This window comes from Halobacillus sp. A1 (genome assembly GCF_024189295.1).
Taxonomy (GTDB): domain Bacteria; phylum Bacillota; class Bacilli; order Bacillales; family Halobacillaceae; genus Halobacillus_A.
This window is the reverse complement of the sequence record NZ_JAIZEN010000007.1, coordinates 57672-115342: the sequence shown is the minus strand read 5'-3', so window position 1 is coordinate 115342 and position 57671 is coordinate 57672. Positions and strand designations below refer to the sequence as shown.

Sequence of the window (57671 nt, the reverse complement as noted above, 5' to 3'; positions counted from 1 at the left end):
CCCTGTAAGATTCAATTCCGTGAATCCTCGGGTTCAGTGAAGCATAGAACCAGCCCAGAATTACCAGTTTAAATGAGTGGCATCTCATATGATATGGATTGAAAAACGCACCATCTTTATTTTTAAAAGCGCTTACAATAAAGTTCACTCATAACAGGAGGAAAATACATGTCCAAAATTACATTTATCGGAGCAGGAAGCACGATCTTTGCGAAAAACATACTCGGAGACTGTATGTTCGTTCCATCCCTCGAAGGCTTTGAATTCGCTTTGCACGATATCGATGAAAAACGACTTAAAGAATCTGAACAAATGCTGAAAAACCTTTCTCAAAAGTATAATCCATCAATTAAAATAGTTTCTTATTTAAACAGACGGGAAGCGTTAAGTAATGCAAAATACGTTGTTAATGCGATACAAGTCGGCGGGTATGAACCGAGTACAGTGATCGATTTTGATATCCCTAAAAAATATGGGTTACAGCAAACGATCGGAGACACCATCGGCATCGGAGGTATTTTCCGTACGCTGCGTACGATACCTGTTATGCTTGATATCGCAAAGGATATGGAGGATGTTTGTCCAGAGGCCTTGTTGTTGAATTACACGAACCCGATGGCTGCATTAACTGGTTTCATGAATCGCCACACGAATGTGAAAACGATCGGACTCTGCCATAGTGTGCAAGTCTGTACAAAAGAATTGTTTGAAAACCTGGATATGGAACATGAAGGAATTGAGGAACGGATTGCTGGAATCAATCATATGGCTTGGCTGTTAGAAGTGAAGAAAGACGGAGAAGACTTGTATCCTGAGATTAAGAAACGTGCTAGAGAAAAGCAGAAGGAAAAGCACCATGATATGGTTCGCTTTGAATTGATGGATAAATTCGGTTACTATATCACAGAATCTTCCGAGCACAATGCCGAATACCATCCCTATTTTATTAAAAGTCAATACCCTGAACTCATCGAACGATTTAATATACCGTTAGACGAGTATCCACGCCGCTGCGTCAATCAAATTAAAGAATGGGAAGAAATGCGTGAGGAAATTGTGCATAACTCCCAGCTATCGCATGAGCGTTCAAAGGAGTATGGTTCACATATCATCGAAGCGATGGAAACTAATATTCCTTTCAAGTTTGGAGGAAATGTGATGAACACCGGAGGACTCATTTCAAATCTCCCAGAGAATGCTTGCGTCGAGGTACCATGCGTAGTCGACAGAAACGGAATCCTCCCCACTTATATCGGAGAGCTTCCTGAACAATTAGCTGCCTTGAACCGTACGAATATCAACACTCAATTGTTAACGATCGAAGCCGCAGTCACTCTTAAAAAAGAACATATTTACCAAGCGGCTCTTCTCGATCCGCACACAAGTGCTGAGCTTTCTATGGATGACATTATTGCTATGTGTGATGATCTTATCGAAGCTCACGGTGACTGGCTGCCTGAATATAAATAAATGCATAATAAAAAAACGACTGAGAAGGCTGTAAGTCAGCCTCTTTCAGTCGTTTTTTGAATTCTATTATAATGGACCAAAAAATCTTCAATGTGAAATAATTTAAATTCCATTAAGAGTAAAACCACTTCCATCTACTTAAGAAATCCCATACTGTCTTAGGTAGAAAGTTGACCTTTCCTTTTTATTGCCGTCTAGGTGAAAATGGTTTCATAATAATGAAGTAGGTTTCTCGTATGAACGATAGTTAAAATTACTTCTCTCGAACATGTGCATGCTTATCCCCCTCCGATTCTCTATACTTGCTTCCCCTTCCCTCTAACAGCCAGCCGTAAAAATTACTACATTCTAAACAAAGCTCCACCCAAAGCTTATTATTCTCAGTAATCGGCACAACCTTTACCTGATCTGTTACGACTTCGCAAAAATAGCAAGTATTCTTCATCCGATTGATCGCTCCCCAAATGTAAGTGATTCAATACTACCTCTTATTCTCTACTAAGTTGAATCGGTACTATTATAATTCTCCTTGTTCAAAGCCCTCTAATTTCACGATTTATTCATATTAAATCCTCCTTACGACTGCATGTAAGCTGCCAAAATGAAAGTTTAGACATATTAAATAGTTTCTTTTTTGGAAATGCTTTTAATATACAAGACAGGAGCGATTAACTATGAGAGCATTCCTTATGATGATCAGTATTTTCACATTAACAGCCTGCGGCAGTGAAAGTTATAACCAGCAAGCCAGACCCGCCCCACCCTTTGAAATCACCGATGTTCATTACAACGACTCACTTGAATACGATCAATTTTTCAACTTTACAAGTTTCCACCTAAAGGTCGATTACAGGGAAGATTTGACCTTTACCGTGAATTATGAAATCGATCCAGCAAACCAGATAAAAGCAAACATCGAAGAGCTAAACAACGTGGAACTTAGAGATGAAGAAGCGTTCAATCAATTATCTACTACTTTTAATGGGTTTACATTTAATGAGTACACTAAAGAAGATGAAGTGATTGATGAGGTCATTGAAACTTTCGATTTGGATCCTGATTTTAATACATTTGAACTTGCTGTGGAATATGAGAATGGGGAAAGGAACTCCTACTACAAATAAAGAAAGAGCCCTTAGTCAGGGCTCTATTTCAACTATTTTGTTATGAACATCTGTGTCCAATAATGCCCCATGCTGCCTCCTTCAAAATAGCCTACACCGATCCTTTTCAAGTTTCCATCCAAGATATTTTTCCGGTGACCCGGGCTATCCATCCAGCCATTGACGACTTGTTGGGGCGTCGTCTGTCCGGCCGCAATGTTTTCAGCACCTCGGCTATAAGAAACGTTGAAATCCCTCATCATTTGAAAAGGAGATCCATACGTAGGGGAGTCATGAGAAAAATACCCTTTTTCAGCCATGTCCTTGGATTTGTACCTGGCAACTCGTGATAATTGCCAATCCTTTTTCAGGGGAGCTAATCCATTGGCAGTGCGTTCTTTGTTCGTTAAATCGATTACTTGCTGCTCAACGGACTTGACTTCTTTTTTTAATGGAATAGTCACTGAATCGCCTGGATAAATCAAATCCGGGTTATTAAAGCCAGGATTCGCGTTGATAATTTCAGAAAGCCCTATTTGATAACTTTTTGATATCTCCCATAAGGTATCTCCGCTTTTCACTGTGTAAGTATCAGTCTGTGCGTAGGAAGGATTCGGCAAGAGAAGCAGCGCAGCTGTAAGTGTCAGAATTCCTATCATCAATTTCAATTTACATCACTCCTTTTCACATAGTCTGGCTCATAAATTAGAAATCATGTAGTTCTCAAAAAAAAAACCCCTCTGTTAAAGGGGTGAACTGTAACCCTAAAAATGGACAGTATAAAAAAAACGCTAAGCTGCTATGAGATGACCTCGGTATTGAGCCGGGGTCATTTTTTGTAGGGACCACTGGTATCGATGGTTATTGTAATACTCCATATAGGCTTCAATCGCTTGCTTGACTTCAAATATAGATGAGCACGCTTTGAAGTCAATTCCATCTTTCATATGTCCAAAGAAAGATTCCATTGGGGCATTGTCCCAACAATTCCCTCTCCTAGACATCGACTGATCCAAGCCCAGGTCCCTCACTTTTTTCTGGAAATCCGGGTGGGTGTAGTGCACGCCCTGGTCCGAGTGAATCAAACATTCGGGGTGAGGGAGAAAGTCCTCGCGTTCCATTAACTTATCAAGTGTGGTGTACACGATATCCATCTTTAAAGAGGTCGAGAGATAGTAAGCCAGTATTTCTCGGGTCGCTCCATCTTTAATGGCGGACAGATAAGCTTTCTGTCCCTTCGCATAATAGATATACGTGATATCTGTTAAGAGGACTCTGTGTGGTTCTTGTTGATCGAACTGACGCTCCAGCTTATTTTCACATGTTTTATGTTCTTGCGTCGCTTGAGCGATTTGTTTATAAGGGTTCGCTCTGCGAATCTTACACATCAGGTTATATTTTTTCATGATACGCCGAATACGCTTATGGTTCATTACGATATGTTCATCGTTCTCTACCATCATTTTGATCTGAAGAGCTCCTACTTTACCGTGACGTTGATCATATACTTTCTTGATGATTTCATAGTCTGCCTCATCTTTTCGTTCTCTCTTTTGGCGGGTGTTTTCTGCTTTCAACCAGTTGTAATACCCCGAACGGCTTACGTTGGCCAACTCACAAAAATACTGAATCAAATGGGGGAAGCCATGAGTCCTTACCACTTGTTCAATGAGTTGAAATTTCTCTGATGTCGTTATTTCTTCTTCTTCTTCGCCTGCCTTTCTTGTTCGTCGAGCTTTTTTACGAAGTCCAATTCTGCCTCCAGGTACGCAATATGTGCTTCTGCTTTTTTCAATTTTTCCTCGGAAGACAGGTCTTTCGTCGAAGGTCTTCCTGTGGCGCCTTTTCCTCTTCGCTCTGTATAGAACCCGTCTTCTCCGTATTTTTGAAATATCTCGCGCCATCGTTTCACACACTGTTTCGGTTTCTTGGAACCAATCACAGACAGATCAAATCCATGGTCAACAAAGATATGATAAGGACTTTTGCCTTCACCGTTTTCTTTTACAGCCTTCAGTTTGAATGCCGGTGCATAAGTGATAGAACGATCAGATACCTTGATAACGTTTGGGTTGGATTCTAATTCTTTCCTTTGTGTTTCCGTAAACATAATTTTAGACATGTCTCTAACCTCGCTCTTCATAGTTAATTTGATTATAAAGGGATATTCGAGGTCGTGAAACACAAAAACCCCGAATAAGGGGCACTTTTTTATTCGTGTCCATTATTCGGGGTATAGTTCAGGGTGACATGCGGTCAGTTCTTACGTCCAGTAAAAACTCTTTTTATAATTTTGATATAATTTCAGCTCAAACTCTCTCGTAATGGGATCTCCTTTTTTGTAAATTGGTCCTTCTTCAATCTCATGTAAGGTCAAATCAACGCGGAAACGTCCTTCGTCCCAATCGGTATCTGTAATCCAATCAGGGGAGATCAAAGCCAATGGATGGGTAGACCAAGTACCGCAGTCTACTTGAAAATAGCGGACATTCCAACTGTCAATTTCAATGACCGCATCGCTGATTGGACCTACGATTCCATCTTCAGCTACGACATTTGCACGGTTAAAAATTCCTTTCAAGTGATTGATACTTCGCAATTGCCTGCTCTGCTGAGTTTTAGGGCCAGCAGTGCCTCGTGTAGAAGTCTCATCGCCTCTCTTCTCTTGTTGGACCCAATATTGGCTCCAATTCATGCGCGACGCAAGTTCTTCTTCTCTTTCAGGAGTCATTTCAGCTTCTTCTTTCACTCCTGCTCCTTCACTTAATTCATCTCTCTTATGGTTAACGGTTATTACCTGTTTTTCTAAGTCCACCTCTTCTACTGCAGAAGGTGATAAATAAATGACTTGATCAGGGAACCATTTTTTTGATTCGAAAGTTAAATAACGTATCGTATAACTACTTTCATCAAAATACAGATCTTTAATTTTACCCATTTCACCGTCCGTAGCTTGCAGGGTAAGCTTTTCTAATGTTGTGGCATTCACAAACATCTTTTTCACCTCTCTTTAAAATTCCTTATATTGGAATATTCCCGTTAGAAATGTTATTTAAACATAGTAAAATTCCAATTAATTGGGATAATAAATGACAATTGAGCGATTATCCGATGTTACGGACGAAAATAAAAAAAATGGAGGAGTTCAACTGTCCTTTGTTAAACTCCTCCATTTTATTATTGCCTCGTCCGCAATCTTCCTCTAATAACAGGTACAGCAAACGAAAGCACACTTATAAGTAATAGCGCCAACGAAATCGGCTCCGTAATAAATACCATATAGCTTCCATTAGAAGCCGTCAGTGCCTGACGCAGAGATTGTTCCATCATACCTCCCAGTATAAAGGCTAAAATAAATGGCGCGGCCGGGAATGAAGTCAGCCTCATCAAATAGCCGATCACTCCGAAAAACAACAACACATACAAATGGAATATATTAAAACTAACGGAATAGACACCGATCAAACTAAAAATGATCACGAGCGAGATAAGTAAAGGTCTTGGTATTTTCAAGAGCTTTGAAATATAAGGAATCAAAGGTAGGTTCAATACAAGCAAGATAATATTTCCTACATACATACTTGCAATAATGCCCCAAAAGATATCCGGATGATCCTGAACGAGTAAAGGTCCCGGCTGGATGCCTAATACGAGAAACGCTCCAAGCATAACAGCAGTCGTTCCTGAACCCGGTATTCCGAGACTCAAAAGAGGAACAAAAGCGCCGCTCGTTGCCGCATTATTGGCGGTTTCCGGAGCTGATAAACCTTTGATGGAACCTTTTCCGAATTCTTCTGGCTTTTTAGCGATTTTCTTTTCGGTAATGTACCCGATAAATGAAGCTATCGTCGCTCCAGCCCCAGGAAGTACGCCCAGAACAAAACCTAGAAACGACTGTCTGGACATCGGTCCGCTCATTTCTTTTAAGTCGGCTTTACTTAATTTTGTACTGCCAACATTTGCTTTATCGGAAAGTGACGTATCCTTGCGATTTACGATAAGGAAGCATACTTCAGCGAGAGCAAACAAACCTAATGCGATGACAAGGAAATCAATACCCTCTAATAGATTAGGGTTGTTGAACGTGAACCTTGGGGTACCTGTCTGGCCATCGATACCGACAGTGACAAATACAAACCCAAGTGTAGCCGAAATGAGTGCTTTGATCGTTGATCCTTCAGATAAGCTTGATATGGCTGTCAATCCCATGAACATTAACGCGAAATATTCAGGCGGTCCAAAAGTTACAGCCACCTGCGCTAACGCCGGGGCAAACAGCATCAACAAAACGACAGATATTGTCCCTCCAACGAAAGAAGAGACCGCTGCAATAGCTAACGCTTTCCCAGCTTCACCCCGCTGAGCCATGGGATAGCCGTCGAAAGCGGTGGCGACCGTACCTGATATGCCCGGAGCATTCAATAGAATAGAAGCCGTCGAACCACCGAACACCGCTCCATAGTACACTCCAGCCATCATAACGAGCGCGGTCGTCGGCTCCATTCCATAGGTGATCGGAATCATAATAGCGATGGCACTGATCGGCCCGAGCCCTGGCATCATCCCTATAAACGTTCCAATAAATACACCAATAAAAACAAATAGTATTCCTTCTATACTGAAAGCAACTTGGAACCCTTGTAATAATCCGTCTAATCCACCCATATAAAATCAACACCTTTTAAAATGGTAGTATTCCTTGCGGCAGTCTGATTTGCAGTAAATAATTAAATACGTAATATAAAACACCAGGAAAAATAATTGAAACTAGAATACTTGTTTTCCACTGCCGGTAGCCTAGAAAAGTCGAACAAGAGATGATAAATAAAGCTGTTGTGATTAAGAAACCTAATAGCTCGAAAAGTAAGATATATACAAAAATCATCCCACCCACACCGCACATGACGATAATTTCTTTTTTAGGTACGACTCGTTTTGCTTTTTCTTCCTCTTTTTCAGAAGATTTATCAAAGAACAGAAACACCGATAAAGCAAGTAACAGAAATCCTAGTATTTTGGGCACCAGATCCGAATCCACGGGCACATACGGGTATTCTTTAAGATTAAAGCTTAAATACAAATAACCAATTGAAAATAAAACCAGGCCAATACTTACCTTTTGATTCATCGTTTTCAGCATGCTTCTCACCTCATTTCTGAAATTTATTCTGTTAATCCCATTTCCTCAAGTAATTCGCCCAGCTCCGCATTCTGCTCATCCAAATAATCCTTGTACTCTTCACTTGTCATGTACATTTCCTGCCAGCCATACTTCTCACGAATTTCCTTAAAGGCCTCAGAATCACTCACTTCTTTAAAGGCTTCCTCGTAATACTTGATTTGGCCTTCATCCATGCCTGCAGGACCGAAGAAACCTCTCCAGTTTACGAATGTAGCATCAATTCCTTGCTCTTTTGCCGTTTCAAACTGGGATAATGTCTCGCCTTCAAGACGCTCTTCCGCAGTAATGCCGAGCACTTTGATTTTGCCTGCCCTCACCTGTTCAATTGTTTCAGCAACTCCTGTAGAAAAAACGTCAGCATTTCCGTTAAGAATTTGGGTCATTGCCCCGCCATCCTGTGAGGACACGTATTTAATTTTTGTAATATCCACGCCAGCAGCTTTTGCAATCTTCACGAACTGCATATGGTCCATTGAGCCAGGAGAAGATGTTCCAACGACTGTTATGTCCTGAGGATTTTCTTTCATGTCTTCAAACAGTTCATTTAAATCATCCCATTTCGCATCGTCCGCAACGGCAAAAGCCGCATAATCCGCAATCATATTAGCTAGCGGTGTGAAATCTTCGTAGCCAATCTGGGATTGGCCGTTTAAAGGAATGAAAACGAGTGGAGGCGAGCCGATAAACATATGGTGCGGATTGTTTTGTTTTCTATCTACATAAGCCCATCCTACGGCTCCACCGCCACCTGGTTTGTTAACGATCCCAAGGTCTTCCTCGACTATGTTCTCTTCCTCCATCACTTGCGCCACGCTCCGAGCCGTAGTGTCCCAGCCCCCGCCTGCCCCTGCAGGTGCTACAATTTCAATCGGCCCTTTAGGCTCCCATTCACCATTGACAGAGCCTGCCGTCTGATCATTACATGCAGTCATAATAAGAAGTAATATGAATAATCCCGTCATTGATAAATTCTTCATCGTTGTCTCTCCTTATTTTGAAAATTTAGAATTAATTCAAATAGTAAAGTACTCCTGCTAAAATGTAACCGTTTTCAAAATTAGTTGTTTTTAAACTATTAAATGAAATAACCACATAAAATTCACGAAAAACTTATCTAATTAAAGTTAGTAGAGTGAATAGAAATAAAAAGAACAGCCTCTCTCAGAGGCTGTTCTACTATCCACGATAAAAATATTTTCTTTCCGGCCGACCGACTTTTCCATACCTCATTTCTGCTGAGCCTTCGTGTATCGAAATCAGATATTCTAAGTACCTTCTAGCTGTGGTTTTCGAGGCACCCATATGGTGACTTGCCTGGTCAGCAGTAATTCCTTCCTCTCCGTAATCTACTAACAACTCTCTTACTTTTTTCAATGTGAGTTGATCGATTCCTTTAGGTGCGGCTGCAGTTTTACGTGAAGGGGTATCTTTTCCGATCAATTGGTCGATCATTTGCTGGTCGAACGTTTCCTGACTGTTCATTATCCGCATTTTCTCTTGATAGCTTTCAATTGTATGCAAGAATCGATCCATCGAGATCGGTTTGATTATATAATCTACTACACCGTAATTCAGAGCCTGTGAGATCAATTGCTTTTCAGCAGCTGCTGTAATCATAATAATGTCCAGGGAAGGCTGCAATTCTCTTAGTTCATGGAGAAGATCAGTCCCTAAACGGTCAGGCATGTAAACATCCAATAATAATAGATCAGGGCGATGCTTATCTACTGACCGTAAAGCTTCTTCCGCATTGAGGGCTTTGGCAACAACTTGCACATCATCAACTTCCTTTAAAAACTTCTCATGCAGTTCAGCGACACGAAAATCATCTTCAGCCACAACGACTCTCAACATATAATCCCCTCCCAGCTATTTTGATATGAACACAGAAAATGTCGTACCTTTTCCATTCTCTGTATCAATTTCGAACGTGCCGCCTAACTCTGCGACAATGTCCTTCACATTAGAAAGGCCAAATCCTCGCTGACCACCTTTCTTCGTTGAAAAACCTTTTTTAAAAACGTAAGGCATCACTTCTTCACGAATGCCAGGACCACTATCGGTCACCTCAAAAATGATTTCCTTCCCAACATCAGTCGCTGAAAAAACAACTTCCTTATTAGACTGGTCATATACCGCGTCAAAAGCATTGTCGATAAGGTTCCCGAGGATAGTCACGAGTCGAGCACGATTAATATGTTCTGGTACAGGCTCTAGAAAAGCTGATTCATCAATGATGAAGTCAATTTTCAGTTCACTCGCTTTACTTATTTTTCCTAACAATATCGCTTTGACTGTATCATCTTTGATTTGATAGAGTCGATTGGACTGAGACTGAACAGATTGAAATTCATCTTCTATCAAATCAATGGCTTCTTGATAATTTTTCAGTTGCAGCAATCCTAACAACACATACATTTTATTGGCATGTTCATGAGTTTGAGAGCGCAGACCTTCAGAATAGCTCTGAATTTCTGACAAAGCATTGACCATTTCCCGCACCTCAGACTTGTCTCTAAAGCTGGCGACCACACCAACTACCTCTCCATTCTCGATAACCGGCGTACGCGTTGCCACCACCATCCGGTCGTTCAATGAAACTTCCTGATCACGTTCTTCTATTCCAGAGCGAAGGACCCGCTCCATCTCTGAATTCGGAAAAATATCTTTTATGTAGGTGTTCGTCACATCACTTTCCATGTGCAGTAAATTTCTCGCAGCCGCATTCATCATCGTTACCTTTTGATGTTGATCAATAGCAACGATCCCTTCTTTAACAGTAGAAAGAACTGCTTCCCGCTGTTGATATAGCGAAGCTATTTGATAGGGTTCCAGGCCCATCGTGTCTTTTCGGATACTTCTCGTCAGCATATACCCACCCGCGCCGCCGATCACGAGCACGAGTAAAGAAACTCCAGCTATATTTCCGAGCCTCTTGAAAAATGTCGTGTAGATGTCCTCCATTAAGAACCCTACGGAAACGATACCAATCACTTCCTGTTCCTCATTAAACACCGGAGCCTTCCCACGCAGCGAAGGGCCGAGTGTACCTTCAGCTTTTGAGACGTAATACTTCTCATCTTCGAGAGCTCTTTCATTATCCCCGCCGACCATTTTCCTTCCGATTTGTTCTTCATCTGGGTGAGCGTAGCGGATCCCCTCTTCATCACCGATGACGACAAACTCTGCACCGACTCGTTCCTGAATTTGTAACGAAAGCGTCTGCAGCTCTTCTGGAGGTTCCTCACGCTGCAAGGCTTTGCCGACGGAAGGCATATAAGAAAGATTGGAAGCTGTCTGAAGCGCCATTTGTCCCATGCTATCTTCTGTTTGCTCGTACTCCCAGTATGTGAAAATCCCGGATAGTATGAAAATAATAGAGATGATCAATGTGAAAATAAGAACCTGGATCTTTGTTTTTAATGAAACGTTAAACTTATTATTCATCCCAGTTTTCCCTTCATGTAAACGTTGCATTTCATTAATCTTAACATAGATCAAATCTTTATAATTCATAAAAAAAAGCCTTACAGTTTTCTAACTGTAAGGCTTTCTAATTATTTACCTATAAACATTTGTGTCGAAAAATCTCCTTCGAAACCTACACCGATATGAGTGACACCTTCTCTTAGAATGTTTTCTCTATGACCAGGGCTGTCCATCCATGCGGCCACTACTCTCTCAGCTGAGTAATACCCTTCAGCGATGTTTTCACCAGCAACATCATAATTCACATTGAAGCCATCCATCATGTCAAACGGCGATCCGTACGTTGGTGACTCATGTTCAAAATAACTGTTCATTTGCATGTCTCTTGATTTATACCATGCAACTTTAGATAACTTCTTATCGATGGAAAGAGGGTTAAGTCCTCGCTCTTCCCTTTCATCATTGGTCAGCTCAACGACCTTCTTTTCAAAATCTTTCAGGCTGTAATTTTTAAACTGTCTTTCAATCGAATTCTCATTAATCAATTGGCGATTCAAAGTAGAGCCTAAGATGACGGAAAACTCTGCTCGATTAATCGATTGATTTGGTTTGAACAAACCATCGGGGTATCCATGAATAATATGCTCTGCAGTCAAATCCCGGATGCTATGTACGGCCCATTTTAATGAGGTAGTATCACTGAACCCGATGCCTTTCACATCACTGTCGATATTGTACGCGTTATCAATCATTACCGCAGCTTCCGCTCTTGTGAGGGAATCATCAGGTCCAAACGTACCATCCTCATATCCCTCGATTACTCCTTTTTCTGAGGCTAAAGCTATAGCATCTTTGTAAAAATTACTTTCAGACACATCTGGATAATTCACCGTCTGACTCGCTTTTTCACCTGGATAAAGGTCCCTGACAATCATTAGAGCAGCCTGCGCACGAGTAATATTATCAGTCGGGGCAAACGTACTAGAATTATAGCCACTTACAACTTCCCGGTCACTTAAATAATTAATGTGATTTTTAGCCCAGGGAACTTGCTCGATATCCTGAAAGGAACTAGCCAGTACAGATGATTGGGGCAAAGACAAAGCAACAACGGCAGTCAACACCATTACAGCCATTTTTTTCATCGTAAATCTCCTTTTTATATGTTATCTAAATTATATCACAGCTTTTCTATTATAATACGAACTGCAGTGAAAAATTGTAAAAAAAACCCGTTCAGAGATTCATAGAACGGGAGATAAAATCCTTTATTGGGACTTATCACAGTAACAATTCTCTAGTTCATTCAACACATCATCTAATTGTTGGGAGATTTTTAAAACTTCTGCGTCCGTAGGGTTTTTTGTGTAAATTTCATACATCCTCTGTCTAATCTTTTCAATTTTCTTTTCCAATTCTTCAAAACACGACAAACCTATATCTTCCTCTCCACATGAATATTGATTGAGCTGTGAAGTATCGTGGAGAAATGACACTGTCTTTTTAATATCTACCTATCTTTTCTCGGCTTATTCGCCTCAGCTATCATTCCACTCAATAATCAGAGGCTCTCCTAAGCATGACTTCCATATAAGATGGATATTAGTGAATAGACGGCATACAAGCACTAACAATAAGGGGGTATTAGTGATTCAAATAAAAAGTACTCTTATAATAATCACCTCAACATAGTAAGTTTTTTCACTAAATTTCCATTCATTCAAAATGTCAGCTTTGGAAGTCATTTACTTTTAATTACCCCTTATCATTCATAAAGGAAACATTTTCATGAAATTTTCCCAAAAAAAAAACGTAGCCTCTTAGACTACGCTTGATATATTGCTTAAAGCCCCATAAAGAATTTGTCCAGTTCGATATTGAATTTATCGGGCTCCTCTAAAAATAAACAATGACTGCTTTGTTCAAAAGGAATAAGTGTGGATCCAGGAATTTTATTCTGAATATATTCTCCTGCCGCCACTGGGAAGAATTTATCATCACGACCGAAGCAGATCAGTGTGGGTACATCGACTTTCGAAACCGTCTCCCGATAATCTACGGCTGTCTGGTTGAAAACGATCGTACTGGCGATAGAGGTTGGGACCTTCATCATTTCTTCTAAAATCCATTTATGCATGTTTGGGTCGGGTTTATCTTTGAACATGCCATAGATGAACTCAATATTGAACGCTCTCTGATTATCCTGGATGGCCTGCATGACGCCTTTAATCGCTTCAAAATTGAAAGCTCCGTATTCCCAGCCTTCCCATAAATAATCCGAAGGCGATTGATCCACGATAGTAACCGCCTTGATATTGCCGGTGCCGAACTGGTCAATGTAATCCCATACGACAAACGCCCCCATCGACCACCCTACGAGAATTACATCTTTCAGTTCTAGCTTCTCAATCAGCACATGTAAATCTCTCGCATAGTTTGCTACAGTATGCCCGTGCTCAACCTTACTGGAATTTCCGTGACCTCGAAGGTCAAACGTAATTGTTCGGTATTTGGCCTTCAAATAGGTTAGCTGCTGTTCAAAAAACTTGCTGCTCATCATGACGCCATGAATAAATATGACAGTTGGTCCTTCTCCTTCATCTTGAAAATAAAGGTTTGTCTCTGAATCTATATTTATCGAAGGCATTTTTCCACACTCCTTATGAGTATAAAATAGCTGTGCTATCAGTCTATTAAAGAGCGGGCCAAGTTATGTGAAATTTATGAGCTAAATGGTTTAGTTTTAAATTTAAATTATTTACTACTAATAATAAAACCAGCAAGCGTGTAGTGAAAGAAAAAAAGCCCTGCAGGCGTTAACACTCTGCAGAGCTTCTTCATTATAAACTTACTGGATCGTCAATTCGATATAAATAGATTCTCCAGGGAGAACTCTCATTTTCAAATTCTTCTTCCAGAACCAGTCCGATTTCTTCATGATTTTCGAGAGGAAGACCAGACAGAACGTATTCGCCTCCTAGTTCACTTAAAGCTTCCGTATCAAGCAGCAATTCCTCAATCTTACGGTCACTTGTTTTTTTGAACATATAGTTCTCACCTAGTTCGCTTGAATAGATATACGCTCTCCCTCCCCACGTATCGAAATAATGGGCAAGCGAAGGACTTTTCTCTAACTCGGGGCCGATGACTTCCCGGAATTGATGTTTATATTCGAGAGGGTACGTGTTGTTATACGTATCCAGTGTATAAAATCCATTATACTGGGCGATCGTCGGGTGCATCGCTGCACTGACAACCCGGTAGCTTGAAGGATCCTTGCCGATATAATCTTTGATTTCGTCAAACAGGTCTGTCGAGTAATATCCGCTGAATGTCGGAGTGTTGAATTCCCCGTATTTTATCTCCTCATGAACTTGAGAAACATTCCAACACTGCAATGCAATTAGGATAACGACTATCCATTTTCCACCAATCATCTGTTTGGCAATAATGGCTAAGGCGAGCGCGAAACAAATGTACCAGATCATCGGATCAAAAAAGTGGATACGTGCGAAATTGAACGTATTGAGGATGTCGATAGAATCCTTGAGCGGCCTCCATCCCTCCCAGTACCAAAAAGCGTACCATAAGGAAAGGACTGGTGTTGCCGCGAACAATAAAATGAAGCGGGTCGGGTACCCACCTCGCAAGATCGACAAAAATAGAGCCCCGACCAATACCGGTAGTACAATCGATTGATGGAGTGCCAAATCATGAGTATGCCCATTCAAAAAATTACGTTCAAACAATTCCAGGGTGCCTGCCAAGTCTTTATGGCCGAGGCTGTTCTCCTCCCTGTGAGACGAAAAAGAAGAATCAATGAACATAGTGTAAATCAGCATATAATTTTTTATTAAATAAATCGACGTCATGGCGGCGATCGCTATAAATAGAGGTGGATTGAACTGTTTCGAGCGTAGCCAGTCAAACAGCCAGAGAACTCCCATAATGCCTAAGAAAAAAATGAACGTCAATATGAAGTTCGATAAAAAAGGGATCAATGATAAAATCAGCCAGTAATACCATGGCGTGTTCCTGCCCTGCTTCCTAATGGTCAGAAATAAATAAAAAGCTAAAGGCAGTCCCGCGATTGTCAGTACACCTGACGGCCAAAAAGGAAGCATGGCAAACGCCAGCGCACTCCCTGCTGAAATCCATGAGCTCGAGCGCCCACTTATCAGGAAACGATTTAATAGAATATACATCCCAAAGAGTGCGGTGAACCTCATGATCGTCTGGCTGATCGTATAGGCAGTAAACGGTTCAAACCATACATAAAGCCAGACTACGGCATCAAGAGCTGAAGGAAGCGCACTTCTTGGCAGCCCGTTGATGACGTTTGGAAGTGTCTCTCCAGGCCCTGCAAATATCTGACCGCTCTCAGCAAGCAGCTGATACCACACGATATTGGAATCCATGTTATCGTGCACACGGATGTGAGTATTTTCCCCAAGGATATAGTAAGGGAGCAAATAAACGATTAATATGCTGCAGGCTAGTAAAATCCATTTATGCCTGATAAAAAAGCTGAATACGTTTGACGACATAACGGACATCCTCTTCTGTTATTCCGTAATATAAAGGCAGACGAAGAATACGCTCACTATCCTGTGTAGTAAAACGATCTTCTCCTGCGAACATTCCATAAACTTGCCCAGCGTAAGAGGAATGCAGAGGCACATAATGAGGAACAGCTATCACATCATGTTCCTTTAGAAAATTCATCAGTTCCGAGCGTTCTTCCCCATCTCGGCATTTCAAATAAAACATATGGGCATTATGATTGGCTTCTTCCGGGATCACAGGACCTTCCATTCCGTCTATCGCCATGACTTCTTTTAGTAGTTCTTTATAAAAGTTCCATGCCCTCAGCCGACTTTCGTTGATTGTATCGATCTGTTCAAATTGTTTATAAAGATAAGCGGCATTGAGTTCACTCAAAAGATAAGAAGAACCGATGTCCCTCCACGTATATTTATCTACCATTCCTCTGGCAAATTGGGCGCGATTCGTTCCTTTTTCCTGAATCATTTCAGCGCGCTCGATAAAAGGAGAATGGTTGATGATCAACGCACCCCCCTCGCCGCACACATAATTTTTCGTTTCATGAAAACTGAAGGCGGATAAATGACCGAATGTTCCTAAAGGCTTCCCTTTATAATGGCTCGTCAACGCTTGCGCAGCATCTTCCACTACCCAAATATCACGTTCATCAGCCAGCCGCATAATTTCATCCATTTCACAAGAAACCCCAGCGTAATGGACGACTACAATTGCTTTCGTTCGTTCCGTTATCGCTTGTTCAATTTGGACCGGATCGATATTCATTGTGCTTGGATCAATATCTACGAAGCGAATATCCGCTCCCCTTAAAGCAAAAGCGTTTGCGGTGGAAACGAACGTGTAGGAAGGCATGATGACCTCGTCTTCAGGTCCCGCTTCCGTAAGAAGGGCTGCCATTTCAAGGGCTGCCGTACAAGATGGGGTCAAAAATGCCCGTTCACAACCCAAATAATTCTCCAGCCAATCTGTGCATTTTTTTCCGAATGGACCGTTTCCAGAAAGCTTCGACTGAGTCAAAGCTTCTTGAATCAACTTTTCTTCTCCTCCGACGACACATGGAACGTTGAATGGAATCATCAAATCACCTCATTACGATAATGCCGAGCACGATAAAGGAAACCCCCATCACTTTTTGTAAAGTAATAGGCTCTCCAAAAAAGAATACAGACAATAAAAAAACCAGTACAAAGGAAAGACTCATAAAGGGGTAGGCATAACTAATATCAAACTTGGTCATCGCTGCCATCCAAAACAAGGACGCAACAAAGGCCGATAAAAAACCAGATAAAATAAACGGATTCAGCAACAGCTGAATGATGAAGATGAATTTATCTCTCCACAATTCAGGAAGCCCGCCATATTGATCGATTTTCCATTTCAATATAAGTTGTCCATACACCGTAAAGAAAATCGTTCCAAAAATATAGGCATATCCCATCGGTCACACACCCATACTGGAGCGATTAATTTTGTGATAAACGTCCTTCGCGCTCCTTAACCGGAACCCGAGCGAATAAAATAAATTAAGCGAAGGTGCATTGGCAGCCGAGATGGACGTTTTCAACTGTTGCAAGTCAAGATCTTCCCACTGTTTTTTACATCCCATACTCGTCAGCGGCTTCGCCAGTCCTTTGCTTCTGTATTCCTTTTTCATTCCTAACAACAGAACGTTCTCTTTTTCAAATCCATAAAAACCTATCAAGTTTCCTTCGTAAAAGAGAGCGTAAATCTGGTTTTTATCCATTAAATCACTGACCCAATTCATGTACCTGAGATCAGCTTGTTCATCAGGAATGTTGAAATCACGGTGAAACCGTCCATTCTCAAAAGACTCTTCCGCAATTTCAAGAATGCGCTCACGGTCGTAGTCTAATGAGATACCGGTTCCGTCTTTTTCAAATACGGTAAGTTTTCCTTCTTCACAGACAGGTTCGATTAATGTATCCACATAGTAGAAGCCGTGATCCAGAAGTATCTTAGAACTTTTAGATGGATCCACTTTAATCGTGAAATGCCCTTCAATATTCTCTGTCTGTGCCAGGGCTTCTTCTTCCAGACTCATCACTTCAAATGTATCCATTTGAAAATTTCTTTTATCCCATGGGGTAGGTCTTAAATAGTCTGCCACATCATCCACTCCGATCGTTTGACTCTTTCTTCTCATTCACATGTTCACGAATGAGATACAGCGGTCTTCCTTTTACTTCATTAAATACTTTCCCTATATACAATCCCAGCACACCAAAATTGAAAAAAATCAGTCCGGCGATGAAATATAAACTAACCATGACACTTGTCCAACCTGGCACATGCTGATCCATGAAAAAAAATCTGACGAATAAATACAGCCCATATAAAAAAGATCCGAGGGAAACGATGAACCCGAACTGGATCGACAGTCTCAAAGGTTTATTCGATTGCGCAATAATCGTATCCGTAGCAAGTGTTACCAGCTTCTTAAAATTATAAGAAGACTCTCCCTCGCTCCGCTCATTATGTTCAACAGGAATACTAGTAGTCTTGTATCCCATCCATTGCAAAAACAGCGGAAAGAGACGCCCCTGTTCTTTCATTTGTCGAAAGCCTTCGATCACTTTTTTGTGACAAATACTGAAATTAGCAACGGTGTGATCAGATGAATGACCTGTGAAATAATCGTACACACGATAAAACAGCTTGGATTGGACCTTTTTAATCAGGCTATCCTGACGTACGATTCTTTTTGCGAAAACGACCTCATACCCTTCCTGCGCTTTTTTATAGAGAGCCGCTATTTCTTCAGGACGGTCCTGTAAATCACAATCCATAACTACAACCCAGTCTCCAGTCGTATGATCGAGCCCGGCTGTGATGGCGTGGTGCTGACCAAAATTTCTCGCTAAATCAATTCCTATGATTCGTTCATCTTCCATCGCCAATTGGTGAATGATCTCCCACGCATGATCAGGACTTGAGTCATTCACTAATATGATTTCATAATCTGCAGGTATTGCTGTAATGACAGCACGTAATCGATCACATAGTTCCCATAAACAAGAGCGGCAGCCGTAAACAGGGACTACAACAGAGATCAGTGGCTGGTTGGTGCCCATTGATTTACGTACCATTCCACAGTTTCTTCAAGTCCATTTCCCATCTCGACGACTGGCTGCCATCCCATCGCACCTCGTAACTTCCGATCATCTACTGCATACCTTCTATCATGACCAAGGCGATCCTCAGTGTAAGTGATTAAATCTTTGAAACTATCCAGGGAACCTTTTCGATCTGGATAATTATTGTCTAGAATCTCACAAATTTTCACAGCTAAATCTATATTCTTCAGCTCATTTCCTCCGCCAATATTATAGCTGTCCATCGATTGACCCTTATGAAAAATAAGATCGAGGGCGCGACAGTGATCCTCAACGTACAGCCACTCTCTTACATTTTTTCCATCTCCATAAATAGGTATCGGGTTATGGCGAAGCGCATTAGAAATAATGGTAGGAATCAATTTTTCTTCATGCTGGCTTGGACCATAGTTATTCGAACTGCTGGATATCACAATATTCATGCCATATGTATATCCGAAGCTTCTGACGAGGAGGTTTGCTCCTGCTTTAGAGGCACTATAAGGATTTCTTGGGTCATATGGGGTCTGCTCATGAAACTTTTCATCATTGTCCAATGAACCATACACTTCATCGGTTGAAATGTGATGAAAACGTGCAGTCTGCAGTATGCCTTGCTCAGTCCACACTCTTCTTGCCGTCTGCAGAAGTACCATCGTCCCCATCACATTTGTATTTACAAAAGAAGAAGCATCTTCAATCGAACGATCGACATGGGATTCGGCAGCGAAATTAATAACGCCGCCGATTAGATAGTCGTTAAAAATACGGTCTACTGCCTTGTCATCGGCAATGTCTGCCTGGACAAAATGATAGTTGGGATGATCAGCCACGCTTTCTAGATTAGAGGTTGATCCGGCATACGTCAGCTTGTCCACGTTAACTACTTTAGAGTCAGGATATTGGGTCAAATAGTATTTGATAAAATTGGAGCCGATAAAACCCGCGCCTCCAGTCACAAGCAAATAAGAATCTGATTTATTCATGACTCATCACCTCCAACATAGGGTGACCTTCTAAATCATCCCAGTACTGTTCAATATGCTTCCTATTTGCGATATCGAGTAAATAACGACCATAATCATTTTTGGCCATGGAGTTGCCCATATCTGTTAATTCTTCTTTATTGATATAGCCCATGTAATAGGAGATTTCTTCAAGACATGCGAGTTTGAACCCTTGCCGCTGCTGAATATTTTTTACGAACTCAGAGGCTTCGAACAACGACTCGTGTGTCCCCGCATCCATCCAGGCGAAACCACGACCGAGAAGTTCCACTTTGAGTTTTTTCATCTTTAAGTATTCTTTATTCAAATCAGTTATTTCTAGTTCTCCGCGTTCTGATGGTTCAAGATGCTTTGCAATCTCTACTGCATGGTGGTCATAAATGTATAACCCCGTCACCGCAAAATCAGATTTTGGCTCATCCGGCTTCTCTTCTAAAGATACCACCTTTTTCTTTTCGTCAAATTCAGCTACGCCGAAGCGCTTCGGATCCTTTACGCGATAGCCGAAAATCGTCGCATGTTCATGCTTCTTGATGGCGTTTCGAAAAAGCGTCGTAAATCCTTGCCCGTAAAAAATATTATCACCAAGCATTAACGTCACATCGTCTCTTCCGATGAAATGCTCGCCGATCACTAACGCTTCAGGTATCCCGTTCGGATCTTCCTGTGAGAGATAGGAAATTGAAATTCCCAGTGATTCACCGTCACCAAGTAAATCTTTAAACCTCGATACATCATGAGGAGTGCTGATAATCAAGACTTCTTTTATACCTCCAAGCATCAGTACAGATAGAGGATAATAAATCATAGGTTTGTCGTATACGGGAATTAAATGTTTATTGACACTTAATGTGCTTGGTGACAGCCTTGTACCGCTGCCACCTGCAAGAATTATTCCTTTCATGATCGATTACCTCGTCTCTTTTTAAATATTTTCATAGTACTCATCTATTCCTTTTTTTGCGATTACATAACCTTACATTTTAGTAACATTTTCTGTGATTTTGGTCGCACGCCTCACTACCCCGTTTTGATTATTCTCCTGTGCCAGGTCTAAGCGGAATCAGTTATTTAATCTTTTTTGAAAGATAGATGCTCAAAATAATCACCCCATTCGTTAGTAAGCTGCTAAACTTAACAAAAACGAATAAGAGCGATTTTTACGAGTGATTTCTTATACTGCTTTCAAGTTTTCTATAGCTACACAATTTCACAAAAACAAACATGCCGTTAATTAAAGAAATCTTCCATTTCAAAATGCTCAGTCAACGGAATGACCCTGCCTTCACGATCCCAATTCTTGTATTCATTCAGAATCATTTCCACGTCGTTACTTGCCCTCACTTCAACCAAAAATTCCACGGCAAGATAACTGCGCCAAAAATCGAACATCCGATTGATTAAGATTGTCCCTTGATCAGAAGGTCTGCCGAAATCCTCTAAAGAGTGACCTCCATATCGTTCCTTATGAACTTCAACGAGTACGAGCTCAATATTCGTGATCTCCTTAAACTCTCTTTCCTCTAAAACAAGTTTTCTTGATAAATAGTCGCACATTCCTTCTTCGAACCAATTATTATCTTCTTTACTGAACGCACCAGAATAATGAGTCAATTCATGTGCCAATATCGTAAATAGATAGTCCTCTGAACAATTTTCATAAAACTCTTTAATTTCTGGGATATCATAAGCATCAACTTGTCTAATCAACAGTTTTCTCCAAGCTTCTAAATCCGGGGAAATGTAAATTACATCTCCATCTGTATAAGCGGGTATAGGAAAGTCGGAAAACAGCGTGGTAGCTAATTCTTCGGATGTCCACACTACTCCTTTTGGCAAAGTAGTTAATGGATAATTGTCTTCCAACAGTCGCTGGTAGTTTTCCAATTTTTTATTGAATCTTTCAATCACCTCTTGATACCTTCCGTACTCTTCTTTTGTCTCAAATGCATATATTTGCTTCATACAATGCCTCCTCACTTTAAACGAGACCTTACCAAGCGACGATTACCTTATTTAAAAGCATGAAAAAAGACGCCCCTCATTACCCGAAAGCGTCCCGTTCCATTGCCTGTCTGAAAGCTCACTTTTATGAGCTGACTCTATATTTCCAAGTAGATATTCAATTTACGGCTATAAGCATTTCTTCACATTTTACAAAAGAAGAGCATGCCTATAGTACTTATAATAACACTTTATATAAAAATTTTCCAATTCACCCCTTCCAATATTACGAGTTCATTAGACTTGTCCTGCATTAAGTATGCGAGCCATTTCAAGGGTGATCAGCTTAATAAAATTATTAGTTCAGTATAAAAATTTATTCAACTGTTGGGCAGGATACTTTAAGACTCAGTTTCGAGATAGCCAGGGTTCGTGGCTGTAATAAGAGTCTGGTGTGGTTGGGAAGCTACTCGCTTTCCTGTGGGGGAAGTGGCAAGCTTCCTCGGGCTTGCAGCCCTGTGGGATCTCGCCTACATCCTTCTCCCACCTTTTACAATTATAGTAGTCCAGGCCGTGAATCCGTTTATAAACCTTATGGGGGCTATCTAGCTCCAGCGCTTAGCGGCTACTGAGACTTCCTTCACTTCTGTACGATAAGTCAACATCGAATCACTCCGTTCTTCGTGTTTCCTTTATCTCCGACAGCTCAGTCCAGTCCATACGCCACTGAACGAAGCGCTTCCGCTTTTAAAAGGTAGGAGTCTCTAAAGCTTCCCAATAACCCCATTCGATGAAGGGGAGAAACGAACCCTCACATAAAAAAAGAGCTTCTTCCCGATTCCTGTGAAATGAAGATATTGTGTTCTACCTCAAGTTATTTAACGAGAGACCTTTTTTACGCACCATCAGTATTTGACATTAATGTTCGTATTTTCATGCTAAGGCGGTGCCGTAAACAACTTGGACATGGGTGGTAATAACCTTCAGCGTTTAGATTTATTAGTTAAGGAGAGAGGCTCTTCTCGGTTCGTAGATTATAATGTTATATCAAAGGCGTTTCCGTGCTGCTAATCATCGTAAAGAGCTCCGGGAAATCGCGAGACTCCTGTGGGAAAAGAGTGCTTGGTGAGACCCCGGAGAGCGAAGCTCGAGGAGGCTCACTGCGCTCCCACGGAAAGGGAGTGATTTCCCGGATCTCTTACTTCTGTTAAACATAACGGAAACAGTCCAAACATCTCGAACCTGAGTCTTCCACTAAAGGGAGCTTAAAATGAATATTAACAAGGAAATTTAACAGTGCATTTTTATTAAAAGATACCCAAGAGCGGCCCAAGTTCACCAAGCCTTTCGATCAGTATCCATTTCCAGAACAAGTAAGACAACAAAAGGATGAGAATGCTTGTGCCGACACTCCAATAAAATACAGGAGCTCCACTCTCACCTGTAATCCCATGATGATAAATGATCAGGACGGGCACCATAAGTAATACATAAAAACAAGAAATCCCTAACAGAAGTAAAGTGACCGAAACGGTTCCGCTTAAAGAAAATAATAACGTCAGTACATTCAATGCCAAAAATGGCGTAGTTATCGCTCCATACTGGGCGATTATTGCTTTAATGCTCAAATCAAGCTTCATAGCATTTGCGACTATAACAAGAGACAGTATACTTATGATTATGCCAATAAATGTGAAAAGAAACAGCTTCGAACTGACTTCAAAGAAAGGCAGAGGCTCTGTTTCCATCCAGAAAGTGTTTAACTGCTTCATCAAAGAACTCGCCAAAAAGTATAAGCTTAGAGTAAAAGTTATCATATAAAGAAGCAGGGTTATGATTCCTTGAGTGAACGCTGATTCTGTTGATCTAAAGGCTTCTAAAGGCTGCTTTAGCAAACTTTGAGAATAATTCCAAAAATCCTCCACCTTATTCATCCACTCAGAATTAGAAGTAGAAGCAGCAGGGGCCTGTAAATCAGGTGTGATAGCGGGTGAATTGCTCGCTGGATTGGTGGACGTATCCTCTCGCAATTCAGCTCCGCATTGTCCGCAGAATGTTCCTGACGTCTGTGTGTTTTCACATATAGGACACTTCATTAAACCATCCTTTTTATTAAATATTGGACTCAATACGCTATGTATACGCCTCTTTATTGCAGGTTATGTACGAGGAGTAACTGTCTCGCCCTCACTTTGCTGATGAGACGGTATTTGATATTCTTTAATAAACTGGACAGCTTGAGAAATTCGATTAAAATAAACAGCTTCAGGAGTGAAATTTTTCATGAACATTCTACTCACAGGATTTGAACCATTTTCAGAGATGGATTCAAACCCAACCGAACATATAGTTAAAACCATAAACAGAGAAACTGTCGATGGAAAGACAATCATCGGTAAAGTTCTCCCCGTTGATTTTCAACAAGCAGGTACAGTACTGACTGATTATCTGAACGAATATAATCCTGATGCCGTAGTTTTGCTCGGGTTAGCAGCAGGTAGAAATCGAATTACTCCGGAGAGAATAGCCATCAACTGTATGGATGGCGATCAGGATAATGAAGGAAATCAATATACAGACAAGAAGATCATCGCAGAGGGACCCGATGCATATTTCTCAACACTGCCTATCAGAAAAATAACCCAATCCCTGCAGCATCACTCTATTCCCACTTCGATATCAAATACAGCCGGCACGTATGTATGCAATCAAGTGATGTATCAGGCTGCACACTTTATAAAACTTCATAAACTCGAAATCCCCTCAGGTTTCATCCACATGCCCGCCCATCACGATCTGGCAGTATCAAGGCCTTCATTGCCTTCGTGGTCATTAGACGATTTATTGAAAGCGACTAGAATCATTCTTGAAGAAATATGAGTTGATTCATTAAAAATGCCCAAGCTCCCTTTCTTTAAAAGAGAGTCCTGGGCTTTCAATCTATTAGGCTATCTTTAATCTTTATGGCTTGATGCTATTCATAAATCTATACGCCTGGCAATGTACATAACTGATTTACGTTGAATGTAATACTATCAGCCACTTGGCCCCTTTTATACTTTATGAAAATAACTTTTTACAAAAGAAAGAACCCCAAAGGCTTCACCCTCCATTACATCACTTACCTTCAGATGAAAGTGAAGCATAAGGGTAAATCGGATCCCTCAACTCAAAGTCATACGATTCACCATTAACTATCCCTACCGTTTTTTGACTATCATACAGCTCCAGCATGAATTGCGCCATTTCTTTCGCTGTATGGTATTTAGGGATGTTCCCTTTGTATTGAATGTCATCATTGTCCATTGAACGGTTAAGAAATTCAGTTTCTGTCGCAGCTGGAGCTAAAACTTTTGCTCGCATAGAGGATCCTTTGCCGGTCAGTTCCTGATCAAGTCCTTCAGTAAAGGCGCTTACGAAAAATTTCGTCGCGCAATACGTGACGGCATCCCGGACAATCGTGTACCCTCCGCCAGAGGACACGTTGATTAATTGGGTGCCTTCCTTATTTTCATAATCACGGACATACAGAGACGATAGAATTGTAAGTGTTTCGTTATTCAAGCGAAGCATTTTTGTTATTTTTGACAAGTCGTGGTCGCTGACAGGATCGAAATTTCCGAACCCGGCGTTATTGATCCACGTTTCTATGTCATAGTCTTTCAAGTCTTCATAAAAGCTGTAGGCGTTTTCCGTTTCAGCTAAGTCAGCCACTTTGATGATGACATCGACACCCTCATTGTGCTGTTGGATTTCTGTTTTCAACTCTGACAGTTTTTCTTCTCTTCTTGCTGTAATGATCAAGTTTTTGCCTCGTGAAGCAAAAGCTAATGCTGTTTCATATCCGATACCCGAACTTGCTCCTGTGACAACTGTATATTTTGTCATTATAATCGTCCTCCATTACGTAGGATTTAAATGGTGCCATTGGAAGTGTTCCCGGTCCATCCGATGACCAATCATTTCGATAGGTCATCGAATAAATAAAAAAAAGTGACCGCAATTATTTATGCAATCACCTCACGTCATCTATTAAGTTTATAACAGCACAGTTACGTTCCTGTGAAAAGAGAAAGGTGCTCCAGGATTCAGATTCGTTTCCTAGCCCGCCAAGTAACGAAAGAACATAACTTATTTAACTGACAGCCTCTCAACAAACTCCGTGCCCAGATTATACGTACGATCTACATCTTCTCCGTCTAACATTTGAAAAATAAGATGAACAGCCAGGGCGCCCGCTTCATATTTTGGCTGTCTTACCGTAGTTAGCGGCGGCTGTACGTATGCAGACAATTGAATATCGTCAAAGCCTACCATCGAAATGTCTTCAGGTACCCGTACCTTCTTCTCTGAAAAAGCCTGCAGTCCTCCGATAGCCATTTCGTCGTTGGCGTAAAAGACAGCTTCAGGCATATTCTGCTGAGCCAAAAGCATTTTGGTGGCACGATAGCCGCCTTCTCGTGTGAAATCTCCGCTGATTTTCCAGCGTGATTGGTAAGAAAGGTTGTTATGTTCCAGTGCGCTCAAATATCCTTGAAATCTTTCTTCATTATCATGAGAATTCATCGGTCCGCTGACGTAGGCAATGGAGCTGTGTCCTTTTTGAATCATATATTCTGTAGCTTCATACGCTCCTTTCCTGTTATCAACTTCTACGTGGACGACATTCGGATTATCTGCATCCCGGTCGAGCACGATGATGGGAAAGTCTTTTCTTGCGGATGAGTTGATTAAATCTGTACTAATATTGTGGGCAAGAACGATGGCTCCATCGACCCTTTTCTCTTTTAAAAACTTTGAAGCAGTGGATTTATCACCGCCGACAGAACTGCAGGCGATCAAATCAAAGCCGTTTGAAGCGGTGACTTCCTGGACGCCTTTGATTAATTCTGAGAAATAAGGACCAGATAAATCGCTTAAAATGAGAGCGATTGTGTTCGTTTTTGACCTTTTCAAATCAGAAGCGAAGCCGCTCTTTTTATAGTTGAGTTCTGCCGCTGCTTTAGTCACTTTTTCCACTGTCGCTGCACTGACTTTGTTAATTCCGTTCAAGGCGTAGGAAGCTGTCGATACTGCTACTCCAGCTCTTTTTGCCACATCTTTGATTGTCGTCATTCCTGCCCTCCTCTCTTATTGAATACTAACTTCTATTGTACTAAATCATTTGATCCCTGACATGGTAAAGCCTTCGACAATGTACTTTTGGAAAAAAGAAAAAATGATGATAATCGGCACAACCATGAAGGCAGCACCCGCCATCTGCAAAGCGAAGTTGTTGGCATATTGACCCTGGAGCAAGGAAAGTCCGACAGATAACGTATAGAGACTTTCATCATTCGCGATGATCAATGGCCACAGGAAGCTGTTCCAGCCGGCAATGAACGTTAAAATACCCTGGACGGCAAATATCGGTTTCGCAATCGGCATAACTAATCTAAAGAATATATAGAATTCTCCTGCTCCATCAAGCCGAGCTGCTTCAATCAAATCATTAGGAATTGTAGTCATGAATTGCCTGAATAAGAAAATACTGAAGGCGACAGCGAGTCCTGGCAGGATGATCCCGGTCATCGTATTGGTCAGTCCCATTTCATTGAGCAGCAAATATACCGGAATCATCGTTACCTGACCTGGTATCATCATCGTCGCCAATACAAGGTAAAAGACTTTCTCTCTGCCTTTGAACTCATATTTGGCAAAACCATAGCCTGCCATCGCGTTAAACAACAGACCGATGAACGAGAAGAAGACGATGATCAACGTATTCCGCAAGTATACGGTAAAGTTCATATTCGTAAATAAATTAATATAATTATCAAGTGTCGGATTTTCCGGAAAAATCGTCGGCGGAATGGCCAGTACTTCACTCTCCGGTTTAAAAGAGCTCGATATCATCCAAATAAAAGGAATGGATACGGCTATCCCTCCAAGAAGCATTAAAGTGATCACAAGGTAATTTCCTGCCTTACTTTTCTTCTTAATTGCCATCGTGTGCCCTCCTTCCTTAATATTCGGTGTCTGATTTTCTCAGTTTGAATTGAATCATCGTGACGATAATAATCATGGCGAACAGGATAAACGACCCTGCTGCGGCATACCCGAATTCACTGAACTGGAACCCTTCTTTATAAATGAATAATGCAATTGAAATCGTCCCGTCCAAAGGTCCTCCATCTGTCATGACGAACGGTTCCTCGAAGAATTGCATCCAGCCGATCAACGTCGTAATCGTCACAAAGAATGTTGCGTACCTTAACAGAGGAAGTGTGACGTTGAACAGTACCTGTAGACGATTGGCTCCATCCATTTCAGCCGCTTCATAATAGGACCGCGGGATTCCTTGAAGTGCCGCCAGGAAAATGATCATATTAATGCCGATTCCTTTCCAGACAGCCAGCAGAATCAAAGACAATTTGGCAATTGTTGGTTCTTCCAGCCAGGGAATATTATCTACAGTCAGCAGAGAAAGCAAGTAGTTGAACAAACCATACTCTGTGTTATATAAGTATCCCCAGATTACAGCCACCGCAATAATATTCGTAATGGAAGGCATGTAATACACGGCCCTGAACACCGTGAAAAGTTTACTCGTCCCATAATTCAGCATTAAAGCGATTGATAATGAAAAAAAGATGACAAGTGGAACACCAATTACTACATAAAATGCTGTGTTAAATACTGATTTAATGAACGTATTATCTGAAAACAAATCCTTGTAATTCTCAACTCCGATGAACGTAATCGATGACCAGTCTGCCAGTCCTTTCAAATTCAAATCTGTGAAGCTGATGACGAAAGCGATCAGGATAGGAATAAGACTGAAGACGGTCAGCAAAAGGACGGCTGGAGCTATGAACATATAAGGGTGTCTGTTTTTTATCATTTTATTAAAATTGCTCATGAATACCCACCTATCTCCATCCAACTTATAGTTTGACTATTTATAAAAGGAAAGATGGAGTGAATGCACGATTATATTCACTCCACCTTTTGCAATTATTCTTCCAGAAGTTCATTGGCGGTTTCATTGAACTCTTCAAGTTCCGCATCCAAATCAGCATCGCCTTCCACAACTCGTTCAATTGCACTCAGCAGTTCTTGAGCGATACGCTCGAATTCTTCTGTCTGCAAACCAGGTTTAGCATTTTCAAGCTGCTCGCCAAAGGTTGCGTACATCGGGTCCTCAGTCATAACTTCCTCTTCCCAGGCTTCCATAAGAGAAGGAAGCGTATTTGAAGTCTCCAACCACTCCATTTGCGTATCGACTTCGGTCATATAAGAGATATACTCTAACGCGCCGTCTACGTTTTCAGCATCTTTAAAGACTGATAAATTGGCTCCACCCATGCTGGACGTATTCGTTTCTTCGGTCGGCATCACAGCCGTCGCCCAATCCCCTTCAATATCCGGTGCTTGATCGTTAATGATATTAATCATCCACGGACCGCTGAAGAACATCGGTTTCGTTCCTTCTTTAAACGCCTGGACGATATCGACACCTTCCTGTTTCTGGCTCAGTCCTTCATCGAAATAACTTGTATAGTATTCAATCGCTTCTTTGAATTCCGGTGTATCGAAGTTCAGTTCATTTTCCTCAACATTCGATTCATATCCATTCTGCCAGGCAAAAATGAACGGTGTAATCTGGTCATTACGATCAATGTCCAAACCGTAAGAATCTTCTCCGCGGTCAGATAATGTCTGAGCAGCTTCTTTAAGCTCGTCCCACGTTTGCGGCGCTTCTTCATAGCCCGCTTCTTCTAATAAATCTGTACGGTAATACATAACGCGTGTATCTACATACCAGGGAATTCCTACTAATTGGTCGTCATATTCCATGGTGGAGGCTGACCCTTCAAAATAGTTCTCTTTCGCAAATGACGGATAGTCCTCTTCGTATTCAGAAAGGTCCATTAATGCCCCTGCTTCAGCAAACTCAGGTATCCACGTAGTCCCTAACTGCACGACATCCGGTCCATTTCCTGAGGCGACAGCAGTCAACAGCTTATCATGAGCGGTATCCCACGGAATCGCTTGAACATTTACTGTCAGCTCTGGGTGATCCTCTTCAAATCCTTCACTGAATTCTTTAAGCATTTTACCTTCTTCTCCCATCGCCCATACAGTGACCGTGTCATCGCCACCTTCAGATGAAGAATCTCCATTAGAACAAGCTGCTAAAGTAATAGATAGTAAGACTACCGCGAACAAAGCAATTATCTTCGATTTCATTACGTGCACCCCTTTATATTTTAATTTGTTGAAACGTTTCGATAAATTCATTGTACTTAAAAGTGAATGCGCTTTCAACATATTTTTCAAAAAACTTTTAATTTTGTCAAAAAACCATGTTTATAAAGCTATTTTTCATTGACTAAACAGTATAACAGCCTTATACTTCTATCCATAAAGCTAAATTGAAACGTTTCGAATATTTCGCTAGGAGGATTATACATGACCGACCACCAATTAACGAATTTACTTGATCAAATGACACTTCAGGAAAAAGTTGGACAGCTCGTCCAATTAGCTACTCCTTTTTTTGAAGGCGCTTCCGACCGCGGCCAGATCACAGGTCCGATGGAAGATATGGGGATTGATGATGAAGATATTAAGCACACTGGATCAGTGCTCGGGGCTTCTGGGGCTGCTGAAGTTAAACATATACAAAAGATGCATTTAGAAAGCAACCGATTGAATATTCCTTTATTGTTCATGTCTGATATCGTTCACGGATTCAAAACCATTTTTCCAGTTCCGTTGGCGATAGGCTGCTCGTGGGATACTGAATTGGCTGAGCAAAGTGCCGCGATCGCAGCTAAAGAAGCGGCGGTTTCCGGTGTGCACGTTTCATTTGCGCCGATGGTCGACTTGTCGAGAGATCCCAGGTGGGGCCGGGTGATGGAATCTACAGGAGAAGATCCTTTTCTAAACAGTTCGTTTGCCCGCTCATTTGTCCGAGGGTTTCAAGGAAACTTAGAAGAAGATCGCTATAAAGTGGCAGCGTGCGTGAAACACTTTGCTGCGTATGGGGCTCCTGAAGGTGGAAGAGATTATAATACGGTCGATATGTCTGAGTGGATGCTGCGCGAATCTTACTTACCCGCCTATAAAGCCGCATTAGATGAAGGGTGCGAAATGGTGATGACTGCGTTCAATATTTTAAATGGCGTTCCTTCCACCGGAAATAAACCGTTAATGCGCGATTTGCTGCGAAACGAATGGGGATTTGACGGTGTGTTGATTTCTGATTGGGGCGCTGTAAAAGAATTGCTCCCTCACGGCGTGGCAGCGAATGAAAAAGAAGCTGCAGAACAGGCGCTTACTGCTGGGGTCGACATTGAGATGATGACCTCTTGTTATGTGAACCATGTAAGCGAGCTGATTGAAGAGGGGAAGTTGACAGAAGCATTAGTTGATGAAGCCGTATTACGCATCCTTACACTGAAGAAGAAGCTCGGTCTGTTTGAAAATCCATACCGTGAGGCAGACGAGGAAGCGGAAAAAGAATTCATTCTATCGTCCGAGCATCGTAACGCAGCTCGCGAACTCGCATCTAAATCGATCGTTCTCCTAAAAAACGAAGAGCTTTTGCCTCTAAGTTCCAAAGGTAAAACCGCTCTCATCGGACCTTTCGCAATCAGTACAGATATTCTCGGACCGTGGTCATGGGCCGGGTCGCCTGAAGACACGATTACACTGGAAACAGGGATGAAGAACTACGTACAAGGAGACGAATTACTTATCGCAGAAGGTACCTCCATTGAAACAGGGACAACAGAACAAATGCAAAAAGCTCTTGAAGCAGCTGAGAAAGCGGAAACCGTCATCGTCGCACTCGGTGAACACTCAGATATGAGCGGCGAAGCAGGATCCCGCACAGACATCCGCCTGCCAGAAGTACAACTAGATTTGCTTAAGCAAGTGAAAGCTCTTGGTAAACCAGTCATCGCTGTGTTATTCAATGGACGACCGCTCGACCTAACAGAAGTGATTGAACACGCCGATGCCGTCATCGAGGCGTGGTATCCAGGAACAGAAGGCGGCCATGCCATCGCTGATATTTTATATGGAAAAGTCAATCCATCAGCCAAACTATCGATGTCCTTCCCTCATTCCGTGGGACAAGTACCTGTTTATTACAACAACTACAATACCGGACGTCCTAAAGGCGCACCTGACGCGCAGATCCGCTACGTCTCTCAATACTTGGACAGCCCTAACGAAGCGCTTTATCCGTTCGGTTACGGCTTAAGTTACAGCACCTATCATTACAGTGAGCCTGAACTTTCTGCTGAGGAGATAACGAAAGAGGAAAGCTTGACGGTGAGTGTAGAGGTTAAAAATACGAGTGGCGTCGCCGGAGAAGAAATTGTTCAGCTTTATATAAGAGACCTTGTAGGAAAAGTGGTCCGCCCATTGAAGGAATTAAAAGACTTTCAAAAAATTCACCTTCAGCCGGGAGAGGTGAAGCAAGTCCAGTTTACGATCGACGAACAGCAGCTGCGCTATTATCATGCCGATCTAAAGCATACGAGTGATGCAGGTGATTTTGAAGTGTGTGTCGGGGGAAGCAGTAAAGACGTACAAAGCAAAATGTTTAGATTAATAGACTAAAAGCTAAAACTCCTCCTGTCTTTTTGAGCAGGAGGAGTTTTTTATGCCTATCGGTTCACAGACTCCGCATTTTTTTATGCTATATTAATCGTTGATCACGAAATGGCAGGATTGTTGCATACTCGTCTTCGAGGCAACTGGGGTGAGGTCCGTTGCCGTATTAAGAATCAGGCGTAGTTGCATATGATTTTTTGTTTTGCGTAGGTTTCGAGGTACTTATTAGGCAGAGGGGCGGAAGGAAACGGTGAGACTCCTGTGGGAGCAGCGGGACAGGTGAGACCCCACAGAGCGAAGCTCGAGGAGGCTCAGCGCCCGCCCCACGGAAAGCGAATCGTTTCCTGCAGCCCCACACTCCCACTATAGCTCGAAACTGAGCGTTTAAGATTAGGGAGCGCTTATATGAATATTACTTATATTTAACAGAGACTTTATTAAAATAGAGAAAATGAACGACTCCTAGCGCTGCAAGAATGCCCGTCCCATTTTTAACTAGATCGATGACCGTAAACGACCTTCCCGGAACATAAAATTGATGAATCTCATCACCTACTCCGTAAAGCATCGCCGCTCCAGCCGCTATATAGCTCGTCACCACAGACAATCTATGATTTGCTGCTAGAGCACCAATAATCAGCACATACAATATCGCAAATTCAACGAAATGCAATAGTTCAAATAAAGCACCTGCTGTCATGGAAATATCCCCAGGAAACTTTTAATTTCTTCAATAGGATAGCTGGATTGAATCCATATAAGGGCCATGTAAATGATCGGCAGGGCGGTTAGTACGAACCTTTTCATAGACTTCCTCTCCTTTTATAATTCATAGACTATTAATCATTATAGAGAGAGAAGCCGAGTTTTATACGGAAGTGTGGGAAAACAAAAAATGTGCGGCCAAGGTAGTTCCTCAACTGCACATTTATAAAAACAGACCCTATCCTTCAATTGATGATCACTTGCCAAGAAGCTTAGATTCAAAAGGGAAGTCAGAAAAGTTCTCTACTCCGTTTTCTGTAACGAGCAGCTGCTCTTCAAGCTTGACCCCTTCCTTTCCTCCCGGCGATCCAATGTAGCTTTCTACGGATAAAACCATATTCTCTCTTATGACTCCATCGTACCCTTTTTCTTCAAAATCCTGAGGATAAACAATATAAGGGTATTCCCCGCTTAGTCCCGTGCCATGTGCCACAGTGAAATAGCGGTTCGGGAAAAATTCTTCAGGGATGCGCCAGCTTTTCTCTGCATATTCACGGAAAGTCATCCCAGGCTTCAACAGCTCGATGTTAGTCTGGATTTGTTCATAAGCTGTTTGATACAGCCGCTTCTGTTCGTCAGTTGGTTCACCTTCCCCGCAGTAAAAGGTGCGGCTGATATCCGTAAAGTACCCGAACGGACCGTTCATATCCGTATCAAATGCTACTAATTCTCCGTCGTTAATGACTTTATCACTGCACTCTTGAAACCATGGATTCGTGCGGTCACCAGAATTAAGCAGCCTCGTTTCAATATAATCGCCGCCCTGAGCAATATTCGTTTGGTGTAAATGGGACCACATCTCATTCTCTGTAATGCCAGGCTTTAGGGCCTGCTGCATCCGAATCATGCCTTCCTCTGCCGTACGCACAGAAATTTTCATCGCTTCGATTTCTTGTTTATTTTTAATGCTTCGTGCATGTTCAATCGGCTCTTGTCCATCCATAACCTCTACCCCGAGTTTTGCCAATTCTATGGCTCCAACTGATGGTATATAATCGACAGCGAGCTTATTGTTAGCACCTGCATGCTGCTTCAACAAATCCGTTATTTCTTCAGCCCACTGCTTCGCGTTATCTTGCAGGTTTCCACCTGAAGCCACGTACGATAAAGTGGTTGCCGGTCTAACTTCATCTATTGTTTCAAGTCCTTCGGATAAGTGCTCACAGTTTGGAAAATCGAATAAAGTAATCGGACCTTCCGTCGGGATGAAGACGTAACGCCCCGGATTTCTCAGCATAAACACTTGCATATTCCGACTACCAGTCGCATATCGCAAATTCACCGGATCGAAAATGACTATGCCGCCGTATCCTAACTCTTTCAGCTGTTCTCGAACTCTTCCCAAACGATATTGACGCATTCGGACTAAATCAATCTGCGTCTTGTCATGACGAATACTTTGTAATTTCCCCACATAAATCTCCTCCCTCATTGATCATCAAGAATATCAGTTACCTTACATATTACAATAAGTTATAACATATTACAACAAGACGATCATTTTCCGATCTCTACTCGGTACGAAAAGGAGGAAGGGATATATTTCGTGCGGCTGTATTCGATGGGAAGGTTGTCACCCCCCAGTGTCTTTCTCCGGATTTCAATTAGTGCCTCCCCCGGAGTGATCCCTAATAAATCCGCCTCATAAGCCGTAGCGTTAGAAGCAGTAACTTGTTCTTTAATATTAGTGTAGTGAATATTATGTCTTCCTAAAAAAGTGATGAAATCAAACGTTTCTGCTGCTTCATCTTTCAGTTTATGTGCAATGGACATCGGAAAAAATGATTGCTGACAGGCAATGGGGTTTCCTTCTGCCGTCCGCACCCTTTCAAATACGTACACCTCTTCTTCATCAGTTAGTTCCAGTTGATTTTGGGCGAAAAAATGGTCATTTAAAGCTTCCGAACGGATCACTTTGACCCCAAGATCTGCTCCTAACTCGTGATGGAACACCCCTGGGTTTTCCATTTCTTCACTCGGAGTCTGGCGGACTTTCGTGGGTGCTCCCCGTTTCGTTACAAGAACACCTTTCTGTACTAAGTCACGAATCGACTGCCTGACTGTGGTACGGCTTACGTTATACTGCTCGATCAATTGACTCTCTGATGGAATGGCCTCGCCCGGCTGCCAAACTCCGTCTTGAATGTTTTGAACCATCTTATTTCGTATTTGCACATATAAAGGTAATTTTCTTTGTTTTTCGGTCATACGATCACTCCCTTACTTGCTAAATTACCCTTTCCGTTCTATAAAAACAACTATATCAATGAACGGTGTTTAGAAAACACGAATGTTCCCCCAGCTATTTTAACTCCGAAGGGAGGAAGACAGACCTGAAAAAAACAGCCAGAATAACCTATCCTGGCTGTTTTCATCCACTTGTTATCCGCTTCGCTCCATAATATTTCGGCCCCCAGTAGTTACTAGCCTCGATATTCGTTACGGTTACCCCATCTTCTGGAGTCACGTGGACGACTTGCTCGTTCCCTGCATAAATCGCAGGATTTAAATAATCCACTTCTAAAAATACGATATCTCCCGGGATAAGATCTTCTCTGTCTACATGCTCCCCTTCTTCCCACTGTTCGTCAGCATAACGGGGAAGCTCGATTCCTTCAGCTTCTTCGAAAACGTACTCGACGAATCCTGCCGTGTCAAAACCTTCACGGGTCGTACCTCCCCTTTGGTAAGGAATTTCACCGATATACCTGGCCGCTTCTGTCACGATGGGACTGTCACTTGATATTTTTAAGTCCGAGAATCTTTTAACGCCGGTAAACTTCTCCTGCCAATAATCAGCGCTCACATACGAGGTAGTGACCTCCTGGGTCCTTGAGGCATGGATGAATTGTCCCCCTCCAATATAAATCCCATTATGAGAGATGCCTTCCCGGTAGGTATCACTGAAAAACAACACATCGCCCGGCTCTATATCCTCCAGATCCACTTCCTCCCCAGTTTCCCACTGCTGGTCCGTCGTGCGTGGTAAATAAATATCGCTCACTTCCTCAAACACATGTTGAATAAACCCAGAACAGTCAAACGCTTCAGGCGTTTCGCCGCCAAACTCATAAGGAACTCCCAAATATTCGTGAGCCCCAGCTACAATGTCGTTATCTTCAGCTATATCAGGCGGCTCGGTAATTCTACGAGCCTCTATAAAGTTATCACTCCAATAGCCGCTTTCCTCAAAGCGGGTCACTTCTACCCCGTTCGAAGCTGTAGGATGGATAAGACGATCATCCCCCATATAAATCGCTGAATGGGAGGCATCTTCACCGTCTTTACTGAAAAAAACGACGTCTCCCTCCTGTATGTCCTCACGCCTTATTTCTTCCCCCTGCTCGATTTGCTGCTCCAGGGTGCGGGGAAGCATAAACCCCTCCACCTCATTAAAGACATATTGGACAAAACCTGAGCTGTCGAAGCCCTGCTCCGGAAAGGATCCCCCTTCCTCGTAGGCAACTCCGACATGCCGTTCGGCTTCTTTGATGATCGGACCAGGTGTTGAAAAATCTACCTGCCAAATCAAAACGATCATCATTATAGTAATCGGTATAAATACGAAAGGTTTTTTGAAAATCTTCAACAAAACATATCCCCTTCAAGCGTTTGTTTCATTTTACTACTCTTATAAAATTTACCAAAGCAAAAGGTTTAGAATGGGTTAAAGAACCGCTTTCTGAACAAGCGATATAATATTGGCGTGTTTTGGAAAATATTCAGCCGGGTATCTTTTATAGACGAGTTCAAATCTGAAGGAGGAAAATTTTCATGAGTAAAACTATATTTATAACAGGTGCAGGGACGGGGCTCGGCAAAGGTACGGCGATCGGATTAGCAAAAAAAGGCCACCACGTCATCGCAGCTGTTGAAATAATTTCTCAAGTAACTAGTTTACGCGAAGCGGCATCAGATGCCGGTGTTGAATTAGAAGTCATAAAATTAGACATTACGAGCAAGCGCGACCAACAGTTGATTGAAGACTATAACTACGATATTTTTGTTGCTAATGCAGCTATCGGGGAAGGCGGCCCGATTTCAGAAATACCTGTCGACCGCGTGCGAAAGGTATATGAAACGAACGTATTCAGCACGCTTGAAAATGCACAAATTGCAGCCAAAAAATTTGTCAGTAAAAAGCAAGGCAAGATTATTTTCCTAAGTTCTGTGGTCGGGGTCGTCGGCATGCCTTATTTAGGTGCTTACTCATCATCAAAGCACGCGATTGAGGCTATAGCAAAAACGATGAAAGCCGAACTCGATGAATTCGGTGTACAAGTCGCCACGATAAACCCAGGACCATTTGAAACAGGGTTCAATGACCGTATGTTTGAAGAGAAGCACAAATGGTACGATGAAAACGAGAACTTCACGCCTAGAGAATCTATTGCAGAACAAGAAAAGATGCTCGACGACCAATACGATCCACAAGACATGATCGACAAAATGGTAGAAGTGATTGAATCGGATCACCACGCGTTCCGCACGGCGTATCCAAAAGACGTGGAAGATATGATGAAAGAAGAAGAGAAGAGTAAATGGGAAGAAAAAGTATAAATATAACCTATAACTCCAGCCATGGGCACTCAATGTCCATAGCTGGAGTTATTATTTTGCAAAAGCTATTTCAATCGCGGCTATTGATATTTCATAAAACGTTCTTCAACTATATGGCAGGATAGCGGAAGACTTGATTTTGAGACATTTGATGAGTGGATCAGGACGGCGGGGAATGACTCGCTCCCACGGAAAGCGAGTGATTTCCCTTAGCTCTAAACGCTGTCACTCATACCGGAAACAGCCCGAATATCTCGAATCTGAGTCTTCCACTAAAGGGAGCTTATATGTATATTAACAAGGAACTTAAACGGAGCTTTGGCAAAAATAAAGCACTCGAATGCATAATGGATTCAAGTGCTTCTAATAGACGCTATCCTATTTCCGGAATAAAGAGAACAGCTTCCCTAAACTCCCCTTAGACTTATTGGCTGCTTCAGCCAACTGCTGATTGAAATCATTTTGAGCGCGCCATTCTTTTCTTTGTTCTTCCCGCATATCCTGGAGCTCCTTATGCAAGGCTTCACTTTTCCGCTTTTCTTCCTTAAGCAGTTCCTCATAATGATTATTCTGTTGTTCAGTCAATTTATCTATTTTTGTATGAGTTTTCTGAGAAAAATTCCCTACCCCTGAACTGATGACATGATGATCCTGCTGGAGACGAGCCACCGTCGTTTTCAACTGCTCCATATCCTGCGTCAATTGGACATTCATTTCCCTCGATGCGGCAAGCTCGTTGGCAATCACCTTTAAGAAATCGTGCAGTTGGGCAGGATCCTGGATTGAACCTGCATATGTATCAGGAATCGTCATATCCGTCGTGTCGGACTCTTCCAGCCTTTCCTTCTGCTGTCGGGCAAGATCTCCCGCCATCTCATCCTTTGGCCTTTCCGAATCTCGAAACGCTATAAGGGCTTCGATATCGGATCGTACAAAAATACGCCGCTCGCCATCCTTAAAGAACTCATAGCCATTCCGTTCTAAAATCTGGCCATACCTTCGGACAGTAGCTGAGGCAATGTTCATTTCTTCCGCTACTTCTTTCGAAGAGAAAGCTCGTTCATTTGGTTGTATATCGTGTCGCATATCGCGCCTCCTTTTCTAAAATAATGAAGGTTTTTGTCCTAATTTGCAAGATGAAGAAGCATCGAATTCAACCACTAGGCAAATGCTGCTCTAAATAACACATAAGGAATTGGAATTATGGAAATGGAGAAGAATGTATAGTAAGGAGGAATGTTTATGTCTGACTTTGAAGAGATTTATAATGAGTATAAGCAAAAAGGCGCTCAACAGTCTGCTCCGATCCAGCAGCAGGAAGGCAAAGAAACCATTATTGCGGTTAGGAAAAATGATGATGGAGATATAATCGCGATTAAAACTGAAAGCGGGCGTGAGCTTGACTACGTCAAAGCTCTTGAAGAAGCTAAAAGGGGAAGTCTTGCCCATGTTGATGTGTTTCAGAAATATGGACGCGATATTTTACGAAGCGAGCCTGACGGTATTAAAAGCAATAACTTAGATAACCTTCCTACGTTCTAAATTTAAACCACCGAAGCTCGTTTCGGTGGTTTTTTTACTCTTTTTTTTATACGGCTATGAGATAGGTGGTTATTGATATTGAGATTGATGAATTCCTTGAAGAGGTTTCGAGACACTTAATTCGTCTCAGCATTATAGAAAATTAAATAATTTGGGAACTTTTCCAAATTAACTCCGTATATAAATTAAGAGCTTTTTTAAATGTGGCTGTATACATTGCATAGATGTGCCATATTCATAAATCACTGAATAGGGGGGGATGAATTTGAAACGAACCGGGGAAAAAATCCTATTGATTATTGCACTTTCTCTTCAGCTTATAGTTCTCGTGCTTGGGGTCCTTTTGGCCATTTTTGTTGGAGCTCAATTCCCAGAACAATTACCACAGTACAGCGAGATGTGGTTTGTATGGGTTGTATTTGCCGTGCACTTGCTTGGCTTTATTTTAGGGGTTGTGGCATTACTTATGATGCGCAGCCGTGCGAAAGCGTCAGGAATTATATTTATATGCACAGGTGTATCCATGGCATTTCTCACCCTGGGTGCAACCTTAATCCAATCTATTTTGTTTATCGTTGCCGGAATGATGTGTTTAGTTCGAAAACCGTATGAAAGCTATAAGGAAAATGAGATAGTTGATTAATTGGATCAAACTAGAACATGAGTATCGATAAGTTTCTTATTCAAGTGATTTCGAGAGACATGTATATCTTGGGCCGGAAATGAGAAGAGACTCGTTAGCTGCTAAGCCCTATGGATTGAGTACGCGGATGGAGGTAGGATGAGCTCTTGGGAATCATTCCATTCCAAAGTCAAGGGGACGTTCATTCCCTTTCGAAAAAAAGGGATGGGAAACGATGAGACTCCCACGGCAGAAGAGGCCTGGCGAGACCCCATCCAGGAAGCTTGCCAAATCCACCGCAAGAAAGCGAATTCCTCCCCTACTTTACAAGGTAGCGAACCCTATTATCTCGGAACCGAATCTTCCATATAATTTTATTACTTTTTAAAATCATAATGCGTTTGGTTCAGAGTAGTTAAACACCTTCTATTGATTAGTAATGAGTCATCTACTTAAATACCAAATATGAAAAGGAGTACTCGATGTGGAATATGATTTAAAGCAACTCATAAAAGAACGAGAGCAGACCCATTTGAACATGGACGTAAGAAAATCCAACGAAAAACTTGATGAAATTTTAGCTGACGAGTTTTGGGAAATCGGTAGCTCAGGATTTACGATCGATAAGAGAGAATGTCTTGAAAGCGGTGTTCACTTAATTGAAATGACCATGCATCATTTCGAGGCCGAGCAGTTAGCGGATGATGTGGTTTTAACTACATATTTTATAGAAACGAAACATCGAAATACGCTTCGCAGTTCGATTTGGAAACGGAATGATGAGAAATGGCAATTATCTTTCCACCAAGGAACGATTACTTCACTCCAGCCCCACGAGGGCATATCCAGATCACGGGATATCAGATGAAAATTCATCAAGTGAAGGTCCTGATTTCCCTCGTTCTATTTTTTCATACTTCCCTTCCACCTGGCACAAGGAGAGAGCCTCGAACATCAATAAAGAATGACGGTGGAATCCCCCTTTCTTTTTTAAGGAGGTTTCTTACCGAATTCTCATTTAAACTATGTCCAATTTATGCAGCCAGCTGTTAAAGTAAAGTACGCTTTTTACAGCGAGAAGCTGTCTTCCGGTAATTCATATACGATCTCACCATCGACAAACGTCATCACAACCCGGCCGTTCTTATCGATCGGATGTTTATCCCACAGCGTCAGATCTGCATCTTTTCCCAATTCGATACTGCCTGTCCTCTCTCTGATACCGAGCACTTCAGCTGCTCGGATGGTTACGCTTGCGAGCGCAGTCTCTGTTTTTAAACCGGCTTTTGCGGCGAGCTGGGCTGAGGTTTGCAGCTGACCGATCGGAATGACAGGATGATCGGTGATTATGGAAAAAGGGATGCCATGATGATCGAAAGCGGCATATGTTTCCCAGGAAATATTCCCAAGCTCTACTTTCTTTCGACTGGACAATGTTGGACCAACGGAAAATTTGTAGCGGTTTTTATATTTTTCTAAGTGTTTAAGAATTCGATGGCCTTCGGTGACGTGCTCAATATGCATATCAATCCCGAATTCATTGGCGATGCGAATAGCGGTCATAATGTCGTCAGCTCTGTGAGCATGGACACATAGCGGCAGCTTTCCTTGCAGAACTTTCCCTACCGCTTCTAGTCTTAAATCCCTCGCCTGGCTGGATGTTAAGTAATTCTCAGCCTCAACAAAATGTTCACGAATCATAGCAGCAATACCCATGCGCGTCACCGGCGTACGCCCTTGTTTGCCGTGATAGTTCTTCGGGTTCTCACCGAGCGCCATTTTCAGACCTGCTTCTTCTTTCATGACCATCTCTTCTACAACAGAGCCAGGTTTCACTTTTAATATCGTCGTCAAGCCACCGATGACGTTGGCGCTCCCCGGAAGTACTTGCACGGAAGTAATACCGGCTTGCACCGCATCCTCGAAGCCTCTGTCAAAAGGGTTGATCCCATCAATCGCACGCAAATGAGGCGTTGCTGCTTCCGTCGTCTCGTTGAAATCAGCCCCCTCAAAGCCATAGCCTTCTTCGTCGATGCCGAGATGGGTATGGGTATCGATCCAGCCGGGCGTCAGTATCTTCCCTTCTCCGTTGATCACCTTTTTGCAGTCTGAGACATCCGCTTCTTTACCTTCCACTATTCTTTCAATTTTTCCGTCTTTAATAAAAAGGGTCGCGAAATCGACGGCAGGACGGGTGACGGGCAGGATGGTGACATTCTGTATCGCGATCATTGTCTCACTCCCTTTCTTTTTCGTTTACGTAGTCGTATACCTGACAGGCGAGCTGTACGTTGAGCCAGTCGTCGGAATGTTCAAAATCAAGATCGAGGATCTCCTGCATCCGCTTGATTCTGTAATAAAGCGTGTTAGCGTGGATGTTAAGAGCCTCTGTCACTTTCCGTAAATTTTTATCATATGTAATATAAGCCATCAACGTGTCAATGAAGTCTGTATTTTTCTGGCGGTCGTAATTGATTAAGGGACCAAGGATGTCGGCAACATAAAGAAACAATTCCTCTTCACTATTTTGGAAGAAAAATCGGTAAATGCCTGATTCAGCATAGCTGATCACTTTTTTATCTTGCTGTGTTTCTAAAAGGTGAATACATTTCTCCGCTTCTCTGTAGGAATGGTTCAAATGGGACAAATATTTGTGTACACGACCGATACCTATTTTGATCGGTGCTGATGTTTTTTCCAAATGGTGGACGAATGGCTTGACCTTCTCACGGGCGGCTACCTTCCCCTCATCCTCCGGCAAACTGATCATAGCAAATATATAGGAACTGTTCATTGATACGATCCCTTTAATATGATGCTTCGATAAGGCATGCTCCAGAACTTCGATAATTTCATCCTTCTGTCTTCTGATGTTTTGGGTCATCTTATTTTTCTCTGCAAAAGCCGGGTCGACTTTACACAGTACCATCACATAATAATCCGGAGGGCTGAAACCGAGATTCATTGCCTGTGTTTCTAATTCAGGTGTCATTTCACCCGTCAGTAAACCCTCAACGAATTCGCCTTTTGCCTGCTTCTCCGCTTCATGAATCGCGTCCTGTTTCGTTAATTCAAGAGACAGCACGGTAGCTCCATATTCAAACAAGATAATATCATTTTCAAAAAAATCGACCGAGTCGATCCACACACAAAGGAACCCCCAGGTGGATTCTACGCCGATGACCGGGAGAATGACGAGCCGTTCCTGGCCTTCCATCGTGATTTGCTGCCACTTGTTCGTGGATATGACTTTTTTCACTCGTTCATGACTAAGAAACCTTTCCGGAAGCTGTTTGTTTTTTCCTTGATCATCAATATAAAAAGGTTTAAGCAGCGAGTCATAAATGGCAAAAGGATGATTTACCATAGCTTTTAGCGTACGGACAATCGCGTCTGCCCCTTCCCCGCGGGCTGCGATATTTGTCAGCTGATTGTGAAAATCGGTCGTTCGCTGTAAGGTGACATGCTCGCTTCGCAGCGCCTGGTGCGTCTTCTCAAGCTCTTTCTTTTGCCTGCGTTCCTGCTTGTATAATTCAGCGTGGGTAATGACGATCGCAACGTGGTCAGCCAGTGATTCAAGCAGGTTCAAATCTTCCTCGGTAAAAAAACTGCCGCCTTTAAAACTGTTGATCGTTAAAACACCGACGATTTCGTCTTGAAAACGGAGCGGAACAGAAATCATACTATCCGGAAAATCCTTGTACATCGTTGAATCAATGTAATACCGGAAATTCGCTTCAGACATATTCTCCATATTAGCGGCAATTTCTTTTTCACCGTGGATCATGATCGATTTACCTTGTTGGAAAACTCTGCCACTGATACCTTCACCGACTTTTAAACGCGTTTTTTTATAGCTTTGTTCGCGGAAACCAACAGCCGATTTGACTAGAAGGCGGTCGAGTTTTTCATCGAGCAGAAACAGAAAACCGGTATCTGCTGCTGATATCGCGTCTACGACAGATTGGATGATCAATTCCAGTATATTGTCCTCGTACATGCGTGAAGCGAGGGTTCGAGCTACATTCATTAACAGATCGAGGGAGTTCTGCTTTTCTTGATCCTGCGTGTAGTGAATAAGAAGTTTCAGCCAAGGCTCGTAGCTTTTGAAATAATCATAAGCCTCGTGCAGATCGTAAGGCTCTTTTCCAGACAAAACGACGATAATGTCATCAAATTGAAAGCCGTGCATCGTCTCTGATAAACGTATAATCGATTGATCGCTCTCTAAAGCCATATCGATCCAGCTCGTCACATTGATGAAATTTTCTCTTCCTGATACAGCATTTCGCGCCTGTTTATCGATCAAGTAAATATTTTCTTGGTGGAATCGCTCTTTCAAGTGGTTCAACAACTCGGTTTTCATCGTCTCACCTCATCATCTACTATAAGTGAGATCCAAGGAAATTGGTATCCCCTTAAAATGTCGTGCCCTGCTTTACTGCATCGATCCATTCGTAGTATCGTTCGATCAGAACTGATTTATTCTTTTCATAAATTCGCCGCAGCTCAGTGACTGGCTCCTTATGATCATCAACACGGAAATCGACGAATGGATACTGATCGACAGCGACGACTTTGATCGCTGAAGACTGCTTTCCTCTAATATCTCCTCCGGCCGCATCTGCCGCTTCCAAGGCGAGCAGCAAGCGATCCGCCAGGGGACCGCGGGAGTTTTCAAAAGCTTCCGCCATGTCATCGATTACTTCTGGTCCAGTCAGTAAGTTGCCCTGGATCGCCCAGTTATTTCCGATCCGATGGCCTTTGTAATCATCGTTTTCAAGGCCGGTATAAACAGCGCAATTGCCATAGCAGTCCATAACGGAGACTTGGCGCAGCTCTTTGCCTGGATCGTTCAGCAGCAGATGATTCAGCGTTTCATTAGCTGTACGTCCTTTTTTCAGATGAAGAATTCCTTCTTGTCCTAGCGGCGGATTGACCCATCCTTGTGTAATAACGGCGCCGACGTTCGGTTCGATATGAGGCGAATGGGCCCCGACACCTGGAAAGCAGGTAGCTACCGCGCCTCCAAAGTTGCCTGTTTCGGGGCAGCGGGCAATGATAGAAAATGTATTCAGCTTCATTATTCACACCTCATGACAGGCCACGTAATGGCCGTTTTTTATTTCTCTGAACTCAGGCACTTCTTGTTTACACCGCTCCGTCGCAATCGGACATCTCGTATGGAAGCGGCACCCGCTTGGAGGATTGTCCGGACTCGGGACTTCTCCCGTCAGTGTGATTTTTTCCTTTTTGGCGTGGATATCCGGCACCGGAATGGCAGAGAGCAGAGCCTGTGTATAAGGATGCAGCGGATGTTCATACAGCTCGTCACTTTCCGCAAGCTCCATCATCTGTCCCAGATACATAACGCCGACGCGATCACTGATATACTGTACTACACTTAAATCATGAGCAATGAACAAGTAAGTGAACCCGTATTCTTTTTGTAAATCCATCAGTAAATTAATAATTTGAGCCTGGATTGATACATCTAGCGCAGCTACCGGCTCATCGGCAATAATCAGCTTCGGTTTTAATGCCAGCGCCCGGGCAATACCGATACGCTGACGCTGTCCGCCGGAAAATTCGTGAGGAAACCTTCCTTTGTAGCTTTCCGGGATGCCGACATCTTGAAGCAGCTGACTCACTCGCTCTTTGCGTTCCTTTTTTTCCATACCGATGGTGAGCAAGGGTTCTTCTATGATTTCTTCCACCTTCATACGTGGATTCAAAGAAGCGAAAGGATCCTGAAAAATCATTTGGAAATCCCGACGCCGCTTCTTCAGCTCGGATCGGCTCCATTCCATAATATTTTCACCTTCAAAATGTACGGTCCCTTCTGTAGCGTCCAGCAAACGCATGAGCAGTCGTCCCGTCGTCGACTTCCCACAGCCGGACTCCCCGACAATGCCGAGCGTTTCTCCTCGTTTAACAGTGAGACTGACATCATCGACCGCTTTTACGATACTTTTTTTACGTAAAAATCCATTCGAAACTTCAAAATACTTTTTCAGTCCCTCGACCTTCAGTATTTCCTCTGTCGCCATCGTTGTTCCCCTCCTCTTCCAGCCAGCAAGCCACGGTATGACCCTTCGATTCGGCTTCTAAAAGATCCGGCTCTTTTTCGATACATTGATCCATGACGAACGGACAACGTTCCGCAAACCGGCAGCCATTAGGCAGATCATGCAAGTTCGGAGGCTGCCCTTCAATCGGCTTCAGTCGTTCCCGGCTTCCAGGACGCGGCACGGAATTGAGCAGCCCTTGCGTGTAAGGATGCTTCGGACGGTCAAATATATCTTCGATTGTCCCCTGTTCTACTATTTTACCGGCATACATGACAGCCACGCGGTCACACAGCTCGGCGACTACACCTAAATCATGGGTGACCATAATAATAGCCGTACCGGTTTCATCGCGGAGGTCCCTTATAATATCTAACACCTGGGCCTGAATCGTCACATCGAGTGCCGTCGTTGGTTCATCAGCAATAATGAGATCCGGATCACAAGCGAGAGACATGGCGATGACGCCGCGCTGCCGCATGCCACCGCTGAACTGGTGCGGGTATTGCTCCGCCCGTTTCGCAGGTGAAGGGATGCCGACCTTTGTCAGCATTTCAACTGCCCGGTTCCAGGCCGACTTTTTCCCTTTTTTCTCATGAATCATCGGCATTTCAGCAATTTGAGTACCAACTGTATAAGCAGGATTCAACGAAGTCATGGGATCCTGAAAAATCATCGACAAATCTTTTCCACGTACCTTCTGCATGTCCAGCCTTGACTTTTTCATTAGATCCTCGCCGTGATAAAGCACTTCCCCTGTGACTTCTTCACTTTTTTTATCTCCAACGAGACGCATGATCGACTGCGAAGTCACGCTTTTCCCGCATCCAGACTCTCCGACAATCGCCAGAATTTCGCCTTTTTTCACTTTAAAACTAACTCCATCAACCGCTTTGACGATCCCTTTTTTTGTATGAAAATGGGTCTTCAAATCTTTGACTTCCATAATGTAATCAGACATCGAATCTCTCCTTTACTTACGATGATTCATTTTTCAGGCGAGGGTCGAGCGCATCACGTAATCCATCCCCCATGACGTTGAAGCTGAAGACCGCAAGCGTTATAGCGATACCTGGGAAAACCGCAATCCACCAGGCCGATTCCATCCAGCTCTTCCCTTCACTGAGCATGATCCCCCAGGATGGCGTATCCGGAGAAACGCCAAGGCCGAGAAAGCTTAATGCCGCCTCTGCTAAAATAGCGAAAGCAAAAGATAAGGTCACCTGGACGATCAAAGGAGCCATACTGTTTGGCAGAATATGCTTCCACATAATCTTCAAGTTACTGACCCCCATGGAACGGGCCGCTTCAATAAAGAGAGAATTTTTGATCGACAAAACCGACCCCCGGGCAATCCGGGCAAAAATCGGAGTATAAACGATACCGACAGCAATCATCAGATTCGTCAGGCTTGGTCCGAGAATCGCCATGATAACAAGCGCCAGTAAAATATCAGGAAATGAAAACATAACGTCTGTCAAACGTGACAGGGCGGCATCCACCCATTTTCCATAATAGGCAGCAACTACACCGATCAGAGTCCCCAATACGAAGGAAAGTCCGACAGAGATGATCCCCACCTGAAGCGAAATCCTCGACCCATAAATGATTCTGCTTAAAATATCTCGTCCGAATTGATCTGTCCCTAAAAAGTGCGCTAAGCTCGGTTCGGCAAACCTCGCGTCGGGAGCCATCTCATATGGATCATAGGGTGCGATCCACGGAGCGGTAATGGCAAGTATGATCAAGATAATAGTCATAAACAGACCGGACATAGCGATTTTGTTTTTCTTCAATTGATACCAAAGGTCTGACACCTGTGACCCCTCCTTTCTAGTAACGAATTTGCGGGTTCAAAAATCCATAGATGACGTCGACGATCAAATTAACGATGACAAACGCACTTGCAATGAACAAAATCGTCCCTTGAAGCAGTGCATAATCACGGTTTGTAATTGCCTGAAGAGCCAGCTGACCGACCCCCGGAAGTCCGAAGATCTGCTCAATGACTACAGAGCCTCCAAGCAAGTATCCTGCCTGGATTCCAATGACAGTTACGACCGGTATGAGGGCGTTCTTTAAAGCATGGCGCCAAATCAGCCGCTCATTAGAAACCCCTTTGGCACGAGCCATCTTAATATATTCCTGGTTCGTCACCTCAAGCATTGATGAACGGGTCATCCGCATCGCTACTGCACCTACAGCCGTGCCAAGAGCGATTGCCGGCAAAAGCATGCTCCGCAAGTTGCCGATGATGCTTTCACTCAGGCCGACAAATCCGCCCGAAGGAAACCATCCAGCATATAAAGATAAAAAGAGAATCATCAAAGTTCCTAACCAAAAGTTCGGAACGGAAATACCTAACAGCCCGAACATACTTGCCCCGTAGTCGAATTTACTGTTTCTGCGCAGGGCAGCGATCGTCCCCAGAGGAATCGCAATGATGATGGCAATCAGTACACTCAAAACCGCCAGCTCAATTGTGATCGGCAGGCGAGCTAAAATCGCATCTAGCACCGGTGTGTTCGTAAACTGGGAGTACCCGAAATCTCCTTGCAGCACATTACCTAACCACAAGAAATACTGCTGAATAAGCGGCTCATCCAGTCCATATTTGGACCGCAGCGCCTCCGCTTGATCGGGAGTATAACTGTTTCCAAGCATGGCCGTGACCGTATCCCCGGGAACAAGCCTCACCATAAAGAAAGCGACAACTGAAATACCTAATAATACGGGAATGGATATGAGCAGGCGTCTAATAACATATTGAATCAACGTTTTCTCCCTCCCTTGCAGCTAAAAAGATGAAGGAAAAAGCGACCTGACTGAAAGCAAAGGCCGCTTCATTCCCCTCCAATATTTATTCTTCGATTTTTGTATCTTCCAGAGATTTTGTAGTAACGGTCGGATTCACATCAAAATCTTGAACGTTATCTCGCATTGCTGTAATTTGAGGGTTCACGTAAAGGAAAGCCATTGGCGCATCCTCGGCGATCAACCGCTGAGCTTCATCATATAGTTCTTTTCTCTGTTCCTGATCCTGTTCGGAACGCCCCTGTTCAAGCAGTTCATCCACCTCGCTATTAGAGTAGTTCTGCTGGTTGTACATTCCGTCTGTGTGGAAAATGTTGTACAGGAATTCGTCGGGATCAACAAAACCAACCCAGCCGACTACTGTCATTTCAAAATCACCTGAACCAAGTGCGTCAAAGAATACACTATCTTCCTGCGATAACACTTCGACATTGATATCCACTTCACTTAGCTGCTGTTTAATCACTTGCGCAGCATCAATTTGGAACTGGTTCGTCCCTACGATCAATTCGATATCAAGTCCATCTCCATAACCGGCTTCTTCCAGTAATTCACGAGCTTGATCAAGGTCGGGTTCAGGATAAATTTCTTCATCTAAATGAGCCCAATGGTTCGGTGGCACCGGTCCGCTTAGGAGCGGAGTAGCTTCTCCGAATTTAACGGAATCATTAATCGCACTTCGATCAATCGCCCAGGCAACCGCTTGACGAACCTCCTGCTCAGCCAACGGTCCATCTTCTGTGTTCATACCAAGGTATTCCCAGTACGAGCCGTCGATCATTTCAACATCTACGCCCTCTGCGTCTTCCAACATGCTGATATCTTTTGGCTCAGCCTGCATAAGAATGTCGACTTCCCCGTTACGAATGGCAGTTGTACGTGACGTTTCATCAGGAATAGAGCGCCATACCACTTCATCGAGATACGGTTTTCCTTCTTTGAAATAATCATCGAACTTTGTAAGTACCATTTCCTGGTCCATTGACCAATTCTCAAGCTGGAAGGCTCCACTACCTGCATCAGCATTAGATAAGTCCCCATCATTTTCTTCGACAATCGTTTCGTTCACGATCGCATTCATCGGATAAGCAAGAAATGTCAATAGAGGAGCTACCGGTTCATTCAACGTCATTACCACTTCCGTGTCCGACGGCGTCTCAATACTCTCAAGAGCATCAAATTGAGCACTTCTTACTTCGTTTTCAATAATGCGTTCAATAGAATACTTTACGTCCTCTGATGTCAAATCATCTCCGTTATGAAACTTTACTCCTTCATGTAGAGTTAGTGTGTACGTCAGCCCATCGTCAGAAATCTCGTGCTCATCGACAAGTTCCCCTTCAACTTCACCATAAGAACCTTCCGTATAACGGAACAGCGTATTATACATATTCTCAATGTATCGCATCGATGCCGCATCCGTTACGACGTGCGGATCCAGGCTTTGAGCGTCCGACAAGTCGGTAATGGTCAATGTACCTCCGCCATCTTCTGAAGATGCTGCTTCCTCACCGCCATCATTACCACCGGATTCTTCCGTTGTTTCTGTTGGATCTGTACAACCCGCCAGGATCAACACAAAAAGAACGAGTAACCAACCCCAATAAGATTTCTTCATCATCTTCCTCCCCATTCATAGTTTTCTGTAAATTCAAATAATACTGTAAACTCATTGTACAAGATGTCGAATTATGAAATATATGTGGGGGATACCAAATATAAAAGTTTTCCTTTGGAGGTTTTTACTAAGGAGGTGGGAAATATAGAGGAGGGTGGTTGCTTAATACTTGTGAAAGATTATTAATAGCACCTAGATGAAAGGGAGTAATCAAAAGATTAGTCCTTAATTTGACTCTTGCCAATCTGGATGTTGACTTGTTATAGAAGTAAAAAATGTATGAAAAAGGACTCTACTTGTTTCTCTCTATCTGATGTAAAATTTCTAGAATTATGTAACGGAAAAGTTAATACAAAAAAACACTCTCCGATAATCGGAGAGTGTCGATAAGATGAAAAAATAGAAGATGATTAAGCACCTGCTTTAGTTACTTGCTGCCATTCGCCATTTTCATCCTGCCATTTGATAATCATCGTTCCACCCGTTTCTGTCATATAGAAAGTTTGATTAGGGTTTGCTACAACTTCCCCTTCTTCTGACCCTTTCTCGTACTCAACATAGACTTTGAAATCATTTGTATTGTTAATTCTCCACACGCGATCGCCATCTTTAATATCAAGTTCTGGGTGATTATCTTTAAATGACTGAGTATTTCCATCCTGAATATAAGTTAAGTTTAGTCTTTCTACAACTAAGTCAGCATCGTTGACTTCTCCATCAACAGTATCAGCTAATGCATCGATTTCTTCTTGAGTCATTGGTTCTAAATCACCAGTAGCTTCCTCAACTTCACCTGAAACACCTTCTAGTTCAGCAACTTTAGCGTTTGCTTCTTCTAACTCTTCATTTGCACGCTCTGCTTCTTGCGCGTTGGCTTCATTTGTCTGCACTAACTCATTGTAGTCTGCTTGTAAATCATCATATTCTTCTTGTAATGCGTCCAGATTTCCAGTAACTTCTTCAAGCTCTGCAGTCTTTTTATCTAGAAGTTCTTGCTTTTCCTTAATAATTTGATTAGCTTCACTCAAATCACCTTCAAGACCTTCGATTTCAGCTTGCAAAGAGGAAATCTCTTCATTCAAATCATCGATATCAGCTACCAACTTACTCTTCTCAGCCTTAAGGTTGTTAATCTCCTTTTTAGCTTCCGTAAGTTTGTCGTTAGCATCATTAATCTTTGATTCCGCATCCGCTTTTACAAATCCTAATTTTTCAAATAAAGCGTTCTCATTCATTTCATATTGAGTTATTTTGTTTTTTAATTCTCCCAATTGGTCTTTTACATTATCCACAGTCTCTCCGCCAGTAAACATAACGCCACCTGCTACTACTGTTGTTGCTAAAGCCCCTACCATTAGTTTCGTTGAAATAATACCCATTTTTTCATCCTCCTATTATTGTGTATAAAATTAGTAATGACTACCTTCTTGATCAACTTGAACTACCTACGAGTTTCTTTGAAAAGGTTAAAGGCATGATAGACGGTAACAGGGCTTACAAGGCCAACTGGATTGTGTGCGTAACTCATAATAAGGACATGCTATGATATTGTTGTCACTCAGCTCGCTATCGCTTCACTTTCCTTGACTATGTATGCTACTTTTTCTCTATCACTTCAGTGTAAACACCACCTTGCAGGAAATTCGTTCTACAACAAGAACAATTATATTCCTAATAACGAACGACAGTAAACCTTTAAATAAGCTCAAAATAACTAGTTTTGAACCCTGACGAATATAAATTCTTTATTAAGAACTAGATACCTTTAATTTCCTATTATTTATTGCTGTATTTTCCAATTGTGACCTGCAAGAAAATAGTGTAATATTATTGTTTTTAATTCGAGGCAATAATTTGACCTAGTACAAAATCCATACAAAAAAGAGCCCTGAAAAAGGACTCTTCAATATCATGCTTTATTAAGTTCACCCATCGATTTCATTAATATCGTCCCGTCACGGGAGATTCTATCAGCAGCAAGAGTGCCCTGGTAAGAATTGTCTTCAATATCGAATAATTGCAGTCGGTGATTTTCCTTTGAATTTTCTGCCTCTGTGAATACTTCTCTATTTTTGACTTTAGATAGACTGACCGTCCAATTATCGGTCGGGCCTTTATCATCGATAAGCAGTACCCCCTTAGAGAAATTAACTTCTTCGTTACTTTCCAGATGAAACACTTTTTTCAGTTTGATGGATTTCATGAGTGTTACTCCCCCTCCCTACTTTATGCTGTATTAACTATTCCTACACAAAGCAATGATTTTGACGCTTAATACCGTAACTTGTCTAACCTCCTGATTGATTTCACCTAAGTATAATTAATTTTTCAAAGGCTGTTATCCTGTTCCTATATAGACCAGTATATCACTAGATGAATTGTAACAAATCCGTAATTTAAAAAAACCCCACAGAAGATTTATCTGCAGGGTTCCATGATCATTGAAACGATTATTCAGCTGGAGGGCCAAACTTGCCGTTGCGGTAATCCTCATAAGCTTGTTTGATTTCTTCCATCGTATTCATAACGAAAGGACCATGCTGAACGATGTCTTCGTTGATCGGCCGGCCCGAATAGACGAGTACTTTCGTCTGGCGTTGATTCGACTTGATCGTAATCTGACTTGCACCTTCGCCTTCCTCATTAAAAGATAATGTCGCGACGCCATGCTTTTTCAAATTCACTTCGTTCTCACCAGCCTCGATTTCACCTGCAAGCACATATAAAAAAGCATTGTGATTTTCAGGTAGATCGAGCGTATATTCCGATCCCTCAGCCATCGTCCATTCACTGAGCGTAATCGGCACAATCGAATCGAGAGGCCCTTGGACACCTGCCAGGTCACCGGAGAAGACTTTCAATGATCCACCTTTAAATGGCATGACAGGCGCTTGTTCTCCGTACACGTTTTGATAAATCGTCTCAGATTTCTTTTTGTCTTTCGGCAGGTTCAGCCACAACTGCAGTGTGTGAGCGACGTCATCTTCCACCCCCTCCTCGGCATGCCGGGCAGCCCATCCAGCATTCATATACTGGACATCACCCGGCTCGAGAATATCTCGTCCGCCAGCATTATCTATGTGTTCCAAACGGCCATCAACAACATAGGTAACCGTCTGGAACCCGCGGTGAGGGTGGTCCGGAAAGGTCCCTTTTTTGAACCAGTCTTCTGCCATTAATATAAACGGATCGAACTCTTTCCAACGATCTGCTGGCAATACCCAGCCCTTCTGGATCGCCGGAAATCCCATTTCGTTATAATCCACATACCAGTGCTTCTTCACTTCTCGCTGAAATTTAGACATCTTCATCATCCTTTCGTGGTTTTAGTTGCTATATCAACTATTTATCCATGTTCTTTTGCATTTTTGTAAGAAGACGGTCAAGCTGCTCCAGCTCTTCGTCAGAAATACCCTCTGTCACAACATCATTGAACACTTCAGCCACAGGAAGCACTTCTTCTTTTAAAGCCCTGCCACTATCCGTAAGGTACAATTCCAGTGAACGTCGGTCATCTGTACAAAATCGACGGGTAATGAAGCCCTTTTTCTCTAAACTCGAAGCCATTCGAGCAATATTCGTTTTGTCTTTATCCAATTGGTGGGCAAGCTGATTCTGCGTCCATCCATCTTTCTCCCAAAGCAGCATCATAATCAGATTCTGTTCTGGAGCGAGTCCGTAGGGAGCCAGCTTCGACTTAATATACCCCGTCAGCTTCAGGTCAGTCTGATGGAGTTTGATGCTGATATAATCCTTAAACCGCAAATTCATAGTTTCCCTTCCTTTTGTTTTCTTGATAGTTGCTACAACAACTAAATCATGTGAACATAGTATAAAAAATATAAAAACGGTTTGTCAAACTTACTGCAGCCTTAGAAGACAGAGGGGAATAAATGACCTATGAATACTTCCTGAAGTCATTGAGCAGTGAAATGGGGGGGCACCCGGGCTTTAGGGCTATCAAAAAAAACTGCCGGGAGATATGTACCCGGCAGCTTGACTCTAACGACTATTATTATTGCATTTCGGATTCTTCATTCTCAGTCAATATATCTTCAGGTACGAGACGCTTTGCTCCATGGTATTTCGGTCCCCAGAAGCCGCTCGTTTTAAAATTCGTCACAGTCACACCTTGTGACGGGGTGACATGAACTACTTGATCATTTCCTGCGTAGATGGCTGGATTCAAGTAATTCGCCTGAAAGAATACGAGATCTCCTGGCTGCAGATCCTCTTTTGCTACCTCTTCCCCTACTTCCCACTGGGCCGCAGCGTTATGGGGAAGCTCTATTCCTTTCGCCTGCTTGTAAATATATTGAATGAATCCCGTCGTATCAAAACCGTCTTCTGGTGTTGATCCGCCGTTTTGATAAGGAACTTCACCGATAAATTGACTGGCTGCGGATACAACAGCTTCTTCCTCTGGAAGGTGCAGATCATCAAACCGTTTCACTCCAGTGAATTTTTCTTCCCAGTAAGGGGAACTCAAGTAAGAAAGCGTCACTCCTTGTGTGCTGGAAGCGTGGATAAATCGTCCGTCCCCGATATAAATTCCGTTATGGGAAATACCTTCCCTGTATGTATCACTGAAAAATACGACATCTCCAGGCTTTATATCATCCATTTCCACATCCTGTCCGACTTCCCACTGCTGATCGGTAGTCCGGGGAAGATAGATGTCTTCAGCCTGATCAAATACAAGTCTAGTAAAACCAGAGCAGTCTATTCCGTGCGGGGTGTCGCCGCCAAACAAATAAGGAACACCGAGATAGTTGTAAGCCTCGTTGACCAGGCTATTATCTTTTGAAACTTCTGGAGGCTGAGGAATTTCGAATGTCACCGTCTCGCTGAATGTTTCTTGATTATACTCAAACGTGCGTGTGTTTTCCCCGATGTCTAAAGGCTCCTCGAGGTGAATAGATTCTGTGTCTCCATTTGAAAAATTGAGCTGTAATTGATAAGCACTTGTCGCAATAGCCTCCTCAAGTTCAAGGAACATGCCCCCATGCTTATTCTCCGTATTATAAGATAATAAAGCGAAGTCGCCTCGTCTCATAAACGAACCCGGTTCAAACGTTGTTGTAGTAACACCAGAAATCAATTCATGAGAATATAATACCTCGAGATAGCTCATGTACCATTCGTCCTCATCGACATCCGTGAAGGGGAGTGCGTTTTCCTTCACCATTTGCAGCTCATATCCATTAACAATCATTTTCGATAGAGCGGCACGTGTAATGTTGCTGTATGTATCAAATTCATTTTCACTGACACCATTAATGATGCCTTTCTCAAATAAGGCATTGATCGCTCCTGCATACCATTTTCCCTGGTCGACATCTTCAAAAGGAACGGCTGGAGCATTTTCTGTATCAAGCTCAAGCAGTCTCGCAAGCATAACTGCCGCTTCCGCGCGGGTAATATAATCTCTAATTCCAAACGTTCCATCGGTATATCCATTAACGATATCTTTTCCAGACATAGCTTGGATGGGTTCATAATAGATTGTTCCTTTATTTACATCAGGGAATTTTTGCGTTGAGGCATCCACCGAGTGCAGCGGAATCATTAATGTGACGGGAATGACGAGGACAGCAGCGACTTTCCTAAAATATGTAGAGCTGAACATAGGGTTGTTTTTCCTCCTTGTTTTATGCCAATATATGTTACATTTCTTTCTGTAAGATATATCGACTCTATTCAACAAGATTTTAGGGAATTCATCAATTTTTGCATATAAATCGTTAATTTAGTGAATGAGACCCATATAAAAAATCACACTAAAGCTCGAACTAAAATAGAGGTGAATGAAATGACAACTATCAAACGATCACTAGTAATACTCACAGTCTCGGCTTCACTCATTGCGGCAGCCGGCTTATACAAAAAAACGAACGATGACAGCTGTTCAGACACGGACAGGTTTTGTACCTTCGATGATTTAAGTCAAGAATATAGTGAAGGAGAGGATTGGGAGGTTGAAACACGACGTGCCTCAAGCGGATTGCTAGTGAGTGCCATCCATGGAGGAGGTATTGAGCCCGCCACTTCACAGATTGCTAGTGCTATCGCCGGTGACAGACACAATTTTTATACATTCAAAGGAATGCTTAGCTCCGGTAATTTTGAAAACCTACATATAGACTCCACCCATTTCGATGAACCTGAAGCTTTAAAGATGGTCGATGCCGTGAATGATCATATTACGATCCATGGAGCGGAGGGTGAAGAACCAAAGACACTTATCGGCGGGTTGAATCGTGAGTTAACAGAAGAAATCTCCAAACAATTAAATTCCAGTGGGTTTTCAGTTAAAAAGGCTCCCGACCATTTAAGCGGCGAGGACCCAGACAATCTCGTCAACCAACCGAAATCAGAACGAGGCGTTCAATTGGAAATCACCGAGGCTCAAAGAGAGTCCTTTTACAAAAACGGTGATATCAGTTTCAGCTCAAGAAATGATGCTTCTAATCAAACGTCTGCTTTCGATGATTATGTAGGAGCAGTAAAGGCCGCGATTGATGATGAATCCTGAATGCACGAGAAACTTTCTAAAACAATTTATCTACGAGCACCATTTCTATCTTTGCTTCCAGACATTCACATATCACATTAATCATTCGTAAAAAGACGTGTTTTTTATCAACACGTCCTGACATAGCTGGCATCCATATCTCATTTAATCTTTCACTTCACTTATACGATTTGTTATTTCCTCGTGCAATTTTAGATGTTCATTAACATCCCAAAGCACAAACAGCGTCAAACAAAGACAATAAAAAACAAGAAACCAGTTGAAATATATTCTCGGCCTATCCGGCTTATAACATATCACGAAGGCACCAACAATGAGTAGAGAAATAGCATGAATGTTAAGGTCCCATAAGTCATAAGCGTTGTTGATTGCTAACATAACACCCAGCGCTTCTTCAGTAGGTATTTGTTCTTCGTACACACTCTTATGTATATAGCCTTTTTGCACAGTTAAAACTTTCGTCTCTTCATCAAGTTGATATTGATAACCCGTCAGGTTGAAATCAAATGTAATGGTAAAAACCGAGAGAAGAATGACTAGCAACAAATAGATTGTTAAAAGAAATCTCTTTCTGATTGTGATCGACTCCTCCCTTTTTTATAAATTTATCAGTAGAGGGCATTTTTTCAAAATATTTCAATCAAGCCTATAAACATAATGAACAGCGCAATTGAAAGCATCAGAACGGACACAACCTTTCTTTTTCCCGATCTAAAATCCCTTAC

Annotated in this window: 56 protein-coding genes (2 of these 56 cut by a window edge); 10 read left to right on the top strand and 46 right to left on the bottom strand. The window is 42.4% G+C overall.

Annotated features, from left to right (window positions below):
- The 3 genes from LF817_RS09790 to LF817_RS09780 all read left to right on the top strand — a co-directional run.
- On the top strand, positions 1-72 hold the final stretch of the coding sequence (locus LF817_RS09790) for a LacI family DNA-binding transcriptional regulator (RefSeq protein WP_253935624.1). The gene continues 996 nt to the left of window position 1, outside the view; only the last 72 of its 1068 coding nucleotides appear in the window; the start codon falls outside the window, past its left edge; it ends in the stop codon at positions 70-72.
- 96 nt (positions 73-168) lie between these two features.
- Positions 169-1470: an alpha-glucosidase/alpha-galactosidase gene (gene melA / locus LF817_RS09785; RefSeq protein ID WP_253935623.1), complete on the top strand. Its 1302-nt coding sequence runs from the start codon at positions 169-171 to the stop codon at positions 1468-1470.
- Between the two features lie 674 nt (positions 1471-2144).
- Positions 2145-2594, top strand: a complete 450-nt coding sequence (locus tag LF817_RS09780; protein ID WP_253935622.1) for a YusW family protein — start codon at positions 2145-2147, stop codon at positions 2592-2594.
- Positions 2595-2626: 32 nt separating this feature from the next.
- On the opposite strand, the gene LF817_RS09775 is transcribed toward LF817_RS09780, so the two are convergent.
- From LF817_RS09775 to LF817_RS20220, 21 genes are all read right to left on the bottom strand, one after another.
- Entirely contained in the window at positions 2627-3232 is a 606-nt protein-coding gene (locus LF817_RS09775) for a CAP domain-containing protein (RefSeq protein WP_253935694.1), read from the bottom strand.
- 132 nt (positions 3233-3364) lie between these two features.
- Positions 3365-4695 (bottom strand): IS3 family transposase gene (locus tag LF817_RS09770; RefSeq protein ID WP_253935621.1). Its coding sequence is split into 2 segments (ribosomal slippage): positions 3365-4323 and positions 4323-4695, totalling 1332 coding nucleotides; the frame shifts between segments, so codons are not numbered across the junction.
- Between the two features lie 141 nt (positions 4696-4836).
- A complete protein-coding gene (locus LF817_RS09765) occupies positions 4837-5568 on the bottom strand; it encodes a PRC-barrel domain-containing protein (protein ID WP_253935620.1) in 732 nt (243 codons plus the stop codon).
- A gap of 182 nt (positions 5569-5750) precedes the next feature.
- The gene (locus tag LF817_RS09760) at positions 5751-7238 is read right to left on the bottom strand and encodes a tripartite tricarboxylate transporter permease (protein WP_253935619.1); all 1488 of its coding nucleotides are present in this window, start codon (positions 7236-7238) and stop codon (positions 5751-5753) included.
- Positions 7239-7254: 16 nt separating this feature from the next.
- Complete coding sequence (locus LF817_RS09755) at positions 7255-7713, bottom strand: tripartite tricarboxylate transporter TctB family protein (RefSeq protein ID WP_253935618.1); 459 nt, start codon at positions 7711-7713, stop codon at positions 7255-7257.
- 23 nt (positions 7714-7736) lie between these two features.
- The gene (locus LF817_RS09750; RefSeq protein WP_253935617.1) at positions 7737-8732 is read right to left on the bottom strand and encodes a tripartite tricarboxylate transporter substrate binding protein; all 996 of its coding nucleotides are present in this window, start codon (positions 8730-8732) and stop codon (positions 7737-7739) included.
- Between the two features lie 199 nt (positions 8733-8931).
- Positions 8932-9609, bottom strand: a complete 678-nt coding sequence (locus LF817_RS09745; RefSeq protein WP_253935616.1) for a response regulator — start codon at positions 9607-9609, stop codon at positions 8932-8934.
- Between the two features lie 15 nt (positions 9610-9624).
- Positions 9625-11202, bottom strand: coding sequence for an ATP-binding protein (locus LF817_RS09740; protein ID WP_253935615.1), 1578 nt, complete (start codon positions 11200-11202; stop codon positions 9625-9627).
- A 110-nt stretch (positions 11203-11312) separates the two neighbouring features.
- Positions 11313-12329 carry an S-layer homology domain-containing protein gene (locus LF817_RS09735; protein ID WP_253935614.1) on the bottom strand — a complete coding sequence of 339 codons (1017 nt, stop codon included), beginning with the start codon at positions 12327-12329 and terminating at the stop codon, positions 11313-11315.
- Positions 12330-12452: 123 nt separating this feature from the next.
- Complete coding sequence (locus LF817_RS20400) at positions 12453-12680, bottom strand: Spo0E family sporulation regulatory protein-aspartic acid phosphatase (protein ID WP_371925032.1); 228 nt, start codon at positions 12678-12680, stop codon at positions 12453-12455.
- Positions 12681-13027: 347 nt separating this feature from the next.
- Entirely contained in the window at positions 13028-13831 is an 804-nt protein-coding gene (locus LF817_RS09725; RefSeq protein WP_253935613.1) for an alpha/beta fold hydrolase, read from the bottom strand.
- A gap of 193 nt (positions 13832-14024) precedes the next feature.
- A complete protein-coding gene (locus LF817_RS09720) occupies positions 14025-15731 on the bottom strand; it encodes a DUF6044 family protein (RefSeq protein WP_253935612.1) in 1707 nt (568 codons plus the stop codon).
- Positions 15694-16824, bottom strand: a complete 1131-nt coding sequence (rffA, locus tag LF817_RS09715) for a dTDP-4-amino-4,6-dideoxygalactose transaminase (RefSeq protein ID WP_253935611.1) — start codon at positions 16822-16824, stop codon at positions 15694-15696. Before rffA ends, LF817_RS09720 begins: the two co-directional genes overlap by 38 nt.
- A gap of 4 nt (positions 16825-16828) precedes the next feature.
- Positions 16829-17185, bottom strand: coding sequence for an EamA family transporter (locus LF817_RS09710; RefSeq protein ID WP_253935610.1), 357 nt, complete (start codon positions 17183-17185; stop codon positions 16829-16831).
- 3 nt (positions 17186-17188) lie between these two features.
- Positions 17189-17875 (bottom strand): GNAT family N-acetyltransferase, encoded by a 687-nt coding sequence (locus LF817_RS09705; protein ID WP_253935609.1) that lies wholly within the window; start codon positions 17873-17875, stop codon positions 17189-17191.
- 1 nt (position 17876) lies between these two features.
- Positions 17877-18854, bottom strand: a complete 978-nt coding sequence (locus tag LF817_RS09700) for a glycosyltransferase family 2 protein (protein WP_253935608.1) — start codon at positions 18852-18854, stop codon at positions 17877-17879.
- A complete protein-coding gene (rfbB, locus tag LF817_RS09695; protein ID WP_253935607.1) occupies positions 18818-19846 on the bottom strand; it encodes a dTDP-glucose 4,6-dehydratase in 1029 nt (342 codons plus the stop codon). Before rfbB ends, LF817_RS09700 begins: the two co-directional genes overlap by 37 nt.
- Positions 19839-20771: a glucose-1-phosphate thymidylyltransferase RfbA gene (gene rfbA, locus LF817_RS09690; RefSeq protein WP_253935606.1), complete on the bottom strand. Its 933-nt coding sequence runs from the start codon at positions 20769-20771 to the stop codon at positions 19839-19841. The genes rfbB and rfbA overlap by 8 nt, the downstream gene beginning before the upstream one ends.
- Before the next feature lie 326 nt (positions 20772-21097).
- The gene (locus LF817_RS09685) at positions 21098-21832 is read right to left on the bottom strand and encodes a hypothetical protein (protein WP_253935605.1); all 735 of its coding nucleotides are present in this window, start codon (positions 21830-21832) and stop codon (positions 21098-21100) included.
- A 1286-nt stretch (positions 21833-23118) separates the two neighbouring features.
- Complete coding sequence (locus tag LF817_RS09680) at positions 23119-23907, bottom strand: hypothetical protein (protein WP_253935604.1); 789 nt, start codon at positions 23905-23907, stop codon at positions 23119-23121.
- 63 nt (positions 23908-23970) lie between these two features.
- Positions 23971-24096 (bottom strand): hypothetical protein, encoded by a 126-nt coding sequence (locus tag LF817_RS20220; protein ID WP_256558263.1) that lies wholly within the window; start codon positions 24094-24096, stop codon positions 23971-23973.
- On the opposite strand from LF817_RS20220, the gene LF817_RS09675 reads away from it, so the two are divergent.
- A complete protein-coding gene (locus LF817_RS09675) occupies positions 24095-24691 on the top strand; it encodes a pyroglutamyl-peptidase I (RefSeq protein WP_253935603.1) in 597 nt (198 codons plus the stop codon). The two genes, LF817_RS20220 and LF817_RS09675, sit on opposite strands and share 2 nt — an antisense overlap.
- Positions 24692-24928: 237 nt before the next feature.
- Here the strand turns inward: LF817_RS09675 and LF817_RS09670 are convergent, their stop codons facing one another.
- The 5 genes from LF817_RS09670 to LF817_RS09650 form a co-directional block, all read right to left on the bottom strand.
- Complete coding sequence (locus tag LF817_RS09670; RefSeq protein ID WP_253935602.1) at positions 24929-25699, bottom strand: SDR family NAD(P)-dependent oxidoreductase; 771 nt, start codon at positions 25697-25699, stop codon at positions 24929-24931.
- Positions 25700-25942: 243 nt separating this feature from the next.
- Positions 25943-26926, bottom strand: a complete 984-nt coding sequence (locus tag LF817_RS09665; RefSeq protein ID WP_253935601.1) for a LacI family DNA-binding transcriptional regulator — start codon at positions 26924-26926, stop codon at positions 25943-25945.
- 45 nt (positions 26927-26971) lie between these two features.
- Positions 26972-27799: a carbohydrate ABC transporter permease gene (locus LF817_RS09660; protein ID WP_253935600.1), complete on the bottom strand. Its 828-nt coding sequence runs from the start codon at positions 27797-27799 to the stop codon at positions 26972-26974.
- 16 nt (positions 27800-27815) lie between these two features.
- The gene (locus LF817_RS09655) at positions 27816-28712 is read right to left on the bottom strand and encodes a carbohydrate ABC transporter permease (RefSeq protein ID WP_253935599.1); all 897 of its coding nucleotides are present in this window, start codon (positions 28710-28712) and stop codon (positions 27816-27818) included.
- A 95-nt stretch (positions 28713-28807) separates the two neighbouring features.
- On the bottom strand, positions 28808-30043 hold the full coding sequence (locus LF817_RS09650) for a sugar ABC transporter substrate-binding protein (protein ID WP_253935598.1): 1236 nt from the start codon (positions 30041-30043) through the stop codon (positions 28808-28810).
- A 222-nt stretch (positions 30044-30265) separates the two neighbouring features.
- Here LF817_RS09650 and LF817_RS09645 point away from each other — a divergent pair, with 222 nt between their 5' ends.
- The gene (locus LF817_RS09645) at positions 30266-32428 is read left to right on the top strand and encodes a glycoside hydrolase family 3 N-terminal domain-containing protein (RefSeq protein WP_253935597.1); all 2163 of its coding nucleotides are present in this window, start codon (positions 30266-30268) and stop codon (positions 32426-32428) included.
- Between the two features lie 406 nt (positions 32429-32834).
- Here LF817_RS09645 and LF817_RS09640 read toward each other — a convergent pair whose 3' ends face one another.
- From LF817_RS09640 to LF817_RS09625, 4 genes are all read right to left on the bottom strand, one after another.
- Entirely contained in the window at positions 32835-33122 is a 288-nt protein-coding gene (locus LF817_RS09640) for a VanZ family protein (RefSeq protein WP_253935596.1), read from the bottom strand.
- Positions 33123-33383: 261 nt separating this feature from the next.
- Positions 33384-34601, bottom strand: coding sequence for a M24 family metallopeptidase (locus LF817_RS09635; protein WP_253935595.1), 1218 nt, complete (start codon positions 34599-34601; stop codon positions 33384-33386).
- 83 nt (positions 34602-34684) lie between these two features.
- The gene (locus LF817_RS09630; RefSeq protein WP_253935594.1) at positions 34685-35395 is read right to left on the bottom strand and encodes a GntR family transcriptional regulator; all 711 of its coding nucleotides are present in this window, start codon (positions 35393-35395) and stop codon (positions 34685-34687) included.
- A gap of 163 nt (positions 35396-35558) precedes the next feature.
- On the bottom strand, positions 35559-36776 hold the full coding sequence (locus LF817_RS09625; RefSeq protein ID WP_253935593.1) for a C40 family peptidase: 1218 nt from the start codon (positions 36774-36776) through the stop codon (positions 35559-35561).
- A 185-nt stretch (positions 36777-36961) separates the two neighbouring features.
- Here LF817_RS09625 and LF817_RS09620 point away from each other — a divergent pair, with 185 nt between their 5' ends.
- On the top strand, positions 36962-37747 hold the full coding sequence (locus LF817_RS09620) for an SDR family oxidoreductase (protein ID WP_253935592.1): 786 nt from the start codon (positions 36962-36964) through the stop codon (positions 37745-37747).
- Between the two features lie 378 nt (positions 37748-38125).
- On the opposite strand, the gene LF817_RS09615 is transcribed toward LF817_RS09620, so the two are convergent.
- Positions 38126-38833 carry an SH3 domain-containing protein gene (locus LF817_RS09615; RefSeq protein ID WP_253935591.1) on the bottom strand — a complete coding sequence of 236 codons (708 nt, stop codon included), beginning with the start codon at positions 38831-38833 and terminating at the stop codon, positions 38126-38128.
- Between the two features lie 150 nt (positions 38834-38983).
- Here LF817_RS09615 and LF817_RS09610 point away from each other — a divergent pair, with 150 nt between their 5' ends.
- The 3 genes from LF817_RS09610 (at position 38984) to LF817_RS09600 (ending at position 40779) form a co-directional block, all read left to right on the top strand.
- Positions 38984-39289 carry a DUF3892 domain-containing protein gene (locus LF817_RS09610; protein ID WP_253935590.1) on the top strand — a complete coding sequence of 102 codons (306 nt, stop codon included), beginning with the start codon at positions 38984-38986 and terminating at the stop codon, positions 39287-39289.
- Between the two features lie 265 nt (positions 39290-39554).
- A complete protein-coding gene (locus tag LF817_RS09605; RefSeq protein WP_253935589.1) occupies positions 39555-39932 on the top strand; it encodes a DUF4064 domain-containing protein in 378 nt (125 codons plus the stop codon).
- Positions 39933-40395: 463 nt separating this feature from the next.
- The gene (locus LF817_RS09600) at positions 40396-40779 is read left to right on the top strand and encodes a nuclear transport factor 2 family protein (RefSeq protein ID WP_253935588.1); all 384 of its coding nucleotides are present in this window, start codon (positions 40396-40398) and stop codon (positions 40777-40779) included.
- Between the two features lie 200 nt (positions 40780-40979).
- Here the strand turns inward: LF817_RS09600 and LF817_RS09595 are convergent, their stop codons facing one another.
- From LF817_RS09595 to LF817_RS09535, 13 genes are all read right to left on the bottom strand, one after another.
- A complete protein-coding gene (locus tag LF817_RS09595) occupies positions 40980-42143 on the bottom strand; it encodes an amidohydrolase (protein ID WP_253935587.1) in 1164 nt (387 codons plus the stop codon).
- Between the two features lie 4 nt (positions 42144-42147).
- Positions 42148-44277, bottom strand: a complete 2130-nt coding sequence (locus LF817_RS09590) for a helix-turn-helix domain-containing protein (protein ID WP_253935586.1) — start codon at positions 44275-44277, stop codon at positions 42148-42150.
- A gap of 52 nt (positions 44278-44329) precedes the next feature.
- Positions 44330-44995 carry a DUF1028 domain-containing protein gene (locus LF817_RS09585; RefSeq protein WP_253935585.1) on the bottom strand — a complete coding sequence of 222 codons (666 nt, stop codon included), beginning with the start codon at positions 44993-44995 and terminating at the stop codon, positions 44330-44332.
- Between the two features lie 3 nt (positions 44996-44998).
- Positions 44999-45961, bottom strand: a complete 963-nt coding sequence (locus LF817_RS09580; RefSeq protein ID WP_253935584.1) for an ABC transporter ATP-binding protein — start codon at positions 45959-45961, stop codon at positions 44999-45001.
- Positions 45912-46940: an ABC transporter ATP-binding protein gene (locus LF817_RS09575; RefSeq protein WP_253935583.1), complete on the bottom strand. Its 1029-nt coding sequence runs from the start codon at positions 46938-46940 to the stop codon at positions 45912-45914. Before LF817_RS09575 ends, LF817_RS09580 begins: the two co-directional genes overlap by 50 nt.
- A gap of 16 nt (positions 46941-46956) precedes the next feature.
- A complete protein-coding gene (locus LF817_RS09570) occupies positions 46957-47796 on the bottom strand; it encodes an ABC transporter permease (protein ID WP_253935582.1) in 840 nt (279 codons plus the stop codon).
- Positions 47797-47812: 16 nt separating this feature from the next.
- A complete protein-coding gene (locus LF817_RS09565; protein ID WP_253935581.1) occupies positions 47813-48754 on the bottom strand; it encodes an ABC transporter permease in 942 nt (313 codons plus the stop codon).
- 85 nt (positions 48755-48839) lie between these two features.
- Positions 48840-50411, bottom strand: coding sequence for an ABC transporter substrate-binding protein (locus tag LF817_RS09560; protein ID WP_253935580.1), 1572 nt, complete (start codon positions 50409-50411; stop codon positions 48840-48842).
- A 410-nt stretch (positions 50412-50821) separates the two neighbouring features.
- Complete coding sequence (locus LF817_RS09555) at positions 50822-51790, bottom strand: hypothetical protein (protein ID WP_253935579.1); 969 nt, start codon at positions 51788-51790, stop codon at positions 50822-50824.
- Between the two features lie 530 nt (positions 51791-52320).
- Positions 52321-52614, bottom strand: a complete 294-nt coding sequence (locus LF817_RS09550) for a hypothetical protein (protein WP_253935578.1) — start codon at positions 52612-52614, stop codon at positions 52321-52323.
- A 247-nt stretch (positions 52615-52861) separates the two neighbouring features.
- Complete coding sequence (locus tag LF817_RS09545) at positions 52862-53725, bottom strand: pirin family protein (protein ID WP_371925030.1); 864 nt, start codon at positions 53723-53725, stop codon at positions 52862-52864.
- A gap of 28 nt (positions 53726-53753) precedes the next feature.
- Entirely contained in the window at positions 53754-54182 is a 429-nt protein-coding gene (locus tag LF817_RS09540) for a MarR family winged helix-turn-helix transcriptional regulator (protein ID WP_253935576.1), read from the bottom strand.
- 244 nt (positions 54183-54426) lie between these two features.
- The gene (locus LF817_RS09535; protein WP_253935575.1) at positions 54427-56040 is read right to left on the bottom strand and encodes an NlpC/P60 family protein; all 1614 of its coding nucleotides are present in this window, start codon (positions 56038-56040) and stop codon (positions 54427-54429) included.
- A gap of 183 nt (positions 56041-56223) precedes the next feature.
- Between LF817_RS09535 and LF817_RS09530 the strand changes: the two genes are divergently transcribed.
- The gene (locus LF817_RS09530) at positions 56224-56946 is read left to right on the top strand and encodes a poly-gamma-glutamate hydrolase family protein (protein WP_253935574.1); all 723 of its coding nucleotides are present in this window, start codon (positions 56224-56226) and stop codon (positions 56944-56946) included.
- 144 nt (positions 56947-57090) lie between these two features.
- On the opposite strand, the gene LF817_RS09525 is transcribed toward LF817_RS09530, so the two are convergent.
- Both LF817_RS09525 and LF817_RS09520 read right to left on the bottom strand, forming a co-directional pair.
- The gene (locus tag LF817_RS09525; protein ID WP_253935573.1) at positions 57091-57489 is read right to left on the bottom strand and encodes a hypothetical protein; all 399 of its coding nucleotides are present in this window, start codon (positions 57487-57489) and stop codon (positions 57091-57093) included.
- 83 nt (positions 57490-57572) lie between these two features.
- Positions 57573-57671, bottom strand: partial view of a hypothetical protein gene (locus tag LF817_RS09520; protein ID WP_253935572.1) — the end only. Its footprint extends 129 nt past the window's final position; only the last 99 of its 228 coding nucleotides appear in the window; the start codon falls outside the window, past its right edge; it ends in the stop codon at positions 57573-57575.

Excerpts from the sequence above, each read along its gene's own strand:
- melA (WP_253935623.1), top strand. The coding sequence starts at position 169 with ATGTCCAAAATTACATTTATCGGAGCAGGAAGCACGATCTTTGCGAAA.
- LF817_RS09780 (WP_253935622.1), top strand. The coding sequence starts at position 2,145 with ATGAGAGCATTCCTTATGATGATCAGTATTTTCACATTAACAGCCTGC.
- LF817_RS09775 (WP_253935694.1), bottom strand. The coding sequence starts at position 3,232 with ATGATAGGAATTCTGACACTTACAGCTGCGCTGCTTCTCTTGCCGAAT.
- LF817_RS09765 (WP_253935620.1), bottom strand. The coding sequence starts at position 5,568 with ATGTTTGTGAATGCCACAACATTAGAAAAGCTTACCCTGCAAGCTACG.
- LF817_RS09760 (WP_253935619.1), bottom strand. The coding sequence starts at position 7,238 with ATGGGTGGATTAGACGGATTATTACAAGGGTTCCAAGTTGCTTTCAGT.
- LF817_RS09755 (WP_253935618.1), bottom strand. The coding sequence starts at position 7,713 with ATGCTGAAAACGATGAATCAAAAGGTAAGTATTGGCCTGGTTTTATTT.
- LF817_RS09750 (WP_253935617.1), bottom strand. The coding sequence starts at position 8,732 with ATGAAGAATTTATCAATGACGGGATTATTCATATTACTTCTTATTATG.
- LF817_RS09745 (WP_253935616.1), bottom strand. The coding sequence starts at position 9,609 with ATGTTGAGAGTCGTTGTGGCTGAAGATGATTTTCGTGTCGCTGAACTG.
- LF817_RS09740 (WP_253935615.1), bottom strand. The coding sequence starts at position 11,202 with ATGAATAATAAGTTTAACGTTTCATTAAAAACAAAGATCCAGGTTCTT.
- LF817_RS09735 (WP_253935614.1), bottom strand. The coding sequence starts at position 12,329 with ATGAAAAAAATGGCTGTAATGGTGTTGACTGCCGTTGTTGCTTTGTCT.
- LF817_RS09725 (WP_253935613.1), bottom strand. The coding sequence starts at position 13,831 with ATGCCTTCGATAAATATAGATTCAGAGACAAACCTTTATTTTCAAGAT.
- LF817_RS09720 (WP_253935612.1), bottom strand. The coding sequence starts at position 15,731 with ATGTCGTCAAACGTATTCAGCTTTTTTATCAGGCATAAATGGATTTTA.
- rffA (WP_253935611.1), bottom strand. The coding sequence starts at position 16,824 with ATGATTCCATTCAACGTTCCATGTGTCGTCGGAGGAGAAGAAAAGTTG.
- LF817_RS09710 (WP_253935610.1), bottom strand. The coding sequence starts at position 17,185 with ATGGGATATGCCTATATTTTTGGAACGATTTTCTTTACGGTGTATGGA.
- LF817_RS09700 (WP_253935608.1), bottom strand. The coding sequence starts at position 18,854 with ATGGTACGTAAATCAATGGGCACCAACCAGCCACTGATCTCTGTTGTA.
- rfbB (WP_253935607.1), bottom strand. The coding sequence starts at position 19,846 with ATGAATAAATCAGATTCTTATTTGCTTGTGACTGGAGGCGCGGGTTTT.
- rfbA (WP_253935606.1), bottom strand. The coding sequence starts at position 20,771 with ATGAAAGGAATAATTCTTGCAGGTGGCAGCGGTACAAGGCTGTCACCA.
- LF817_RS09685 (WP_253935605.1), bottom strand. The coding sequence starts at position 21,832 with ATGAAGCAAATATATGCATTTGAGACAAAAGAAGAGTACGGAAGGTAT.
- LF817_RS09680 (WP_253935604.1), bottom strand. The coding sequence starts at position 23,907 with ATGAAGTGTCCTATATGTGAAAACACACAGACGTCAGGAACATTCTGC.
- LF817_RS09675 (WP_253935603.1), top strand. The coding sequence starts at position 24,095 with ATGAACATTCTACTCACAGGATTTGAACCATTTTCAGAGATGGATTCA.
- LF817_RS20220 (WP_256558263.1), bottom strand. The coding sequence starts at position 24,096 with ATGAAAAATTTCACTCCTGAAGCTGTTTATTTTAATCGAATTTCTCAA.
- LF817_RS09670 (WP_253935602.1), bottom strand. The coding sequence starts at position 25,699 with ATGACAAAATATACAGTTGTCACAGGAGCAAGTTCGGGTATCGGATAT.
- LF817_RS09665 (WP_253935601.1), bottom strand. The coding sequence starts at position 26,926 with ATGACGACAATCAAAGATGTGGCAAAAAGAGCTGGAGTAGCAGTATCG.
- LF817_RS09660 (WP_253935600.1), bottom strand. The coding sequence starts at position 27,799 with ATGGCAATTAAGAAGAAAAGTAAGGCAGGAAATTACCTTGTGATCACT.
- LF817_RS09655 (WP_253935599.1), bottom strand. The coding sequence starts at position 28,712 with ATGAGCAATTTTAATAAAATGATAAAAAACAGACACCCTTATATGTTC.
- LF817_RS09650 (WP_253935598.1), bottom strand. The coding sequence starts at position 30,043 with ATGAAATCGAAGATAATTGCTTTGTTCGCGGTAGTCTTACTATCTATT.
- LF817_RS09645 (WP_253935597.1), top strand. The coding sequence starts at position 30,266 with ATGACCGACCACCAATTAACGAATTTACTTGATCAAATGACACTTCAG.
- LF817_RS09640 (WP_253935596.1), bottom strand. The coding sequence starts at position 33,122 with ATGACAGCAGGTGCTTTATTTGAACTATTGCATTTCGTTGAATTTGCG.
- LF817_RS09630 (WP_253935594.1), bottom strand. The coding sequence starts at position 35,395 with ATGACCGAAAAACAAAGAAAATTACCTTTATATGTGCAAATACGAAAT.
- LF817_RS09620 (WP_253935592.1), top strand. The coding sequence starts at position 36,962 with ATGAGTAAAACTATATTTATAACAGGTGCAGGGACGGGGCTCGGCAAA.
- LF817_RS09615 (WP_253935591.1), bottom strand. The coding sequence starts at position 38,833 with ATGCGACACGATATACAACCAAATGAACGAGCTTTCTCTTCGAAAGAA.
- LF817_RS09610 (WP_253935590.1), top strand. The coding sequence starts at position 38,984 with ATGTTTATGTCTGACTTTGAAGAGATTTATAATGAGTATAAGCAAAAA.
- LF817_RS09595 (WP_253935587.1), bottom strand. The coding sequence starts at position 42,143 with ATGATCGCGATACAGAATGTCACCATCCTGCCCGTCACCCGTCCTGCC.
- LF817_RS09590 (WP_253935586.1), bottom strand. The coding sequence starts at position 44,277 with ATGAAAACCGAGTTGTTGAACCACTTGAAAGAGCGATTCCACCAAGAA.
- LF817_RS09585 (WP_253935585.1), bottom strand. The coding sequence starts at position 44,995 with ATGAAGCTGAATACATTTTCTATCATTGCCCGCTGCCCCGAAACAGGC.
- LF817_RS09580 (WP_253935584.1), bottom strand. The coding sequence starts at position 45,961 with ATGGCGACAGAGGAAATACTGAAGGTCGAGGGACTGAAAAAGTATTTT.
- LF817_RS09575 (WP_253935583.1), bottom strand. The coding sequence starts at position 46,940 with ATGTCTGATTACATTATGGAAGTCAAAGATTTGAAGACCCATTTTCAT.
- LF817_RS09560 (WP_253935580.1), bottom strand. The coding sequence starts at position 50,411 with ATGAAGAAATCTTATTGGGGTTGGTTACTCGTTCTTTTTGTGTTGATC.
- LF817_RS09555 (WP_253935579.1), bottom strand. The coding sequence starts at position 51,790 with ATGGGTATTATTTCAACGAAACTAATGGTAGGGGCTTTAGCAACAACA.
- LF817_RS09550 (WP_253935578.1), bottom strand. The coding sequence starts at position 52,614 with ATGAAATCCATCAAACTGAAAAAAGTGTTTCATCTGGAAAGTAACGAA.
- LF817_RS09545 (WP_371925030.1), bottom strand. The coding sequence starts at position 53,725 with ATGATGAAGATGTCTAAATTTCAGCGAGAAGTGAAGAAGCACTGGTAT.
- LF817_RS09540 (WP_253935576.1), bottom strand. The coding sequence starts at position 54,182 with ATGAATTTGCGGTTTAAGGATTATATCAGCATCAAACTCCATCAGACT.
- LF817_RS09535 (WP_253935575.1), bottom strand. The coding sequence starts at position 56,040 with ATGTTCAGCTCTACATATTTTAGGAAAGTCGCTGCTGTCCTCGTCATT.
- LF817_RS09530 (WP_253935574.1), top strand. The coding sequence starts at position 56,224 with ATGACAACTATCAAACGATCACTAGTAATACTCACAGTCTCGGCTTCA.